The 56,585-nt window shown below is 72.0% G+C and carries 54 protein-coding genes and 1 tRNA gene (1 of these 55 cut by a window edge); 26 read left to right on the top strand and 29 right to left on the bottom strand.

Going from position 1 to position 56,585, the window contains the following annotated elements:
- Positions 1-232 precede the first annotated feature (232 nt).
- From BU204_RS07500 to BU204_RS07490, 3 genes are read right to left on the bottom strand one after another with little or no spacing between them, the layout of a single operon-like run.
- Positions 233-586, bottom strand: coding sequence for a DUF952 domain-containing protein (locus BU204_RS07500; protein WP_075124805.1), 354 nt, complete (start codon positions 584-586; stop codon positions 233-235).
- 4 nt (positions 587-590) lie between these two features.
- Positions 591-1,532, bottom strand: coding sequence for a DUF5926 family protein (locus BU204_RS07495; RefSeq protein WP_075124804.1), 942 nt, complete (start codon positions 1,530-1,532; stop codon positions 591-593).
- A gap of 11 nt (positions 1,533-1,543) precedes the next feature.
- Positions 1,544-2,347, bottom strand: a complete 804-nt coding sequence (locus tag BU204_RS07490; RefSeq protein ID WP_233159618.1) for a glycerophosphodiester phosphodiesterase family protein — start codon at positions 2,345-2,347, stop codon at positions 1,544-1,546.
- Between the two features lie 38 nt (positions 2,348-2,385).
- Between BU204_RS07490 and BU204_RS07485 the strand changes: the two genes are divergently transcribed.
- Entirely contained in the window at positions 2,386-3,567 is a 1,182-nt protein-coding gene (locus BU204_RS07485; protein WP_075124802.1) for a cytochrome P450, read from the top strand.
- Here the strand turns inward: BU204_RS07485 and BU204_RS07480 are convergent.
- Genes BU204_RS07480 through BU204_RS07465 form a run of 4 tightly spaced genes read right to left on the bottom strand, consistent with a single transcriptional unit; the run spans position 3,564 to position 6,162 of the window.
- Complete coding sequence (locus BU204_RS07480; RefSeq protein WP_075124801.1) at positions 3,564-4,454, bottom strand: DUF4328 domain-containing protein; 891 nt, start codon at positions 4,452-4,454, stop codon at positions 3,564-3,566. The two genes, BU204_RS07485 and BU204_RS07480, sit on opposite strands and share 4 nt — an antisense overlap.
- Position 4,455: 1 nt before the next feature.
- On the bottom strand, positions 4,456-4,797 hold the full coding sequence (locus tag BU204_RS07475; RefSeq protein WP_075124800.1) for a rhodanese-like domain-containing protein: 342 nt from the start codon (positions 4,795-4,797) through the stop codon (positions 4,456-4,458).
- 43 nt (positions 4,798-4,840) lie between these two features.
- On the bottom strand, positions 4,841-5,668 hold the full coding sequence (locus tag BU204_RS07470) for a hypothetical protein (RefSeq protein ID WP_075124799.1): 828 nt from the start codon (positions 5,666-5,668) through the stop codon (positions 4,841-4,843).
- Positions 5,668-6,162: a SigE family RNA polymerase sigma factor gene (locus BU204_RS07465; protein WP_075124798.1), complete on the bottom strand. Its 495-nt coding sequence runs from the start codon at positions 6,160-6,162 to the stop codon at positions 5,668-5,670. Before BU204_RS07465 ends, BU204_RS07470 begins: the two co-directional genes overlap by 1 nt.
- A gap of 100 nt (positions 6,163-6,262) precedes the next feature.
- Here BU204_RS07465 and BU204_RS07460 point away from each other — a divergent pair, with 100 nt between their 5' ends.
- Positions 6,263-6,541: a hypothetical protein gene (locus BU204_RS07460; RefSeq protein WP_143229345.1), complete on the top strand. Its 279-nt coding sequence runs from the start codon at positions 6,263-6,265 to the stop codon at positions 6,539-6,541.
- A gap of 53 nt (positions 6,542-6,594) precedes the next feature.
- Here the strand turns inward: BU204_RS07460 and BU204_RS07455 are convergent, their stop codons facing one another.
- The 14 genes from BU204_RS07455 to BU204_RS07390 form a co-directional block, all read right to left on the bottom strand.
- Positions 6,595-8,223 carry a solute symporter family protein gene (locus BU204_RS07455; RefSeq protein WP_075124796.1) on the bottom strand — a complete coding sequence of 543 codons (1,629 nt, stop codon included), beginning with the start codon at positions 8,221-8,223 and terminating at the stop codon, positions 6,595-6,597.
- A gap of 8 nt (positions 8,224-8,231) precedes the next feature.
- Positions 8,232-8,576, bottom strand: a complete 345-nt coding sequence (locus tag BU204_RS07450) for a DUF485 domain-containing protein (RefSeq protein ID WP_075124795.1) — start codon at positions 8,574-8,576, stop codon at positions 8,232-8,234.
- Between the two features lie 173 nt (positions 8,577-8,749).
- Positions 8,750-10,450, bottom strand: coding sequence for a sodium/solute symporter (locus tag BU204_RS07445; RefSeq protein WP_075124794.1), 1,701 nt, complete (start codon positions 10,448-10,450; stop codon positions 8,750-8,752).
- Positions 10,447-10,770: a hypothetical protein gene (locus tag BU204_RS07440; protein WP_075124851.1), complete on the bottom strand. Its 324-nt coding sequence runs from the start codon at positions 10,768-10,770 to the stop codon at positions 10,447-10,449. Before BU204_RS07440 ends, BU204_RS07445 begins: the two co-directional genes overlap by 4 nt.
- Positions 10,771-10,798: 28 nt before the next feature.
- Positions 10,799-11,578, bottom strand: coding sequence for a LytR/AlgR family response regulator transcription factor (locus BU204_RS07435; protein WP_075124793.1), 780 nt, complete (start codon positions 11,576-11,578; stop codon positions 10,799-10,801).
- Positions 11,575-12,666 (bottom strand): sensor histidine kinase, encoded by a 1,092-nt coding sequence (locus BU204_RS07430; RefSeq protein ID WP_075124792.1) that lies wholly within the window; start codon positions 12,664-12,666, stop codon positions 11,575-11,577. Before BU204_RS07430 ends, BU204_RS07435 begins: the two co-directional genes overlap by 4 nt.
- A gap of 156 nt (positions 12,667-12,822) precedes the next feature.
- Positions 12,823-14,616, bottom strand: coding sequence for a sodium/solute symporter (locus tag BU204_RS07425; protein WP_075124791.1), 1,794 nt, complete (start codon positions 14,614-14,616; stop codon positions 12,823-12,825).
- Between the two features lie 29 nt (positions 14,617-14,645).
- Positions 14,646-15,068 carry a DUF485 domain-containing protein gene (locus BU204_RS07420; RefSeq protein ID WP_075124790.1) on the bottom strand — a complete coding sequence of 141 codons (423 nt, stop codon included), beginning with the start codon at positions 15,066-15,068 and terminating at the stop codon, positions 14,646-14,648.
- The gene (locus tag BU204_RS07415; RefSeq protein WP_075124789.1) at positions 15,065-15,904 is read right to left on the bottom strand and encodes a LytR/AlgR family response regulator transcription factor; all 840 of its coding nucleotides are present in this window, start codon (positions 15,902-15,904) and stop codon (positions 15,065-15,067) included. The genes BU204_RS07420 and BU204_RS07415 overlap by 4 nt, the downstream gene beginning before the upstream one ends.
- Positions 15,905-15,970: 66 nt before the next feature.
- Positions 15,971-16,843: a S49 family peptidase gene (locus tag BU204_RS07410; RefSeq protein ID WP_075124788.1), complete on the bottom strand. Its 873-nt coding sequence runs from the start codon at positions 16,841-16,843 to the stop codon at positions 15,971-15,973.
- 60 nt (positions 16,844-16,903) lie between these two features.
- Entirely contained in the window at positions 16,904-18,190 is a 1,287-nt protein-coding gene (locus BU204_RS07405; RefSeq protein WP_075124850.1) for a histidine kinase, read from the bottom strand.
- A gap of 35 nt (positions 18,191-18,225) precedes the next feature.
- The gene (locus BU204_RS07400) at positions 18,226-19,092 is read right to left on the bottom strand and encodes an Fpg/Nei family DNA glycosylase (protein ID WP_075124849.1); all 867 of its coding nucleotides are present in this window, start codon (positions 19,090-19,092) and stop codon (positions 18,226-18,228) included.
- 27 nt (positions 19,093-19,119) lie between these two features.
- Positions 19,120-19,557, bottom strand: a complete 438-nt coding sequence (locus tag BU204_RS07395) for a DUF983 domain-containing protein (RefSeq protein ID WP_075124787.1) — start codon at positions 19,555-19,557, stop codon at positions 19,120-19,122.
- 112 nt (positions 19,558-19,669) lie between these two features.
- Positions 19,670-21,238, bottom strand: a complete 1,569-nt coding sequence (locus tag BU204_RS07390; RefSeq protein WP_075124786.1) for a sigma-70 family RNA polymerase sigma factor — start codon at positions 21,236-21,238, stop codon at positions 19,670-19,672.
- A 211-nt stretch (positions 21,239-21,449) separates the two neighbouring features.
- Between BU204_RS07390 and BU204_RS07385 the strand changes: the two genes are divergently transcribed.
- Positions 21,450-21,525 (top strand) — tRNA-Gly (locus BU204_RS07385).
- Positions 21,526-21,532: 7 nt separating this feature from the next.
- Here BU204_RS07385 and msrA read toward each other — a convergent pair.
- Complete coding sequence (gene msrA, locus BU204_RS07380; protein ID WP_075124785.1) at positions 21,533-22,201, bottom strand: peptide-methionine (S)-S-oxide reductase MsrA; 669 nt, start codon at positions 22,199-22,201, stop codon at positions 21,533-21,535.
- 99 nt (positions 22,202-22,300) lie between these two features.
- On the opposite strand from msrA, the gene BU204_RS07375 reads away from it, so the two are divergent.
- From BU204_RS07375 to BU204_RS07325, 11 genes are all read left to right on the top strand, one after another.
- The gene (locus BU204_RS07375) at positions 22,301-22,591 is read left to right on the top strand and encodes a hypothetical protein (RefSeq protein ID WP_075124784.1); all 291 of its coding nucleotides are present in this window, start codon (positions 22,301-22,303) and stop codon (positions 22,589-22,591) included.
- A 101-nt stretch (positions 22,592-22,692) separates the two neighbouring features.
- Complete coding sequence (locus BU204_RS07370) at positions 22,693-24,444, top strand: hypothetical protein (protein WP_075124783.1); 1,752 nt, start codon at positions 22,693-22,695, stop codon at positions 24,442-24,444.
- Positions 24,445-24,454: 10 nt separating this feature from the next.
- The gene (locus BU204_RS07365) at positions 24,455-25,495 is read left to right on the top strand and encodes a glycosyltransferase family 2 protein (RefSeq protein WP_233159599.1); all 1,041 of its coding nucleotides are present in this window, start codon (positions 24,455-24,457) and stop codon (positions 25,493-25,495) included.
- The gene (locus BU204_RS07360) at positions 25,492-26,199 is read left to right on the top strand and encodes a class I SAM-dependent methyltransferase (protein WP_075124782.1); all 708 of its coding nucleotides are present in this window, start codon (positions 25,492-25,494) and stop codon (positions 26,197-26,199) included. The genes BU204_RS07365 and BU204_RS07360 overlap by 4 nt, the downstream gene beginning before the upstream one ends.
- Positions 26,192-27,211 carry a lysylphosphatidylglycerol synthase domain-containing protein gene (locus BU204_RS07355; RefSeq protein WP_075124781.1) on the top strand — a complete coding sequence of 340 codons (1,020 nt, stop codon included), beginning with the start codon at positions 26,192-26,194 and terminating at the stop codon, positions 27,209-27,211. The genes BU204_RS07360 and BU204_RS07355 overlap by 8 nt, the downstream gene beginning before the upstream one ends.
- Positions 27,212-27,221: 10 nt before the next feature.
- A complete protein-coding gene (locus BU204_RS07350) occupies positions 27,222-28,550 on the top strand; it encodes an alginate O-acetyltransferase AlgX-related protein (protein ID WP_083661075.1) in 1,329 nt (442 codons plus the stop codon).
- 17 nt (positions 28,551-28,567) lie between these two features.
- Complete coding sequence (locus tag BU204_RS39900; protein WP_075124780.1) at positions 28,568-29,752, top strand: SHOCT domain-containing protein; 1,185 nt, start codon at positions 28,568-28,570, stop codon at positions 29,750-29,752.
- A gap of 99 nt (positions 29,753-29,851) precedes the next feature.
- On the top strand, positions 29,852-31,153 hold the full coding sequence (locus BU204_RS41850) for a flagellar basal body-associated FliL family protein (protein ID WP_075124779.1): 1,302 nt from the start codon (positions 29,852-29,854) through the stop codon (positions 31,151-31,153).
- The gene (locus tag BU204_RS07335) at positions 31,146-34,895 is read left to right on the top strand and encodes an FkbM family methyltransferase (protein WP_075124778.1); all 3,750 of its coding nucleotides are present in this window, start codon (positions 31,146-31,148) and stop codon (positions 34,893-34,895) included. The genes BU204_RS41850 and BU204_RS07335 overlap by 8 nt, the downstream gene beginning before the upstream one ends.
- 40 nt (positions 34,896-34,935) lie before the next feature.
- Positions 34,936-36,096 carry an acyltransferase family protein gene (locus BU204_RS07330; protein WP_075124777.1) on the top strand — a complete coding sequence of 387 codons (1,161 nt, stop codon included), beginning with the start codon at positions 34,936-34,938 and terminating at the stop codon, positions 36,094-36,096.
- 61 nt (positions 36,097-36,157) lie between these two features.
- Entirely contained in the window at positions 36,158-38,182 is a 2,025-nt protein-coding gene (locus BU204_RS07325; RefSeq protein WP_075124776.1) for an acyltransferase family protein, read from the top strand.
- A 250-nt stretch (positions 38,183-38,432) separates the two neighbouring features.
- Here BU204_RS07325 and BU204_RS07320 read toward each other — a convergent pair whose 3' ends face one another.
- Positions 38,433-39,374: an oxidoreductase gene (locus BU204_RS07320; protein ID WP_075124775.1), complete on the bottom strand. Its 942-nt coding sequence runs from the start codon at positions 39,372-39,374 to the stop codon at positions 38,433-38,435.
- A 94-nt stretch (positions 39,375-39,468) separates the two neighbouring features.
- Here BU204_RS07320 and BU204_RS07315 point away from each other — a divergent pair, with 94 nt between their 5' ends.
- From BU204_RS07315 to BU204_RS07305, 3 genes are all read left to right on the top strand, one after another.
- Positions 39,469-40,431 (top strand): aldo/keto reductase, encoded by a 963-nt coding sequence (locus BU204_RS07315; RefSeq protein WP_075124774.1) that lies wholly within the window; start codon positions 39,469-39,471, stop codon positions 40,429-40,431.
- Between the two features lie 217 nt (positions 40,432-40,648).
- Positions 40,649-41,146, top strand: a complete 498-nt coding sequence (locus tag BU204_RS07310; RefSeq protein WP_198942794.1) for a GNAT family N-acetyltransferase — start codon at positions 40,649-40,651, stop codon at positions 41,144-41,146.
- Positions 41,147-41,191: 45 nt separating this feature from the next.
- Complete coding sequence (locus tag BU204_RS07305) at positions 41,192-41,950, top strand: SDR family NAD(P)-dependent oxidoreductase (protein WP_075124845.1); 759 nt, start codon at positions 41,192-41,194, stop codon at positions 41,948-41,950.
- Between the two features lie 20 nt (positions 41,951-41,970).
- Here BU204_RS07305 and BU204_RS07300 read toward each other — a convergent pair whose 3' ends face one another.
- Entirely contained in the window at positions 41,971-43,593 is a 1,623-nt protein-coding gene (locus BU204_RS07300) for a TM0106 family RecB-like putative nuclease (protein ID WP_075124773.1), read from the bottom strand.
- Between the two features lie 85 nt (positions 43,594-43,678).
- On the opposite strand from BU204_RS07300, the gene BU204_RS07295 reads away from it, so the two are divergent.
- Genes BU204_RS07295 through BU204_RS07285 form a run of 3 tightly spaced genes read left to right on the top strand, consistent with a single transcriptional unit; the run spans position 43,679 to position 46,213 of the window.
- Positions 43,679-44,155 (top strand): DUF6474 family protein, encoded by a 477-nt coding sequence (locus tag BU204_RS07295; RefSeq protein WP_075124772.1) that lies wholly within the window; start codon positions 43,679-43,681, stop codon positions 44,153-44,155.
- Between the two features lie 22 nt (positions 44,156-44,177).
- A complete protein-coding gene (locus BU204_RS07290) occupies positions 44,178-44,855 on the top strand; it encodes a response regulator transcription factor (RefSeq protein WP_075124771.1) in 678 nt (225 codons plus the stop codon).
- On the top strand, positions 44,852-46,213 hold the full coding sequence (locus BU204_RS07285) for a HAMP domain-containing sensor histidine kinase (protein WP_075124770.1): 1,362 nt from the start codon (positions 44,852-44,854) through the stop codon (positions 46,211-46,213). The genes BU204_RS07290 and BU204_RS07285 overlap by 4 nt, the downstream gene beginning before the upstream one ends.
- On the opposite strand, the gene BU204_RS07280 is transcribed toward BU204_RS07285, so the two are convergent.
- Positions 46,185-48,992, bottom strand: a complete 2,808-nt coding sequence (locus tag BU204_RS07280; RefSeq protein WP_075124769.1) for an FAD-binding and (Fe-S)-binding domain-containing protein — start codon at positions 48,990-48,992, stop codon at positions 46,185-46,187. The genes BU204_RS07285 and BU204_RS07280 overlap by 29 nt on opposite strands.
- 26 nt (positions 48,993-49,018) lie before the next feature.
- Complete coding sequence (locus BU204_RS07275; protein WP_075124768.1) at positions 49,019-49,864, bottom strand: SDR family oxidoreductase; 846 nt, start codon at positions 49,862-49,864, stop codon at positions 49,019-49,021.
- A gap of 54 nt (positions 49,865-49,918) precedes the next feature.
- Between BU204_RS07275 and BU204_RS07270 the strand changes: the two genes are divergently transcribed.
- From BU204_RS07270 to BU204_RS07250, 5 genes are all read left to right on the top strand, one after another.
- On the top strand, positions 49,919-50,299 hold the full coding sequence (locus tag BU204_RS07270) for a winged helix-turn-helix transcriptional regulator (protein ID WP_075124767.1): 381 nt from the start codon (positions 49,919-49,921) through the stop codon (positions 50,297-50,299).
- Positions 50,300-50,360: 61 nt separating this feature from the next.
- Positions 50,361-50,900 carry a hypothetical protein gene (locus BU204_RS07265; RefSeq protein WP_143229341.1) on the top strand — a complete coding sequence of 180 codons (540 nt, stop codon included), beginning with the start codon at positions 50,361-50,363 and terminating at the stop codon, positions 50,898-50,900.
- Between the two features lie 71 nt (positions 50,901-50,971).
- Positions 50,972-51,736 (top strand): YcnI family copper-binding membrane protein, encoded by a 765-nt coding sequence (locus BU204_RS07260; protein WP_075124765.1) that lies wholly within the window; start codon positions 50,972-50,974, stop codon positions 51,734-51,736.
- On the top strand, positions 51,733-52,260 hold the full coding sequence (locus BU204_RS07255) for a copper resistance CopC family protein (protein ID WP_075124764.1): 528 nt from the start codon (positions 51,733-51,735) through the stop codon (positions 52,258-52,260). The genes BU204_RS07260 and BU204_RS07255 overlap by 4 nt, the downstream gene beginning before the upstream one ends.
- 10 nt (positions 52,261-52,270) lie before the next feature.
- Complete coding sequence (locus tag BU204_RS07250; protein ID WP_075124763.1) at positions 52,271-53,284, top strand: copper resistance D family protein; 1,014 nt, start codon at positions 52,271-52,273, stop codon at positions 53,282-53,284.
- Positions 53,285-53,433: 149 nt separating this feature from the next.
- Here the strand turns inward: BU204_RS07250 and BU204_RS07245 are convergent, their stop codons facing one another.
- The 3 genes from BU204_RS07245 to BU204_RS07235 all read right to left on the bottom strand — a co-directional run bounded on the left by BU204_RS07245 (position 53,434) and on the right by BU204_RS07235 (position 56,260).
- On the bottom strand, positions 53,434-53,724 hold the full coding sequence (locus BU204_RS07245; protein WP_233159594.1) for a hypothetical protein: 291 nt from the start codon (positions 53,722-53,724) through the stop codon (positions 53,434-53,436).
- A 214-nt stretch (positions 53,725-53,938) separates the two neighbouring features.
- Complete coding sequence (locus BU204_RS07240; RefSeq protein WP_075124762.1) at positions 53,939-54,865, bottom strand: phosphotransferase family protein; 927 nt, start codon at positions 54,863-54,865, stop codon at positions 53,939-53,941.
- Between the two features lie 15 nt (positions 54,866-54,880).
- Positions 54,881-56,260, bottom strand: coding sequence for a helix-turn-helix domain-containing protein (locus tag BU204_RS07235; RefSeq protein ID WP_075124761.1), 1,380 nt, complete (start codon positions 56,258-56,260; stop codon positions 54,881-54,883).
- Between the two features lie 246 nt (positions 56,261-56,506).
- On the opposite strand from BU204_RS07235, the gene BU204_RS07230 reads away from it, so the two are divergent.
- Positions 56,507-56,585, top strand: the start of a protein-coding gene (locus BU204_RS07230; protein ID WP_075124843.1) for a hypothetical protein. 164 nt of this gene lie beyond the right edge of the window; the window shows 79 of its 243 coding nt (coding positions 1-79); the start codon lies at positions 56,507-56,509; the stop codon falls past the right edge of the window.

Genomic DNA, 56,585 nt, shown 5'->3' with positions numbered 1-56,585 from the left:
GATGTCGAACTCGAGCGTGACCCGCCTCCGGCGTCCAGGACGACCTGGACGCCCGAGGCGGCGGGGGTGGCGGCATTTAGGTAGGCGGAATGTGGAGAGCGTGCGCGCGCATTTGATCGACCTGCTGACTCCTGAGCAGGTCCGCCAGCTCGGCGAGATCAGCGAGGTGCTGCTCGAGCACCTGACCGGCGGCACCGGCACCCAGCGCTAGAGGCCGACCCAGCCTGCGGTGCTATACCCGACCGGGTTCGACCAGGTCGGCCGGCAGGCGGAAGGTGCCGTCCGGGCCGGGTGGGAAGTCGTGGGCGGAGACCACGGCCTCCGGGTTGATCTCCCCGTAGACGTGGGGGAACCAGATGCCGGCTGGGTCGGGCGGGTCGCCCTCCTCCCACCGCAGCGGCGCGGTCAGCCGTGCCGGGTCGATGCGCAGCAGGGCCAGGTCGGTACGCCCGGCGAACAGCCGGTTCGCCGGGAGGTGCACGGTGCCGGGGTCGGAGCAGTGCACGAAGCCCTCGGTGTCCAGCGACGCCGGGCGGTAGGCCACGCCGGCCCGCCACTCGCCGCGCAGGCAGATGTGCAGGATCACCGGCTCACCGGATCGTGACCTGGCGGCCGATCAGGCCGTCCCGCGCGCGGCGCTCCTCGCTGGTGAGCGGCTCCGACTCGAGCGACTCCAGCGCCGCCTCCAGCCGGGTGCCGAGCTCCGCGGCCGGCTCGGTCCACTCGCGGGCGTGGGAGTCGTGGTCGAGATCCCACACCGGCACCAGCAGGCCGTGCGCCCGGAAGGAGCCGGCGTAGCGGGAGCCCTCGCCGAGGCCGAGCTCCCCGCGGGCGGACAGGCGAGCCAGCGCCAGCAGCAGCTTCTCCTCCGGCTCGGGACGCACCCAGCGCAGGTGGGCACGGTCGCCCGCGTCGACCCAGTACGCGGCGGGGCCGATCCGCTCGGTAGGCATGATCGCCTGGTTCGCCCGTTCCAGCGACAGGGCCACGTCCCCGGTCGGCTCCTCACCCTCGGGCATCCACCAGGAGAAGTCGGGGTGCAGCGTCGGCTCGACCGGGGCGGAGGTGTCCACCAGGTCCTGGAAGCGCTCACGCTCGGGCGACTCGTCGGTCTCCGGACCGACCACCGGGAGCACCGCTCCGGGCGACGCCTCCAGCGCCCAGCGCAACGCCCTGGCCATGTCGCGGCTGACGTCGCTCGAGCGGGTCTGCACCTGCAGGCCGATCAGCGCGGAGCCGTCCGCGCGGACCAGCGCCGCCGAGGCCATGGGCAGCACGGTGGCCAGCGTGATCTCCCGCTCGGCAGGTTCGGCCAGCGCGAGCGGCGCGGTGGCCGACGGCACGAACTCCCGCAGCGCGATCAGCTCGCACTCACCGGCGAGGCCCTCCAGGGGCCGCGCGACCGGCAGCTCGACCGGACCGCCGGAGACCCCGTGACAGGCCTTGTACCGCTTGCCCGAGCCGCACGGGCAGGGCTGGCGCGGGTTGATCCCGTCGGTGGCGCGCTGTTTCACCGAGCTTCGCTTGGCCATGGCCGAAGACGCTACCGGGTCAACAGCTCGCGGGTGCCGGCCGGGGAGTTGGTGGCAACCCAGGCCACTCCGAGGCGCCGGCACAGTTCCACGTCCGTGGGATCGTCAACGGTCCAGGTGTAGGTGAGGTGGCCGAACGCCGCGGCACGGTCGACGTAGTCCGGGTCCGCGCGCAGCAGGTGGATGCCCGGGCCGGTGTAGTCGGCGGCCTCGGGCAGCGTGCCGTCCCAGCGAAGCGGGTTCAGCTGGTCGAGCAGCAGCACGGTCGGCAACGTCGCGGAGTGCCGGCGCAGGCGGCGCACCGCCATCGCGGAGAACGACATCATCACCACCCGCGACTCCTCCTTCGACCGCGGGTTGGCCATGCCGTAGCGGCGCAGCAGCGCGACGAGCTTCGCCTCCACCAGGCCGCCGTAGCGGACCGGGTGCTTGGTCTCGACGAACAGCCGGGTACGCGGTGAGTCCGCGACGAGGTCGAGCAGGGACTCCAGCGTGAGCAGTCCCCGGTCCCCACGCTCGGGGGTCGCGCCGGCGTGCCGCATCGGGTCACCCGGATGCTCGGACAGTGCCGGCCGCGCTCGGCTGTAGTCCAGCTGGGACAGGTGGGCGAGGGTGAGTGTGGACACGGCGCCGCGACCGGTGGACGTGCGATCGACCGTGCGGTCGTGCACGCACACGAGGTGGCCGTCCCTGGTGAGCCGGACGTCGCACTCGAGTCCGTCCGCTCCCTGCTCGATCGCCAGTGCGTAGGCGCCAACCGTGTGCTCCGCCCGATGTGCGGAGGCCCCCCGATGTGCGACGACTGCGGGCTGCACGGCCCGGATCATCGCACATACCGGCTACCGTCGCCGGTGTGTTCGACACCCGTGACCCGGAATTCCTGGCCGACCCGTATCCGCATTTCACTGCCCTGCGTGAGCAGGGCGAGGTGCACTTCCACCCCGGTCTCGGCCTGGCCGTCGCGGTGTCCCACGCCGCCTGCTCGGCCGTGCTGCGCGACCGCTCCGCTGGTCGCCTGTGGACCGACGCGACACCGGCGGCGGACTTCGAGGCGTTCAACCTGCTGCACCGGAACTCGCTGCTGGAGAGCGAGCCGCCCCGGCACACCCGGTTGCGCCGGCTGATCTCCTCGGCCTTCGCGCGGGGCCACGTCGCACGGCTGTCGCCCTGGGTGTCGGCACTTGCCTCCTCGCTGGTGGACTCCCTGGCCGAGGCGATCGCCGCGGACGGCTCGGCGGACCTGCTCACCCACCTCGCGGCGCCGCTGCCGGTGGAGGTGATCGCCGAGCTGCTCGGCGTTCCCGCGGCGGACCGGCCACTGCTCCAGCCCTGGTCCAACGCCATCGTCAAGATGTACGAGTACGACCTGGCGCCCCCGCTCGCGACGGCCGCGGAGACGGCGGCCGCCGAGTTCGTGGCCTACCTGCGCGAGCTCGCCGAGCAGCGGGCGGCGACACCCGGCGAGGACCTGGTCAGCGACCTGGTGGCGGTGCGCGACGGCTCGGAGCGGCTGACCTCCGACGAGCTGGTCGGCACGGCCGTGCTGCTGCTGATGGCCGGGCACGAGGCGACCGTGAACGTGATCGGCAACGGGATCCACGCCCTGCTCACCCACCGGGACCAGTGGGAGCGGCTGGTCGCCTCGCGCGACCTGCTGCCCACTGCGGTGGAGGAGCTCATCCGGTTCGACTCGCCGCTACAGCTGTTCGAGCGGACCGCGACCGAGGACCTGACCGTGGCCGGCTACCGGGTACGGGCCGGGGAGAAGGTCGCCGCGCTGCTCGGCGCGGCGGCCAGGGACCCGCTGGTGTTCGACGCGCCGGACCGGCTCGATGTCGGGCGCTCGCCCAACCCGCACCTGGGCTTCGGTGCCGGGATCCACTACTGCGTCGGCGCGCCGCTGGCGCGGGTGGAGGTGTCGGCGGCGCTGTCCGCCCTGGTGACCCGGTTGCCGGGGCTGCGGCCGGCCGGCCGGGCGCGGCGGCGCGGCGAGTTCGTCATCCGCGGCTTCGAGACCCTGCCGGTGACGGTCTAACGGGTCGAGGGCACCGAGCGCACGCGGCGCAGCTCCGGGTCCGGAGCGCCGGAGACGCGCACGACCCGCAGGAGGCGGAGCCGGTGTGGGTCGACCGGCGCGAGCAGCGCGGTCAGGCGGCGGACGGTCAACGCGGTCAGCACGGCCACGGCGGCCGCGGCGAGGTCGGTCGCGGCGGAGAGCAGGACGCCATCGGCCTGGGCCTGGACACCGTCACGGAAGCGCCAGGCGACCGTGAGGCCGAAGAGCACGCCGCCGAGCGCCCACGCCCCCCACCAGACCGCCGTGGCGCGCGTCGGACGGGGCCGCTCGGCCGGCGACCGCAGCAGCACCTGGTGCTCCAGCTCGGTGAGCACGACCCCGGCCATCGCCAGGTTCAACCCCGGCACCAGCAGGTAGACCAGTACCTGCCAGCTGGGACGCGGCAGGCCCTGCCCCGCCCCCTCGGCGGCGACGCGGCGGGCGAGCAGCAGCCACCAGACCGTGAGCACCGCGGCCAGCATGGCGAAGGCCACGGCCAGCACGGCGGCGACGGTCACCACCGCGTCGGAGGTGGCGACCAGCCGCTCGGAGAGCGCACCGCCGCGGCTGCGCAGCAGCAGGACGTACCGCCAGACCTCGCCCCCGGCGGCGAGCAACGCCAGCGCGGCCACCGCCGCGGTCATGGCAACCGCGTGCCCGGCCACCGAGCGCACCCGGTCCACGGTGACCGGGGGCTGCTCGTGGGAGCCGGTGCCCGGGACTGCGGTCGGCCAGCGCCAGGCCAGCGCCGGGAAGCCCCAGCGCGGGGTCGAACCGTAGGACGGCGGCCCGAGGTAGGGCAGCCGCCGCCGCGGGCGGCGCTGACGCGCACCTCCCGGAACGGTCGCCACCCACCGGTGGTTCATCTCAGATGACCTGCGGTTCGACGCCGGTGTCGCTGGTCAGCGGGCGGCCCGCCGCCTGCCAGGACTGCATGCCGCCGTCGACGTTCCTGGCGTCCCACCCGTTGGCGTTGAGGTACTCGGTCACCCGGGCGGAGCGGCCGCCGGAGCGGCAGATGACCAGGACGTCGCGGTCCTCGGGCAGCTCGCCGAGCCGGCCGGCGAGCTCGCTCATCGGGATGTGCAGCGCGTCGGGTGCGTGGCCGGCGTCCCACTCGTCCTGCTCGCGCACGTCGAGCAGGGTGGTGTCGGCCGGGAGGTCGGTCGGCAGCTCGGGCACGGTCACGGTGGGAACCTGCGATGGCATCACGCGTCGATGCTGCCACGGCGCCGCGTACGGCGCCCGTGAGCTACAACCCGGCCTGGCCGAGCTCGTAGCCGATCTCGACGAGCTGCGGAAACGAGAGGTCGGCGGCGTTGTCGATCGTGACCCGCTCGCCCGTCTCCTCGGACGGCGTCGAGATCCCGGACAAGGTCTGCACGAGGAGAAGACGACCACCCGGCACGAAGACCATCAGGTGCGCGGCGATGTTCTTCCCGTCCCACGGCGCGTCGATCAGCATCACGGTCCCGTCCTCGAGAACCGTTTGGTAGTGCGGAAGGCACCGCACGGATGCGAGCTGGGCGTTGACCGCCTCGATCGGGCTGCCGCGGAAGGTGCTCACGAACAGCTCGAGGACGACCGGCCCGGCCTCGGTCGACACGCGGCCGGTCAGGCGACCGCCGACTTCACCGGTGTGTTTGTTGACCTCGGGCCAGGTGCCGGCCAGGGACTCGTAGCTGCCCCCGGTGGCGGTGGCGACCGCGTCGTCGAGCGTCGCCTCGACGTCCTCCCGCGGCGGCAGCGCCAGCTCCACGCCGGGCGGCGCCGTGGCGGTGAAGTCACACTGCTCCGTCGCCGCAGCGAGCTTCTTCCACCCGGACAACACGAGCGGCGGCGGCGCCGCACGGGACGCGCCGGTGTCCTGCCCATCCGGGGCGGTGAGCAGGGACGAGCCCATGGCGATCCCGGCGACCACGGCGACCACCCCGGCGGCCAGCCCTGCCACGGCGCCGGCCCGGCGGGCACGCACCCGGCGGCGCCCGAGCCGGATCACCTGGTCGACGCTGGTGGTGGCAGGCGGACCCGGGGCATCGGCGATGACCCGCAAGGCGTCGGCGGCTTCGTCGTCGTTCATCAGGTGCTCCTTGTCGATATCGCCTCGAGTTGCACGCGAAGAGTGGCGAGGCCACGAGCGCTCTGGCTCTTGACCGTGCCGGGCGAGAGGCCCAGGGTCTCGGCCACCTGCTCCACGGAGAGGTCGGCCACGAAGCGGAGGACGAGCACGGCCCGCTGCCCCGGCGGGACAGTCATCAGGGCGGCCTGCATCGCCAACCGCTCGTGGGAGCTGTGGTCGGGCGGCACGGCCTGCTCGGGTAGTTCGGCGACGGACTGCTCACGCGCCGCACCGCGGCGACGGCCGTCGAGGAACACCCTGGTCAGAACCGTCCGCAGGTAGGCGTCGACGGTCTCGAGCCGCACCTTCGACCAGCGGGCGTACACCCGGACGAACGACTGCTGGGCGATCTCCTCGGCGTCACTCCAGTTCCCCGACAGGGCGAACGCGATCCGTCGCGCCCACCCGAACCGCGCCGCGAAGTACTCGGCGAACTCCTCGTCGCGCGTCGTCACCCGGCCACCTCCTGTTTCTCGCCCCTTCTACGCGGACCCGCCGACGACGGTTGCACGCCGCTTGACCTCGTCCGCGGTGCAGCGTGAAGAGTTCGGTGGCATGGACGGGGACGAGGACAGGGCGGGTGTGGAGCGCGCTGTCGCCGGGGCGCGGGATGCGTTCAACGCCAGCGACAACGGGCAGTTCGCCCGGTACGAGGTGACCGGGGTGTGGTTTCCGGAGCCGGAGCTCGCGTTCGCGCACGTGGCCGTGGACGCGGCCACCGCGGACGGGGAGCCGCTCGAGATCGACCACTCGATGCGGTCGGTGTTCGTGCTGGGCAGGACGGGTGTCGGATGGGAGGTTCTGGCCCGGGAGGACAGGATCGTGGCGAAATAGGGTGGCCCCCGACTCTGGGGGCGGAGTCGGGGGCCACAGTGGGGGTTGGTCGTTTAGTGGGCAACCGCCTTCTCGGCGTGGGCGCCGGTCAGCGAGCGGACCTCCATCTCGGCGTACTTCGCGTCGTTGCGCTCCTTGGAGAAGATGGTTCCGAGGTAACCGAGCAGGAAGGCCGCGGGGATCGAGACCAGGCCCGGGTTGTCCAGCGGGAACCAGTGGAAGTCGACGTCCTGCAGCATCGACGGGCTCTTGCCGGTCTTCGGGTTCACCGGCTTCCCGGAGACCGCGGGCGAGAAGACGATCAGCACGAGGCAGATCGTCAGACCGCCGTAGATGCTCCAGAGGGCGCCGCTGGTGTTGAACCGCTTCCAGAACAGCGAGTAGATGATCGTCGGCAGGTTGGCCGACGCCGCCACCGCGAACGCCAGGGCGACCAGGAACGCGATGTTCTGGCCGTTCGCCACGATGCCGCCGAGGATCGCCACCGCGCCGATGACCAGCGCCGTGATCCGGGCGACCCGCACCTCCTGGGCCTTGTCGTCGACCGTGCCGCGCTTGATCACGTTCGCGTAGATGTCGTGCGCGAACGAGGCCGACGCGGTGATCGTCAGCCCGGCGACGACCGCGAGGATCGTGGCGAACGCGACCGCGGCGATGATGCCGAGCAGCACCGTTCCGCCCAGCGCGTAGGCCAGCAGCGGTGCCGCCGAGTTCTGCCCACCCGGTGCCGCGGCGATCGTGTCCGCGCCGACCAGCGCGCCGGCGCCGTAGCCGAGGACCAGGGTGAACAGGTAGAAGATGCCGATCAGCCAGATCGCCCAGACCACCGACTTGCGGGCCTCCTTGGCCGTGGGCACCGTGTAGAACCGCATCAGGATGTGCGGCAGGCCGGCCGTGCCGAGGACCAGGGCGAGCGCCAGCGAGACGAAGTCGAGCTTGCTGGTGCCGGTCAGGCCGTACTGGCCGCCGGGGTTGAGCAGTCGCTCGCCGCCCTCGCCGACCTTGGCCACGGCGTTGCCGAGCAGGCTGGACAGGTTGAACCCGAACTTGCCGAGCACCCACAGGGTCATCACCCCGGCACCCACGATCAGCAGCGCCGCCTTGATGATCTGCACCCAGGTCGTGCCGCGCATGCCGCCGATGATCACGTAAACGATCATGATCGCGCCGACGACCGCGATCACCAGGGCCTGACCGGTCTTGTTCTCGATGCCCAGCAGCAGGGCGACGAGGCCACCGGCACCGGCCATCTGGGCCAGCAGGTAGAAGAACGAGACCACCAGCGTCGAGGTGGCCGCGGCCGCGCGAACCGGGCGCTGGCGCATCCGGAAGGCCAGGACGTCGCCCATCGTGTACTTGCCGGTGTTGCGCAACAGCTCGGCGACCAGCAGCAGGGCGATCAGCCAGGCCACCAGGAAGCCGATCGAGTAGAGGAAGCCGTCGTAGCCGTTCAGCGCGATCGCGCCGGCGATGCCGAGGAACGACGCGGCCGAGAGGTAGTCACCGGAGATCGCGATGCCGTTCTGCGCCCCCGTGAACGAATGGCCGGCCGCGTAGTAGTCGACGGCGGTCTTCGAGGAACGGCTGGCGCGGAACACGATCACCAGCGTGATCACCACGAAGAGGCCGAAGATGCCCATGTTCAGCCACGGGTTGCTGCCCTCGACGCCGCCCTGGGCCATGGGGATACTCACTGCCGGCCTCCCTCGATGTCCTCACGGATCTTCTCCGCGACCGGGTCGAGCTTCCGGTTGGCGTGGCGCACGTACAGGCTCGTGATGAGGAACGTGGACACGAACTGCAGCAGCCCGAAGATCAGGCCGACGTTGATGTTGCCGACGACCTTGGTCGACATGAAGTCGTGCGCGTAGTCGGACAGCAGCACATAGAGCAGGTACCAGGCGAGGAATGCGGCGGTCATCGGGAAGACGAAGCCGCGGAGCCGCTTGCGTAACTGCGTGAACTCTGCGCTTTCCTGGATGGTTGCCCAATCGGGACCCGACGTCGGCGTCGTGTCCTGGTCGGTGCTACTCACAGTGCCTCCTGTGGGCTGTGGAGCAAAAACGTGCACACGACCCTAGGAAGTACGTGGAGTGAGTTGAATCATCCTCGGATCAACCGCAGGCAGCCACGACGAACGGTCGACGAACGGTGGGTTGGCCGGGTCGAGTGGCCCAGGTCACGTTCTGGTCAACGAGTCGACGGTGGTCAGCCACGCAGGGCGCGTAGGCGGGCGGCCGGCGTCTCGACCCGGTCCTCGTTGAGGTGCAGGCGGAGCATGGCCGTGCGGGACCAGGACGGCGGGCGGCCACGCAGCGAGACGACGATCATCGTCGCGAACGCCAGGGGGACCGACCAGGGGGCTGGCTGGGCGACCAGGATCGCCGGCCAGCCGGAGACCGGCACCCCGAGGAGCGTGCACACGATCGCCCCGGACGACGCGAACAGGCCCACCAGCACGCCGGACATCGCGCCGGCCACGGTCAGCCGGGACCACCAGATGCCCAGCACCAGCAGCGGGCAGAACGTCGACGCGGCAACGGTGAAGCCCCAGGTGACCAGGACCCCGGCGTCCAGCCGGATCGCCGAGAGGGCCAGCAGGACCACCACCGCGGACACGGCCAGCACCGTGACCCGCAGACGTCCCAACCCACCCGGCAACAGGTCGTGGGAGATCGCGCCGGAGACCACGAGGACCAGCCCCAGCGACGTGGCCAGGAACGCGGCGAACGCGCCGCCGGTCAGCAATGCGGTGAACGTCGCGCCGGGCCAGCCCGTGTCGACCTGGGCGGGCAGCGCGACGACGGCCGTGTCCGTCGCACCCGACAGGTACAGCTGCGGCACGAGGACCCGGCCGAGCACGCCGTAGATCCCGGGGAACAGGTAGAACACGCTCAGCAACCCGACGGTGATGGCCGCGGTGCGCCGGGCAGCCCGGCCGTCGGGGCTGGTGTGGAAGCGCATGATCACGTGTGGCAGGCCCATCGTGCCCAGCGCCAGCGCGACGACGAGCGCCCACGTCGACAGCAGCGGGTGGCCGGCATCGGCCAGGTCGAGCAGCGGACGCTCCCACTCGTCACCGCCGGGCCTCGCCTCGCCGGACACGTCGGGTACGGCGGCCCCCTCGGGGAAGACCACCGCCGTACCGGCGGGAACCTCCCAGTGCCCGGTGCGGACCTGGGTCTCGCGGCCCACCCGCACCGGCGTCGGCTCGGTGAACTCCAGCGCCGTGCCGACCCGGAAGACCACCCTGGTGTCCCGGTGGAACTCGGTGAACTCGACCGGGTGCACGGCCTCGTGCCGCACCGCCGGGCCGACCTGGACCAGCAGCCAGATCGCCGGAACGATGAACAGCACCAGCTTGAGCACGAACTGGAACGCCTGCACGTAGGTCGCCGCGCGCATCCCGCCCAGTGCCAACGTGATCGCCACGCCGGTGCCGGCGATCACCACGCCCACCCAGTACGGCGTCTCGCTGACCACGCTGAGCACCAGCCCCGCCGTCCGGAACTGCGGCACCAGGTACAGCCCGCCGATCACCAGGATGACCACGGCCGTGGTCCGCCGCAACGCCGGCGAGGCGAGCCGGGCCTCGGCGAAGTCGGGCACGGTCAACGCGCCCGAGCGGCGCATCGGGGCGGCCACCAGCACCAGCATCGCGATGTACCCCGCGGTGAAGCCCACCGGATACCAGAGCGAACCGATGCCGTCCTTGACCACGAGCCCGGCCACGCCGAGGAAGCTCGCCGCCGAGAGGTACTCCCCCGCGACCGCCGCCGAGTTGAGCAGCGGCGAGACCTGGCGCGAGGCGACCAGGAAGTCGGAGGTGCTGCGCATCGCGGCCACCCCACGCAACCCGATCAGCAACGTGACCAGCACGACCGGGGCCACCGCGAAGGCGATGATCACTCGAGGTCCTCGGCGTCCTCGGCCCGCCGCAGGTGCCAGGCGGCCAGCGCGGTCAGCGCGGGATAGGGCAACAGGGCGAGCGCGAGCCACGAGACCGGGACCCCGAGCACCCGCAGCTCGTCCAGTCCCGGGAACAGCGCGAACACCAGCGGCAGACCGAGAATCCCGACGAACAGCACGACCAGCGGCGCGACGGCCAGCGTCCGCTGCCGGCGGTAGAGCTCGGCGGCCCGTTCCGCACCGACCGGGTCGAGCTTGGGCACCCGCCACCGACCACGGAGGCGCCGCCGGGAGTGGGCGAGGCGGGTCTGCGGGCTCATCACCGCGACGCGCTTGTGGCCCGGCACCTCAGCTCCGCCAGTCCAGCTGGCCGCGTTTGGCCGCGGCCAGCAGGCGGTCCCGCAGTTCTCTGGCGTGCCGACGGCTCACCGGCACGTCGCCCAGCTCGGTGTGGGCCAGCAGCCCGCCGACCGAGTCGCTGCGCAGCTCCCGCACCGCGTCCAGCGAGACCAGGAAGCTCCGGTGCACGCGGAGGAAACCCGCCGGCTCCCAGTACTCCTCCAGCCGCGAGATCGGCATCCGCACCACGTGTACGCCGGACATCGCATGCAGCCGCACGTAGTCCCCGTGTGCCTCGACGAACCGGACCTCGCCGCGCCGGACGTAGCGGGTGCGGCCGGCCTGCTCCACGGGGAGCGCGGCCATGGCGTCCGGGGTCGGCGGCGAGGGGGGCTCGGCGGGTCCGGCCGCCGCGGCGGTCGGCCGCATCCGCGTGATCCTGGCGAGCGCGTCCGACAGGCGTTCCGCGCGGACCGGCTTGAGCAGGTAGTCCACCGCCCCCACGCCGAAGGCCGCCACCGCGTGCTGTTCGTAGGCAGTGACGAACACGATCGCCGGCGGTTCGCTGAGCTTGGCCAACAGCGCGGCCAGCTCCAGGCCGTCCAGTCCGGGCATCGAGATGTCCAGGAACACCGCGTCGAACCGGCCGTTCTGGATCATGCGCAGGGCCGAGATCGGGTCGCCCGCGCCCACCACCTCGTCGACCTCGGGTGCGGCGCGCAGCAGGCGGCAGAGGTCGTCGAGTGCCGGCGGGACGTCGTCCACCGCCAGCACGGCGAAACCGCTCATCCCGGCATCACCCCGGGCTGGAAGCGGGGGATCCGCACCACGACACGTGTGCCCGCGCCCGGTGCGGTCTCCACGACCAGGCCGTACCAGGACCCGTAGACGTGCCGCAGCCGCCGGTCCACGTTCGCCAGCCCGACGCTGTCGCCGCCGCCTCGGCCGGCGAGGATCTCCTCGGCCAGCCGCGGGTCCATCCCGAGACCGTCGTCCTCGACGCTGATCACACAGTCGTTGCCCTCGGCCTCACCCCGCACCAGCACGTGCCCGGTGCCCGGCCGCGGCTCGATGCCGTGCCGGATCGCGTTCTCCACCAGCGGTTGCAGCACCAGGTACGGCACGGCCACCGCCAGCACCTCGGGCGCGACCCTGACCTGCACGGCCAACCGCTCGCCGAGCACGGCGCGCTGCAGCGCGAGGTAGGTCTCGATCGCGTGAAACTCGTCGGCGACCGTCGTGTACTCGCCGTGCCGGGCCAGGCTGTAGCGGATGTAGTCGGCGAAGTCGATCATCAGGTCGCGGGAACGGTCCGGCTCGGAGCTGACCAGCGACGAGATCACGGTGAGCGCGTTGTAGACGAAGTGCGGCGAGATCTCCGCCCGCAGTGCGCGCAGCTCGGCCTGCGCCGCCTGCTCGGCCGACGCCTCGAGCCGCCCGCGCTCCAGCGCGAGCACGATCCAGGCGGCGGCCTCGCGCACGGCCGAGCGCCGGGCGTTGCCGAACACCACCAGTACGCCGGCGAGCTCGTGGTGGACCAGCAGCGGCAGCGCGAGCAGCGGCGGGCGTCCGGCCTTGGTCTCGGTGTGGAGTACCTGCTCCACCAGGGCGTCGGCGGCCGCGGCGCCCTCGGCCGGCGGGGGCGCCGGCGCCCACACCGGACGCCCGGACAGGTCGGCGAGACCGACGCAGTCGACCTCCAGCAGCCGGCGCACCCCACGTGCCGCGGTACGGGCACCGGAGCCGCCGAGGCCCTCCCGCAGCTCGTCGGCGATGCCGCGAGCCGCGTTGAGCACCGACACCGGGTCGGGCCGCGGCCGACGCCGCCGGGACCTGGCCGGCGCGGGATCAGGCGCTCGTTCGGCGGACACCGCCATCAGCGCTCCCATCATCGGCGGCCGGGGCTGGGGTAGATGGTAATCCCACCCACCTCACGCCGAGCACTGTTCAAAAGCTCGGCCGACCTCCGTCAAGGACATCCCTCACCTCGGCAAAGCACGGGTCGTCGGCCTGTTTCGAACAGTGCTCGTATCTCACCTGCGGTGGCGGCCGTCGGTCATCCGCGCGCGCTCCTCGGGAGTGCCGAACCGGGCCACCGCGCGGTCCCGGACGAAACCCAACCCGTCCGGCGCGTGCATCCGCAGCCGGATCTGCGCCAGATCGGCCGGCATCCTGGCCGGCGTCGCCTTGCTCACCACGATGACCGTCAGGAACGCGATCGGCACCGTGATCAGCGCCGGCTGACCGAGGATCGCGGGCGCCCAGCGCCCGGTGAAGTCGCTGATCGTGTTGAGCACCAGCGAGGCCAGCACCAGGCCACCGCCGACGACCATGCCTACGGCGGCGCCCACCCAGGTCAGCTTGCGCCACCACACCCCGAGCAACAGCACCGGGCAGAACGTCGAGGCCGCCAGGGCGAAGGACATCCCGACCGACAGCGAGATGTCCGAGGGACGCAGCACGATCGCCAGCGCCAGCGGCGCGCCGCCCGCGATCGCCGTCGCGAACCGGAAGTCCCGGACCCGCCCGCGCAGCACGTCGGTCGAGAGCACCCCCGACACGCTCACGACGAGCCCGGAGGAGGTGGACAGGAACGCGGCGAAGGCACCGGCGGTCAGCACCGCCCCGAGGATCTCGCCCAGCAGGCCGGGCGCGATCCTGGTCGGCAGCTTGAGCACGGCGGCGTCGGTCGACCCGGTCACCAGCAGCTCCGGCACGTACAGCCGGGACAGCGCGCCGAGCAGGATCGGGAACAGGTAGAACAGGCCGAGCAACATCAACACGTGCAGGGTCGTGCGGCGCGCGGCCCGGCCGTCGGGGTTGGTGTAGAAGCGGACCAGGACGTGCGGCAGGCCCATCGTGCCCAGGAACAGCGCCAGCATCAGCGAGTACGTGGTGACCAGGTCGCTGCCCGAGGTGCTGGGGGCCAGCCAGAGGTCGTTCGTGATCGGTGCGCCGACCACGACCGGCACCGCCGAGCCCTCGTAGAAGTGCAGCTCGGTACCGACGTCGACCTCGTAGGGGCTGCCGAGGGGGGTCCAGTAGGCCGAGCCGGAGACCTTGTCCCCGTCCACCACGCCGTTGGCGACCAGGTTCACCGTGTCCTCGACCTCGAGCAGCACGGGGGTCTCGATCCGCAGCGTGGTGTGCTCGGTGAACACGGGCGGCAGCGGCTCGGACAGGCCCGTGACGTGGCCGCCGCGCAGCCCACCGCCGCCGATGAACAGCATGCACAGCACCAACGTCGGCGCGGCGATCGCGAACAGCTTGAGCCAGTACTGGAAGGCCTGCACGAGCGTGATCGCGCGCATCCCACCGCCGAACACGTTCACGATCACCACGACCGTGACGACCAGCGAGCCGACCCAGGTCGGGATCGGCAGGATGTTGGACACCGCGAGGCCCGCCGCCTGCAGCTGCGGGACCACGTAGAGGATCCCGATGAACACGACGAACGCCGCGGCGAGCCCGCGCAGCGCCCTGGACCCGAGCCTGGCCTCGCAGAAGTCGGGCAGCGTGTACGCGCCGGAACGGCGCAGCGGTGCGGCCACGAACAGCATCAGCGCCAGGTAGCCAGCGGTGAAGCCGACCGGGTACCACAGCGCGTCGGCGCCGTCCTTGAGCACGAGGCCGGCGACCCCGAGGAACGACGCCGCGGACAGGTACTCCCCGGACACCGCGGCGGCGTTGCGGCGCGAGCGCACGGTCCGCCGGGCGACCAGGAAGTCCTGGGTGGTGCTGGCCGTGCGCGAGGAGCGGTAGCCCAGGTAGAACGTCGCCACGGTGACGAGCGAGATCCCGGCAAGCGCCCAGATCCTTGCGTCCACCGAGGGATGTCCCTACCGAAGTGAGTTGGCTACTTCTCCACCATCGCGACGAAGTCCTGCTCCTGCCGCTCGGCCCTCGAGTTGTACCAGTAGGCCATCCCGAACAACAACGGGAACGGCACGAGGCCGATCAGCAACCAGGGCAGGCCCACCCCGGCGAACGTCACCTCGGCCAGATCGGGCACGTAGAAGAACAGGGCCGGCATCGCGGCCAGGAGCAGTACGGTGATCACCCACAGGCGCACGGCCGTCCGCAGCTGGGTGCGGATCAGCTGGCTGACCAGCTCCTCGCCGTAGCTGGTCTGTTCCTCCAGCTCGACGACCGTGCGCAGGACGGTGACCGGGGCGCGGGAGTCGGCGAGCACGACGCGCTTGCGACGCGGCTTCGTCGGCGGGTCCGGAAAACCGCCGCCACGCTCCCGGTCCGCGGGCTCACCGGGTTGCCTGCTCATACTCCGCCGCGCCGGGTGATGCGGTCCTTCAGCTCACGGGTGTGCCGCCGGCTCACCGGGAGCTTGCGCTCCTCCTCGCCGATGACCACGTGGTAGCCGTTGCCGCCCAGCTGGAGCTCGGTGATCAGGTTGATCGGCACGAGGTAGGAGCGGTGGATGCGGACGAAGCCGGCCTTCTCCCAGCGCTCCTCGAGCTGGGCCAGCGGGATGCGCACCAGGTGTGAGCCCTCGGCGGTGAACAGGCGGGCGTAGTCGCCCTGCGCCTCCACCCAGCGCACCGACGAACGCGGGATCAGCTTGGTGTTGCCGGCCAGCTCGACCGGGATGACCTCGTCGTCGTTGGGGTCTGGCCCGACCGGGGCGGTGGTGGTCTCGCCGACGAGGCCGTCCCCGCGCAGCTTGGAGATCACCCGCTGGATCGCGCGGTCCATCCGGGTCTGGTCGCACGGCTTGGGGATGAAGTCCACGGCGCCGAGGTCGAACGCCTCGACCGCGTCGTTGCCCTCACCGTGCCCGGTGATGAACACCAGCACCGGTGACGGCTTGAAGCCGGCCAGGACCTTCGCCATCTCCATCCCGGTCAGGCCGGGCATCTTGAGGTCGGAGAACACGGCGTCGACGATCGGCCGGCCGGCGTTGCGACGCGCGCTCAGCTCCGGGTCGTCGCCGGCGAGGTGGCGCAGGGCCTCGGTCGCGTCGAACGCGGTGATGACCCGCCGCACGGAGCGATTGGCTTCCAGGCGCTCCGTCAGGAGGTCCATGCCGTCCTTCTCGTCGTCGACGGCGAGGACGACGAGACCAGGGGTGCTCGATGAGGTACTCACGGTGAGGTGCATCTTGCCGATCGCGGGATGGAAATGTCCATGGCCAGCCGACGCCTTACCCCGGCTGGGTGAGGCGCTTCACAGGCCGAACCGCGACCAGGTCGCCCGCACCTCGACCGCCTCCACCGCCGCCAGCAGCCGGTCCGCCGGCGCGAGCAGGCCTCCGGTCGGTCCGCCGAGCCCGAGCCGGGCCAGCAGCGGCCGCTTCGGCTCGGCCACGGTCACCTCGGCGTCCGGGTACCGCTTCGCGATGACCTCGCGGATGTTGCCCAGCCCGTCGACGAGACCGAGCTCGAGGGCACGGGCGCCGGTCCACACCTCGCCGCTGAACACGTCCCCGTCCTCGCGCAGCCGGTCGCCGCGGCGCCCGCGGACCCAGCCGGTGAACTGCTCGTGCAGCTGGTCCTGGAGACCGCGCAGCCACTGGACGTCCTCGTCCTTCTCCGGGCGGAACGGGTCGAGCCGGACCTTGTTCGCCCCGGCGGTGTACACGCGTCGCTCGACGCCTACCCGCTCGAGCAGGCCGTTCAGCCCGAAACCGGCGGTGACCACCCCGATCGAGCCGACCAGCGAGGAGCTGTGCGCGTAGATCTCGTCAGCGGCGCAGGCGAGCCAGTAGCCACCCGAGGCGACCACGTCCTCACAGAACGCGATGACCGGCACCTCCTTGCGCTCGGCCAACTCCCGGATCCGCTCGGCGACCAGCGCGGACTGGGTCGGGGCACCGCCAGGGGAGTTCACCGCGAGCGCGACGGCTTTCAGCCGCTCGTGGTCGAACGCCCTGGTCAGGGCCGACTCGACGGTGTTGATGTTGATCGTGCCGCGCGCCAGCGGGGAGGGCGTCGGCGTGATGACCCCGTGCAGCTTGACCACGGCGACCACGGGTTTGCCGCTGCCGCTCCGCTCGCCGAGCTTGGGCAGACGCTGAGCCAGCTTCTCGGTGACGCTCATGGGTCAACCGTATCCCGTTCCGAAGTGGAGGTCGGGGTCAACCGCGAACGCGCCTGCCGCTCAACGGGACTGGGAGACCTGCGAGGGCAGGTCGGGCGCCGGCGAGTCCTGCTGCTCGTCCTCGGACACGCCGAACTTGGGCAGGTCCGGGCGCACGCCGGGGAAGAACTTCGGCACCCGCAGGATGACCTTCATGCCCGCGCCCGGAGCGGTCTCGGCCATCAGCGCGTACTCGTCGCCGAACACCGAGCGCATGCGCTGGTTGATGTTGCCGATGCCCACGTGGGAGCCGGTCTTGTGGGCGTCACGCAGGTCGGCGAACAGGCGGTCGGCGTCCATGCCGACCCCGTCGTCCTCCACGCTGATCAGCGCCTCGTTCCCGTTGTCCTGGGCGACGACGGTGATGGTGCCGCCGCCCGGCTTGGGCGACAGGCCGTGCTGGACGGCGTTCTCCACCAGTGGCTGGAGCACCAGGAACGGGACGACGACCGACAGGACCTCGGGCGCGATCTTGATCCGGACGTTGAGCCGGTCGGCGTAGCGCTGGGACTGGATGGTCAGGTAGCGGTCGATGTTGCGCAGCTCCTCGGCCAGCGTGGTGAACTGCCCCGAGGTGCGGAAGGAGTACCGGGTGAAGTCCGCGAACTCCTGTAAGAGGTCCCGCGCTCGCTCCGGGTCGGTCCGGATCAGCGAGGAGATCGAGTTCAACGCGTTGTACAGGAAGTGCGGCGAGATCTGTGCACGCAGCATCCGCACCTCGGCCTTGGCCAGGGCCTGCTTGGACTCGTCGAGCTTGGCGAGCTCGAGCTGGATGCTGACGAACTTCGCCACCTCGTCGGCGGCGCGGATCAGCCGCTTGGAGTTGACCCCGCCGACCACGATCAGCGTGCCCTCGACCTGCCCGTCCGGGATCAGCGGCACGATCACCGCCGTGCGCATCGGGCAGCGGCTGCGCTGGTCACAGGAGAGGTTGGTGTGGTGGATGTGGGCCCGCTGGCCGTTGCGCACCGCGAGGTCGATGGCGCCGGTGAGGTCCTCGTAGTGCTCGTTGGCGCCGCCGTCCCAGGACAGCAGGGTGCCCGAGGCGTCGGTGATGCCGATCGCCACGCACTTGAGCATCTCCACCAGGTGCTTCGCTGCCTGGTCCGCGGCCTCCTCGGTGAGGCCGCTGCGCATCGCCGGTGCGGCCTTGGACAGGCGCTGCACGGCGTCGAGCACCGCGTCGTCGACGGACCCCTCGGACTTGCGACGGCGGACCAGCAACGCGAACAAGCCGCCGACCAGCGCCACGAGGATCAGCAGGCCCGTCGCGGCGTGGTCGGTCACCAGATCGGTCACGGCGTCAATGCTCGACCGTCCGTGCGCTTCCTGGCAAGCGACCCCTACTTCAGCAGGCGGGAGAGCCGTCGGTCGGCGAGCGGCTTGCCACCGGTCTGGCAGGTCGCGCAGTACTGGAACGCCTTGTCCGCGAACGACACCTCCCGCACGGTGTCCCCGCAGACCGGGCACGGCATGCCGGTACGCCCGTGCACCCGCAGCCCCGAGCGCTTCTCACCCTTGAGCGTCGCCGCATGCTGGCCGACCGACCGGTCGACGGCGCCGGAGAGGATCGTGCGCATCGACTCGTAGAGCCGGTCGACGGCCTCGTCGGTGAGCTTGCCGGCCGTCGCGTACGGGGAGAGCCGGGCCAGGTGCAGGATCTCGTCGGAGTAGGCGTTGCCGACGCCAGCCATGATCTTCTGCGTGGTCAGCGCCGTCTTGAGGCGTTCGGTGTGCCCGGCGAGCACGGCGGCGAACTCGTCGCGGGTCATCGCCAGCGCGTCCGGTCCGAGCGCGGCGATACCGGGCACCTCGGCGGGGTCCTCGACGATCCACACCGCCAGCCCCTTCTTCGTGCCGGCCTCGGTCAGGTCGAAGCCCGGACCGGAGCCGGGCGGACCGAGGTGCACCCGCAGGGCGAGCGGGCCCTTCCCGCCGGGCCGGGGCGGGGCCACCGAGAGCGTCTCCGCCCACCGCAGCCAGCCGGCCCGCGCGAGGTGGACGACGAGGTGTAGGCCGTCGCAGTCCAGGTCGAGGAACTTGCCGTGCCGGCCCGCGGCGGTCAGCGTGCGGCCGTGCAGTGCGGTCCAGGGCGGGGCCGCCGTCTTGAGCACGCTCAGTGACGCGACGTCCACCCTGGCGACGGTGCGGCCGACCCCGTGCTCGCGAATGTGCTGCGCGAGCGCTTCGACCTCGGGAAGTTCAGGCACGCCGACAGTGTTGCCGGATTCCCCCGATTACGCCACGAGTTGCAGCGGGCCCTCGATACCCGGCCGGTTGTCGATCGCGATGTTCTTGGCCACCTGCTTCATCTGGGCACGGACGTTGAACACCCCGCGCACCGTGCCGACCCACCGCTCCGTGGGGTCGCCCTCGCCGTCGTCACCGGTCTCCGCCACCACGGTCCAGGGACGGCGCAGCGCCCACCGGGTGGGGAAGAACAGGATGAACAGCAGCACCAGCAGCACCACCCACAGCGGGACGACGAGCCCTTCCGGCGACCACAGGATCAGGACCGCACCGAGCACGATCACCAGCACGAGCAGCGCGATCGCGGCGGCGCTGCCGACCGCGACGTCGTGTTCGAACTCGTCGCCCTCCGAATCCGAACGCCACTCCAACTGGCTGTGGAGGGTCCACAGCCGTCCATCCGCGCCGCGCACAACGCGCGTCATTGAGGCCTCCCGGCTCCGAGCATGGTCGGGAACATCACCGTCAATGATGGCGCACCGGGGGCGCCCGACGCACCTGTCGGTTCGCCCGGGTGACACCGCGGCCGTGGGGCGGCTACGAACCGCCGTCGGGGCTCGCCGAGTTCTTCGGCGACTGGGTCGACGAGGGGGTGGGCGTGGGGACCGACGAGGGGGTCGAGGACGGTTCGGAGGGTCCGGTCGACCCCGCCGACGAGTCCGGTGTCTCGCTGGCCGGCGGTTCGGCGAACGAGGTGGTCTGGGTGGAGGTCCTGGTCTGGTCCAGGGAGTTGACCTCGGTGACCGTGGTCGTCTCGTAGACCATCACCACGCCGTCCTCGACCTGCGTGTACCGCTCGACGGTGGTCTCCCGGGAGAGCACGGGCACGGTGTCGTCGTACCCGGCGGGAGCCCCCAGCGTGGAGGCGGTCAGGTCCGCGCCGGAGGTCGGGGCGACGGTCGGCGAGGACGAGGTCGGGGAGGAGCCGCCCTGGCGGGGTGCCGGCACCGCCGGGCCGCCGTCCCGCTCCCCCGGCGCGACCGAGGCATGGCTGCTCAGCTCGCCCTCGGCGAGGTGGAGCGAGGTCGAGGTGAGCGGCGAGGGCGGCGGGTCGGTCACCTCGAGCCGAACGGCGCCCTCGCTCGAGAGGCCCGTCGGGCTGGACGCGCCGTCGCCGCCCCAGGCGATCGTGACGATGCCCATGGCGCCGATGGCCGCGGCTGAGCCCGCCGCGATGCCGACCTGGATCTTGGTGGTGGCGAGCAGCCCCTTCACGGCCGCACCCAACCCCGTACCGATCGACCCACCGAGCCCGGCGGAGGCGGCACCCGCCGTGCCGGTCGCGGTCGTCCCGCCGGCGAGCTGGGCCGCGGCGGCACCGACGGCGACGGTGGCGGGCAGGGCGATGTAGGCGGCATGGGCCCGCAGACCGGAGCAGACGTCGCGCAGCTCGGCGTACATCGCGGTGCACGAGGCGCAGGTCGACAGGTGCGCGCGGATCCGGCGGTACTCGATGCCGCTGGTGCTGCCGGCGGTGTAGGCCCCCAGCTTCTCCAGGACCGAGCGGCAGCCGGTCGCGCTGCGGTCGGCGGCGAGGTGGGCCTGCAGGTAGGCAGCGCGCAGGCCCTGACGGGCACGGCGGGCGAGGGCGGCGGTGGCGTTGGGGCTGAGACCGAAGTTGAGGGCCACCGCCGCCGGGCGCTCGCCCTCCACCTCCATCTTCCAGAGCACGTTGCGCCATCTCTCCGGAAGGCTGGTGAACGCCCGGCGGATCAGGTTCCGCTCGGTGAGCACCCCGGTGGCGTCGGGGTCGGAGGGGGCGCGGTGGGTGAGCTCCTCGTCGGACACCGGCACGTCCCGGCGGCGCAGGCTCCACTCCCAGGCCACCCGCCGGGCGACGATCAGCAGGTAACCCCGCACGTTGTCAACCGGTCCGGACCCGCGCCGGATGGCCTGCAGCACCCGGAAGAACGCCTCGGCCGTGAGGTCCTCGGCCTCGGCACGGTCGTTCACCAGGCCGACCGCGAGGCGGTAGACGGCAGTGGAGTGCCGCGAGAACAACTCCCCGAACGCCGCGTCCTCACCCGCGCGGAGCCGTTCCAGCAGCAGACGATCCTCCGGACTCGGATCGTCCACCGATGACCCTTTCGGAACCTCGCCGGTCATCGAACCCGGCACCTCCTCCCGGCCGCCACGGGATGGGCTCAACATGCCACAGCGAGGTTTCTCGTGGACGACAAACGTGAAGAACGGGAAAGTGATCCCACCAAAAGTACTAGGCCGAGCAGCGCAGTGGCCGGGTCGCGATGGTCCACTGCTGCCTGCTCGGCCGGGTCGGCTACACTGGCCCCCAGCAACGCGGTCAACGGCCGCGTATGCGGACGTAGCGCAGCTGGTAGCGCATCACCTTGCCAAGGTGAGGGTCGCGGGTTCGAATCCCGTCGTCCGCTCCACCTCGCCTCAGCCCTCGGTGGTCTGCAGACCGATCGGGCAGCTCACCCCGGTTCCACCCAACCCGCAGTAGCCGTTGGGGTTCTTGGCGTCCGAGAGGTACTGCTGGTGGTAGTCCTCGGCGTAGTAGAACTCGCCGAGCGGAGCCACCTCGGTGGTGATCTCGCCGTGGCCCGAGCGCGTCAGCGCCGCCTGGTAGGCCGCCCTGCTCTCCTCGACGGCGGCGCGCTGGGCCTCGCTCGTGACGTAGACCGCCGAGCGGTACTGGCTGCCCACGTCGTTGCCCTGGCGCATGCCCTGGGTCGGGTCGTGCCCCTCCCAGAACACCTTGAGCAGCGCGTCGTAGCTGACCCGCGCCGGGTCGAAGACGACAAGGACCACCTCGGCGTGCGCGGTACGGCCGCTGCACACCTCCTCGTAGGTCGGGTTGGGGGTGTGGCCACCCGCGTAGCCGACCGCGGTGGTGAACACGCCAGGGGTCTGCCAGAAGAGGCGCTCGGCACCCCAGAAGCAGCCCAAGCCGAACACGGCCGTCTCCAGCCCCTCGGGGAACGGCGGGGCGATCGGCCGGTCGGTGAACACCGTGTGCCGTTCGGCGACCGGCATCCGGTTCGCCCTGCCCGGCAACGCGTGCTCCCGGTCGACCAACACCGACTTGTCATGCCCGAACAACGCCATACCTCCACTCTACGTAGACCTCGTGGCAGGTCCACACACCGAGAACAACACCGGAGCGTGGTAACAACTTCCCACCGGCGAACAGCAGGGGGCGGGGACATGGGCTGGCAGGACAGGTTCCGGGAGCTCGGCGAGGAGTTGACCTCCGGGCGCATCACCACCGACGAGTACCGGCGGCGCAGTGCCGAGATCCTCGCGGAGGCGGACCGGGAGTCCGAGCGCGAGGCGGAGCGGAAGCGGGTCCACATTCCGAGGTCGGCGGCCTGGGAGGCTCCCTCCGGCGAGATGACCCAGCTGGTCGGTGCGCGGGACGACACCACGCTGGTCAAGCTGGCTTCCGAGGGCGGCTCGGCGGAGAGCCGAGACGAGCCCGAGGGCCGGGAAAACTAGGCCGGCCGCCGCTCGCCAACTGGGCTTTGACATGGTATGGGCAACGACCGCACTTTCCCTACCAGACGACGCCCGCCTGAGCTGCGCGGAGGACACCGCCCTTGACCAGCACCGTGTTGAAAAAGGATGCGGAACCCCCGCGTGAGCCGGCGGACGACGAGCCCGCCGCGGAACCGCGCGCCGAGGCGCCGGGCTGGCGGGCACGGCTGACCGACCGGACGGTCGCGCGGCTGGTCGAGCTGCTGGCCCTGGTCCCGGCGATCGCCATGGTGATCGAGGTGGCCAGGTCGGGCAAGCTCCAGTGGCTTGACTACTGGTACGTGCTCATGCGGATCACCAACGACGACGGCTCGTTCCGGCCCAGCGGGCTCCTCACCCCGCAGAACGAGCACCCGCTGATGGTCCCGTCACTGCTCTACTGGCTGGACGCCCGGCTCGCCGACGGGGACAACCGGATCCTGGGCTACCTGGTGATCGTGGTCGCGGCCGCGACGGTCCTGCTGCTGCGGTCGATGCTCCCGGCCACGCTGCCGCCGCTGGCGCGGGCCGGGCTGGTCGTCGCCGCCTCGGCGCTGGTCTTCAGCCTGCACGGCATGCACATGTTCGTCCGCTCGATGAGCGGGTCGGCCTGGCTGACCGCGAACCTGGTCGTGGTCGCCTCGCTGCTGTTGGCCAGCCGCGGCAGGTGGTGGGCCGCCTGGGTCGTCGGCCTGCTGGCCTGCGCCACCTACGGCACCTCGTTCGCGCTGTGGCCCGCACTGGCGCTCCTCGCCGCGCTGCGTCGCGAGCGCTGGTTCCTGCGGCTGGTCCCGCTCGGGCTCGGCGCGCTGATCGTCGGCCTCTGGTTCTACCTCAGGCCCACCATCTGGGTCGGCGGTGCCCCGGCCAACGACATCGGCTCGCTGCTGTACACGTTCCTGACCCTGGTCGGGAAGATGTGGACGGCCAACAATGCCGGCTTCGCCGTCGCGGCCGGTGCCCTGACGCTCGTCGTCTACGTCGTCCTGATGAGCAACAGGACCGCCCAGCAGCCCGAGCTGCGGTTCTGGTGGGCACTCGCCTGCTATGGCGTGCTGGCCTGCGGGATGATCGCGACGGCGCGCATCGACTTCGGTACCGACTTCGGGCTCACCAGCAGGTACTCCTCGCTCGCGGTGGTGGCCTCGCTCCCGCTGCTCGTGCTCATGTCGGTGGTGCTGTACAAGGGCCTGCGGCGCAACACGCAGAAGATCGCGGTCACCGTGGTCGGCATCGGGGTGGTCGGGTTCACGCTCGGCCTGCCGACCGCGGCCGAACTGCGCAACGCGATCAAGGAACACCCGCTCGAGGCGGTCGCGATCCGTGCCGGCTACGGCGACGCGCTCGGCCCCGTGCTACCCAGGGAGGTCGAGCTCGAGCCCGACCTGCGGGTGTTGTCGCACTACCCGTTCAACGACTCCTTCTCCCTCGGCTGCGGGGGCCCGGAGCTGGGCTCGCGAATCAGCCCGTTCGAGATGAGCCGCCTGCCCCCGCCCGGAACGCGGAGCCCGAGGGAGCGGGTCGGGATGATCGAAACCGTCGAGGACCGCGGCGAGGCCCACCTGATCATCGGCTGGGCCACCGGCGGTATGCACCAGGGCGCGGACACGGTCCGCTGCACGCTGGTCGTGGACGGGGAGGGCACGGTCGTCGGTGGCGGCGTGAGCCGCCTGCCGCGCGGCGACATCAACTACACGTACTGGAGCCTGCCGCCCGACGTAGGCTTCAAGGCGATCGGACCGGTCACCGACGAGACCCGGATCGTGGTCGTCTACGACAGCGGCGCCATGCGCTGGCTCCCGCCCGAGGTCACCGACACCGGAGACGAACAGTGAGCATCGACCAGTGAGCATCGAACCAGTGAGCATCGAACAGGTACCCCTCGCTCCGATCCCGGACGTTCAGGTCAGTGTCCTGGTCCCGGTCAAGGACGAGGAGCGGACCCTCGCCACGCTGGTCGACGAGATCGCCGCGGCCTTCGCCACGATGCCGGAGGTCGGGTACGAAGTGATCTTCGTCGACGACGGCAGCGACGACGGCAGCTGGGCGGTCATGCGGGAACTCGCCGCGGCGAGCGAGCGCGTGCGCGCCCTGCGGCTGCGCCGGAACTTCGGCAAGGCCGCCGCGCTCGCCGCGGCGGTGGACGAGGCCCGGGGCGAGCGGATCATCACGATGGACGCCGACCTGCAGGACGACCCCGCCGAGGTGCCACGCCTGCTCGCCGAGCTCGACGACGGGGCCGACCTGGTCTCCGGGCACAAGGCCGACCGCAAGGACCCCCTGGGCAAGCGCCTGCCCTCGAAGTTCTTCAACATGATGACCGGCGTCATCACCGGCCTCAAGCTCAACGACCACAACTGCGGGCTCAAGGCAGCGCGGACCGAGGTGTACCGGCGGGTGCCGCTCTACGGCGAGCTGCACCGCTACATCCCCGCGCTCGCCCACCAGACCGGGTACAAGGTGCGCGAGCTGGCGGTGAACCACCGCCCGCGCGAGCACGGCAGCTCCAAGTACGGCTTCGAGCGCTACGTGCGGGGCGCGATCGACCTGCTCACGGTCATGACGATCACCAAGTACGGGCGCCGGCCGGCGCACCTGTTCGGCGGGCTGGGGCTGGCCTCGGGGATGATCGGATTCCTGATGCTAGCCTACCTGTCGATCGTGAAGATCTTCGGCGGCGAGGCCATCGGCGACCGGCCACTGCTGATGCTGGGTATCCTGCTCGTGATTCTCGGCGTCCAGATGATCTCCATCGGCCTGATCGCGGAGATCGTGCTGCACCGGACAGCCAACCGGCGCGAGGCGACCGACCTGATCGCTGAACGAACGAAAACACTCGAGCCGGCCGACGTGGCCGAACCAAAGACCTCGTTGGGGGCGAAATGAGTGGCATCCGTGGCGCCTACGTGAGCGGTGTGCGGACCATCCGCAAGGCCGCGGACAAGGCCGGGCTGCTCGCCCGGCTGGAGCGAAGCGACTCTCCCAAGGCGAAGCACCTGCGCACGCTCTTCTCCATCCACGACGCGGGCGACATGGTCAAGATGGACCTCGCCTGGTGGAGCTACCCGGCCATGCGCCGGGTGGAGGAGTTCCTGGCCCAGCGGCCGGGCGCGCGGATCTTCGAGTTCGGCGCCGGCGCGAGCACGATCTGGCTGGCCAAGCGGGCCGGCCAGGTGGACAGCGTCGAGCACGACACCCAGTGGGCCGAGTTCGTCCGCGAGATGCTGGCCGACACGGCGGGCAACGCGAAGCTGCACGCCGTGCCGCCGACCGCCGCCACGGCCGACACCGTGATCCGGTCGGCCCGGGTTGGCCACACCGACCTGGACTTCGCCGACTACGTCTCCACGATCGACCAGGTCGGGGGCCCCTTCGACCTGATCGTGGTGGACGGTCGGGCGAGGATCGACGCGTTCCGCAGGTCGCTGGACCACCTCGCCGAGGGCGGGGTCGTGGTGTTCGACAACATCAAGCGCAAGCGGTACTGGGACGTGCTGTCCGCGATGCCGGGCCTGCGGATCGAGCTGCTCAAGGGCGCGACCCCCACGCTGCCCTACCCGACCACCACCGGGCTGATCTGGCGTGCCTGACCCGGCGGGCGGTGCCGTGACAGGCTCGGCGGACAGTTCGGCGCCGGAGCCGGTCCCGGCACCGCCTCGGCCGAGCCGGCGGGCGGACCTGCTCGCCGTCGCGTTCGTGGTCCTCGCCGTCGGTCTCGCCGGCTGGGCACTGCGCGGCCAACTGTCGGACGTTGTCGGCTCGCTGGGCCGGATCGACTGGTGGCGCATGCCGCTCGCGCTGGCCGCCGTCGTACTGGGCCTGCTGGCCACGGCCGAGGTGTGGAAGCACTGCCTGGCCGCGCTCGGCTCCCGGATCAGCTCCAGCGCCGCGCGGCAGATCTTCTTCCCGGCCCAGGTCGGGAAGTACCTCCCGGGCTCGATCTGGCCGTTCCTGGCCCAGATGCGCTTCGCCCGTGAGCACGGCGTGCCCGGCGGGCTGGCCCTGCTCGCCGGCTCGGTGTTCCTCGTGGTGCACGCGGTCACCTCGGTCCTGGTCGGCGCGCTGCTCCTGATCAGCCAGCCCAACCTGGTGAGCAAGTTCGGCTGGGCCGGGGTGTGCATCCCGCTGGCGCTCGTGCTGCTGCACCCCAGGGTGGTCAACCTGCTGGCCCGCAAGCTGGCCGGTCGGTCCGGCGTGGAGCCGCCGGTGCTGCGCTGGAAGCACCTGGTGGCGCCGCTCGCCTGGATGCTCCCCGCCTGGCTCGGCTACGGCGCCGCCGGCTACCTGCTGGCCGACCCGTTCACCGACTCGGTCCTGACGCTGGCGCTGGTCAGCACGGCGTCGTTCGCGCTCGGCTGGATCGTCGGGCTGGTGGTGTTCATCGCCCCGGCCGGCGTCGGGGCACGGGAGGCGGTGCTGGTCCTGGCGCTGACCCCGCTGCTCGGGGTCGCCGCCGCGACCACGGTGAGCCTGGTCCTGCGGGCGGGACACACGCTCGCCGACATCCTGCTGGCCCTGCGCTACGGGCTTGTGCGGGCGAGGAAGGACAGGCAGCTGGCCGGTATGGGCAGCGCACCCTCGCCGCAGCGGGCAGCCAGCTAACGTAACGCGCGTGACCTTGGACGATCGGCAGGCGATCGACGGGCTACCGCCCGTCCACGAGGCGTGGCTGCCCCGTGAGCACTCGCTGCACCGCCCGCGTCACGGCGGGCGGCAGCTCACCGCGCTGATCAGCGCGCTCGTCTTCTTCGCCGCGCCCACCCTGATGTGGCTGGGCGGGATGCGTCCCAGCGAGCTGGAGAACCACGAGCTCGCGAGCTTCCCCTCGCTCTGGGACGGCTGGGGCTTCCTCACCGGGATGGACCCGTGGGCCACGGAGAACCTCGTGTTCCGGGCCGGTGCCATCCAGACGGCCGACTGGATCAGCCGGACGTTCTTCGGTGAGCCGGCGCCGTTCGACCAGGGCCCCACCTCCCAGTCCGGCCCCCTGCCCGGCAGCCCGGACCAGGAGGGGACGACGACCGAGCCGGACCCGAACAACCCGAACAACGTCCCCGACGCGGCCGGGTACCGCCGCGTGATCGAGGGCCGGGACGGCTGGCTCTACCTCGGCGAGGACGTGATCGCCAAGTGCCGGCCGGAACGGCCGCTCGCCGAGACCATGGCCCGGCTGGCCGAGCTGCGCGAGATCGTGGAGAGCTCGGGACGGCGATTCATCCTCGTCGCCGTGCCGGACAAGAGCACGATGGTTCCCGAACACCTGCCGGACAGCTACGCCGGCAAGGACTGTGCCGAGGAGGTGACGCCACAGCTGTGGCAGCAGCTCTCCGCCACCGCGCGGGCCGTCGACATGCGCGCCCCGCTGCAGGCGGTGGCCGAGGAGCTCGGCCGGCCGCCGTACTTCCCCCTCGACTCGCACTGGACCAGCGAGGGCGCACTGGAGCTGGTGCGCCAGGTCGCCGAGCGGGTCGAGCCGGGGGTGACCCGGAGCTGGGAGGTCGTCGAACGCGAGCAACGGACGGCGAACGCCGACCTGCCGCCGCTGATCGGGCGGGAGGGCATCAACGAGGCCATGACCTACCGGCTCGCCCCCGACGGCGAGAACTTCCGGACCATCCGCCCGCTCGCCGACCTGCGCAAGCCGGTGCGCCGGGTCTCCGAGCCGCAGGAGGGGATGGTCTCCCGGCCTACGCTGCTGCTCGGGGACTCCTTCAGCCTTCCGGTCTCGGCCTACATCCCGACTGCGTTCGCCGACGTCACCCAGCTGTACTACAGCACGATCGACCCCGACCCCGCCCTGGTGGCCCGCACGGTGGCCGAGAACGAGGTGTTCGTCCTGGAGATCGTCGAGCGCAACATCGCGCGCGGCGACCTGCGGCTGCTCGACCGCCCGTTCCTCGACCTCGTCCGGCAGGAAACGCAGAACCGCCCCATTCGCTAGTGGAGAGATCTGAACCGATGACGTGGCAGGAGAGCCTTCGCAAGCTCGACAACCGCCTGGCCAAGGGTGAGATCGGTGCCGCGGAGTACCGCAAGGTTCGCGACGAGATCCTGGCCGAGGCGTCCAGCGGGTCGCAGACACCCGCCAGACCGGCGCGCGGCGACCAGCGAGGCCCCACACCGCCGCAGGCCCGGCCCCAACCGCACCAGGCCAGGGCCCAGGAGGCGGCCAACGCCGCCGAGACCACGCTGGTGGTCAAGGTCGACCAGCCCGACGAGGAGGAGACGACCCAGGTCGTCGACGTCAACCGGATCCGCTCGACCGAGCGGCCGGTAGGCCCGCCACCGCCGAGCCCTCCGCCCGGTCAGCCCGCGCCGTCCGGACCAGCTGCGCCGTCCGGTCCATCCGGACCGTCCGCACCGGCCGGGCCGTCCGCACCAGTCGGACCGAACGCACCAGTCGGACCGACCGGACCGGACGCCGGCGGCCAGCCGACTGGTCCGGGTGTGCGACCGACCCCCTACCGGGCCGCCCCGATCCAGGGCCAGGAGGTGTTCGCCGAGGCCGGCCCCGCCGGCGGCGGGCTGCTGCCGAAGGTGGTGGTGGGGGTGCTCGTGCTGGCGCTGGTGGGGGCCGGTGTCTGGTGGTTCGCGCTCCGCGACGACGGCGGAGACTCCAGCGCCACGCCGCCCCCGCAGACCTCGACCCAGCAGCAGGCTCCGGCCATCGACGACATCGCCGCGCGGCTGCCCGACCTGCCGGGCAAGGCGAACCCCAACAACGGAACCATGTCCCTCGCGCGGGCCCGTGAGCTGAATCTGTTCACCCCGCCCTACGCGACCATGTTGGCGGACAACGGATCGAGCGAGATCGCCTACCGGGGCGCGGTCCGAACCGGCGCCGGTTACCTCCTGGTCGCCTCGCCCATCCCGCCGGAGAACGGCGCGGACGGGGTGGCGGTCCTGGCCAGGGAGCACCTGCAGCGCGCGGGTTTCGCACCGGCGGCGGAGGTCTCGCCGGACGACCCACCGGTGATCACCAGGGTCGACAGCGCGTTCCGCACGTTCATCGCGGTCTACTCCTCCGAGGACGTCTGGGTGCAGCTCAACGTCTCCGGCCGGCCCGACGGGAACGAGCAGGAGCTGCGTACCGAGTTCCAGAGAGTGCTGGGAACAGTGACCGATCGGCTTCCGGCCGACTGAAACCCACCCGCAGGTCCCGTGCACAATATGCGAGTTCGGGGCGCGTGAGCAGATCTGCACGCCGAGAGTTGGCGGCCGGTCATACGGAAGGAGGCCAGGGTGTCCTGGCAGGACGAACTCCGCAGGCTCGATGAAGAGCTCGCCGCCGGGCGAATCTCGGCCGACGACTACCGGTCGCGCCGCGACCAGATCCTGTCCACCGCGGTCTCCCCCGGCGCCCAGCCCGCACCGAGCGCGAGCGAGTCGACCACCATGATCCCGCCCCTGCAGACGCCGGGGCACGGTGTGCCGCAACCGCTCCAGCAGGCGCCCCAGCAACCGTTTCCCCAGCAGCCGTTTCCCCAGCAGCCGTTCCAGCAGCAGCCCCAGCCCCAGCAGCCCCAGCCCCCGACGCAACAACCCCCGACGCAACAGCAGCAGGGGGCGGACGGCGGCGAGGACGCCGACAAGACCCAGATCGTGCCTGGTCAGAACGTGGGCGACGCCGAGCGGACGCAGTCGGTCGGCGGTTGGCGCGCGAACCCGCCCAACGACTCGGCGACCACCCAGGTAGTGCCCGGGGTGCCGCCTCAGGCGCACGCCGGTGCCCGCCCGCCGCGGCCGGCCCCGCCGCCCCAGGCCTCGCCGCCCGGCGGGTTCCCCCAGCCCAACCAGCCGCCCTGGCAGAACGAGGAGGAGCTCGCGCCGCCGTGGGCCGGCCAGGAGTTCCCGCCGCTGGCCGCCGCCGGCACGCCGGACTGGGCGAGGCAGGGCCCCGAGGTCTTCGAGACCGAGAAGAAGTCGAGTGCCGGCAAGGTGTTCGGCATCATCGCGATCGTCGTCGTCCTGCTCGGCATCGCCGCCGGCGCGTACTTCCTGTTCCGCCCGGACGAGGGGACGGCCCAGGACGACGGCAACGACCGGCAGTCGCAGGAGCAGGCCCCGCCCTCCACCTCCGAGGCGCCGCCGGGACCAGTCGTCGACCTCCCCGGCGAGGTCTCGAACATGTCGAAGATCAAGACCTTCGCCCAGGTCGAGGACATCAACTACCTGACCCCGCAGGAGATCAACCTCTACCAGCAGGGCGGCGCTGGCGACGCGGAGGTCAAGCTCTCCAAGGAGAACGGCGTCGACCTCCTCGTGCTCTACACCTCGATGGAGAGCGACACCGCCGCGGCGACCGCCCGCGACGGGCTCGCCGCGCTCCAGCTCAACTTCACGCTCAAGGAGCGGGAGGCGCCGGAGGGCGTGCTGGCGGCGGTGAACGAGAACGCCGAGGGCGGCCCGCTGCTGCGTGCCCACTACGCGTCGGGAGACAGCGTGGTCCGGGTCGAGGCCAAGGGCGCGACCCTTAACGAGGCGAGCGAGCTGTTCGACGAGGTCCTGGACGCCCAGCTCGAGCGGCTGCCCGCGGATGGCTGAGCGGGCACCGGCCACCTGCGCGGGGACGATCGTCGCGCGCAACTACGTGCCGGCGGCCAGGGTGTTGGCGGAGTCGTTCCGCCGGCACCACCCCGAGGCGGCGTTCGCCGTCCTGGTGATCGACGCCAGCCCCGACGAGTTGGTGGCGCTGACCGAGGAGGTACCCGGCATCCGGTTCCTCGGGCCGGACGACATCTCGCTCGACGCGGCCGAGTTCGGCCGGATGGCGCTCGCCTACTCGGTGACCGAGCTGTGCACTGCGGTGAAGCCGTGGCTGCTGCGCACGCTGCTCGCCGAGAACGAGGTGGCCATCTACCTCGACCCCGACATCGAGGTCTTCGGCACGTTCGCCGACGAGGTCGCCGCGCTGGCGCTCGAGCACGAGATCGTGCTGACCCCGCACGTGCTCGAGCCGATGCCGCGCGACGGCCTGCGTCCGAGCGAGGCCGACATCATGGCCTCCGGGGTGTTCAACCTGGGCTTCATCGGGGTGTCCGGCGCGGCGGACCCGTTCCTGCTGTTCTGGGCCGAGCGACTGCGCCAGGACGCGATCTCGTCGGTCACCGAGCAGCTGTTCACCGACCAGCGCTGGGTGGACAACGTGCCGGCGCTGTTCCGGCACACGATGGTGGCCGACCCGGGGTGGAACGTCGCCTACTGGAACATCTACCAGCGCCCCCTGGCCAGGGAGGCGGACGGCACGGTCACCGCGAGCGGGCACCCGCTGCGGTTCGTGCACTTCTCCGGATACCGCCCGGAGAAGCCGTGGTTGGTCACCACGCACTACGCCGACCGGCCGCGCGTGCTGCTCTCGGAGTACCCGCTGTTCGCCGAGCTGATCGCCGACTACCGGTCCCACCTGTTCGAGGCCGGCTACCGGCAGGCGCTCGAGGACATCCCCTACCGGTGGAACACGCTGCCGGACGGCACGGCGGTGTCCGCATCGCTGCGCCGGGCCTACCGAGCGGCCTGGGTCGAGTCGGAACGTCGGGGCACCCCAGCGCCGCCGAACCCGTTCCGCGGCGACACGGCCGAGGACCTGCTGCGCTGGGCCACCGAACCGGCGAACCCGCCCCAGGAACGCGCCGGGCTCTCCCGCTGGGCCTACGCGCTGTGGACCTCGCGTGCGGACCTGCAGCTGGTCTACCCGGATCCCCTGCACGCCGATGCCGAGGGCTACCGGCACTGGTGCCGGACCTCCGGGGCGAACGAGCGGGAGCTGCCCGTCTCCGCGGTGGCCGACCGCCCGCCGGCGCCCGTGGTGGAGCCGGTGGAGACGCTCGGCGCGAACGTCCTCGGCTACCTGACCGCCGAGCTCGGCGTCGGTGAGATGGGCCGCCTCGTGCACGGGGCGGTGGTGGCCAGCGGCGTGCCGGTGGCCACCGCGGTGGAGGAGTTCACCGTGGTCAGCCGCACCTCGCACCCGCTGTCGCCGGACGCGAGACCCGGCGAGCCGACGTTCGGCGTCAGCGTGCTCGTGGTCAACGCCGACATGACCGGGCAGACCCTGCGCCTGTACCCGGAGCTGGCCAGGGACCGGTACGTGATCGGGGTGTGGTCCTGGGAGCTCGACACGTTCCCGCCGGCGATGCACCCGGCGTTCGGCCAGGTCGACGAGATCTGGACGATCAGCGAGTTCTGTGCCGAGGCCATCCGCGAGCACTCACCGGTGCCGGTGCACACCTTCGCCGTTCCGGTCCGCGACCCGCTCGGCCCGGCAGCGGCCCAGCGAGCGCCGAGGAACGACGAGGTCACCCGGTTCCTGTTCGTCTTCGACCACAACAGCATCTTCGACCGGAAGAACCCGCTGGCGGCCATTGCCGCGTTCCGAGCGGCGTTCGGCGACCGGTCCGACGTCCGCCTCGTACTCAAGACCATCAACGGCGACCGGCACCCCGGCGACCGCGAGCGCCTGCGGCTGGCCGCGGCCGGCGACGACCGGATCGAGCTGATCGAGGAGTACCTGAGCGGCGAGGAGGTCGCCAAGCTCTTCGAGACCGCGGACGCGTACGTGTCGCTGCACCGCAGCGAGGGGTTCGGGCTCACCGTGGCCGAGGCCATGGCGCACGGCCTGCCGGTGGTCGCGACCGACTACGGCGGCACGGCCGAGTTCCTCACCGCCGAGACCGGCTGGCCGGTCCCCTACCGGCTGGTCGACGTGGGTCCGGGGAACGAGCCCTACCCCCGGGACGCGCACTGGGCCGAACCGGACATCGACGCCGCGGCCGCGGCGCTGCGCGAGATCGCCGCCGACCCCGTGGCCGCGCTGCGCCGCGCGGCCGCGGGCCGCCAGCACGTGCTCACCTCCCGGCCGGCGACCAGGGCGGCGGAGTGGGTGCGCACCCGACTCGAGGCGGCACACGGGACCTGGCTGCACCGGCGGACCGCCCGGGCCCAGCCCGGCCCGCTCGCCCCGCTGGAGAGCAGCCGCGAGGCACTGCGCTGGCGAGCGGACCCCAGCGCGGCGAGCCGGCTGCCGATGGCCGCCGCGCTGCGGCGGGGCATCCTGCGCGCGCTCGACCACTACGACCACCACCAGCGCACCGTGCTCACCGCGCTGATGGACGGCGTGGCCGGCAGCCTCGCCGAGCTCGCCGGCGGCCAGCAGGACCTGCTCGCCCGCCTCGAGCGGCTCGAGCACGCGCAGGCCGGCGCCGCGACCGCGCAGCAGTCGGTCAACGCCGAGGTCAGCCGCGAGATCCGAGATCTCCAGCGGCTGCGGGAGCTGCGGGAGGAGCTGCCAAGGGCGATGCGGCAGGAGGTCGACGAGCGGGCCGAGGAACTCGGCAACCGCATCGCCGGCCTGGAGGACCGGATCATGCGGCTGCTGCACGAGCGGGCCGACTGGATGGCCGCCGTCGAGGCCGCGACGACCGAGCTGAACGCCGAGGTCCCGCTGCTGCGGGCCGGGCTGCTGCGCCACCACGACCTGGTCAACCCGGCTCCGGCGGGGACGAGCCAAACCGTCGCCACCGACGTCGGCCTGATCCGGCTGCCGGCCGACGACACCGTGGTGTTGCCGTGGCTGCGCCGGTACGGCACCTGGGAGGCCGCGGAGTCGCGGCTGATCGACCTGCTGCTGCCGGTGGGCGGCGTGTTCGTCGACATCGGCGCGCACGTCGGCTACTTCACCGTCCGCGGGCTCCAGCGGGTCGGCGCGACCGGCGCGGTGTACGCCGTCGAGCCCTGGGCCCCGGTGCGCGAGCTGCTCTCGCTGAACGTGGCGGCCAACGTCGCCCCCGCCGTCGCTGACCGGCTCACGCTGGTCGAGGGCGCCGCCTGGGACACCGACACGGCGCTGCGGCTGGCGCTGTCCCCCGACGGCAACACCGGCGACAACCGGATCGACCCGGCCGGAACGGTCGAGGTGCCGGGTCTGCGCCTGGACGGCCTGCCCGGACTCGGCGAGCGGCGGGTCGACGTGGTCAAGTGCGACGCGCAGGGCCGTGACCACCGTGCACTGGCCGGGATGGAGGCGCTGCTGCGCGCCGGACGGCCGCACGTGCTCGCCGAGTTCGCGCCGGACGACATCGAGCAGGCGGGTGCGGTCCCGGCCGAGGTAGCGGCGACATACCGGGAGTGGGGCTACGCGCTGGTGCCGGTGACCGAGGAGGTCGTCGCGGCGGCCGAGAGCGGCAAGGTACGCACCGCCGACGCGCTGACCTCGGAAAACGAGCTCGTTGAGCTGGCGAGGAACACCCAGGAAGGTTTCGTCACACTCTGGCTCCGCCCTCTCACCTGATCGGGTAGCTTGTCCTCCGCTGGGGCGCGGAGGAGGTCGGATGAGTGAGCAACTCGCCACTCGACCGAGTGAGGTACCTGCCAATCCGTTCCTCCCGGCTCCTGCTCCCGTCGAACCGCCGCCGCCGACTCCCGAGCGGACCAGGAGCGGCCGGCGCCTGGACGGGCTGGACCTGCTCCGGGCGCTCGCGTCCTGCCTGGTCTTCTACACCCACGTCGCGAGCTGGTACCGACTGAAGCAGGACCCGATGCCGGTCAGCGACGTCATCGATCGGTTCGTGATCGGGCCGCTGCACCTGAACAAGGATCTCGGATTCCTCGGAGTCGCCCTGTTCCTGCTGGTCAGCGGGTTCGTTATGGCTCACGTGGCGACCAAGGAACGGGTCGGCGAGTACGGGCTCAAGCGCGTGCTGCGGATCTTCCCGGCGCTGTTCGTCGCGGTGGTCCTGGCCTGGGTCCTGGTGAACGTCGGGCTCTACACGATCCCCGGTGGCCAGACGTCGGTCGGCGTCGGTGACCTGCTGGCCAACATGTTCCTGCTGGACTTCTTCAGCCGGGAGTTCCCGGTGCTCGTCGCCGTGGCCTGGACCCTGGTCCCCCAGCTCGGGATCTACGCGATGATCGGCGCGCTGCTGGTGCTGTTCCGCCGCGCCCCGTGGGTCGCCATCGCGATCCAGATCACGGCGTGTTCGGTGATCCTGTCGGTCACGTCCACCCTCACCGGGCTGCCCGCGGGGGCGATCAGGAACATCGGGGCGTTCGGCATCGCGGTCGTGCTCGGCCAGGTCATCTGGCTGGTGTGGGCGAGGAAGGCGCCACTGTGGGCGGGGATGTCGCTCGGGCTGGCCTGCTGGGTGGTGTTCGCCTGGGGTGACGGGCAGGGGCGGGCCCGCTACGACGACGCGTTCCCGCTCACGCTCGGGCTCGCCATGCTGCTGGTGATCCTCGCCGTGCTCGCCGGCCGGCGAGTCCCGCGGTGGCGCGTGGTGACCTACCTGTCCTCCCGTAGCTACGCGGTGTACCTCGTGCACCAGACGACGTCGTTCACCGTGTTGGCCCTGCTGTGGCCCCACCTGTCCTCGGCGCTGGCCGTGCCGTTGGCGATCGGGGTCACCCTGGCCGTGGCCGAGCTGCTGCACCGGGCGGTGGAGCGTCCGATCGCGTCGCTGGCGACCCGCGTCGCCGGGCGACCGTCAGGCTGAGCCGCCCGGAATGCGTCCCGCTAAGGTCCATGGGTCAGCTACCCACGTTCGGGGGGCGGTAATGGCCGAGGACCGTCTTGTCGGGGCCGAGCTCGTGCCGGTCCGCAGACGGGCCGTGTTCCTCGACATCGCCCGGGCGTTGGCCGCGCTGTCGGTGGTGTACACCCACATCTACGAGGTGTTCATCCGGGCGCACATGGACGCGCACACGCTGCCGACCGACGTGCTGGACAACGCGATCTTCATCCCGCTCAAGCTGACCGAGGAGCAGGGCGTCGGCAACCTCGCGGTGCCGGTGTTCTTCCTGATCAGCGGGTTCGTGATCACTCCGCTGGCGCTGCGGATGAGCGCCGGCACCTTCGCCATCCACCGGCTGTTCCGGATCTACCCGCTGCTGCTTGTCGTGGTCGCGGCGAGCGCGGTGATGTTCGCGAACGGGATCTCCCCGCTGGGCAGCAAGCCCCAGGAGGTGACCCCGTACACGGTCCTGACCAACGCGACGATGTGGAACTTCATCGACCGGCCGTTCGGCGCGTGGGTCGGCGTGGCCTGGACGCTCGCGGTGGAGATGTTGTTCTACGCGCTGCTGGTGATCGTCCTGCCGCTGCTGCGGACCCGGATGTGGCTCGCGATCGCCGTGCAGCTCGAGCTGGTGCTGGTCCTGCTGATCACCCACCGGGCATTCGGCGACGAGTACCGCGCCTTCGTGATCAACATGACCTTCCTGCTGATCCCGGTGATGGGCCAGGCCATCTGGGCGGCGTCGACGAAGCGCATCCCCGGCTGGCTGGCCGCGCTGTACGTGATGGTGGCGTGGCTGATGTTCATCTGGGCACGGGAGCTGCGGATCGACCCGAACTACATCCCGCGGCCGTACCCGGTGGCGCTGGCGGTGCTGCTGTTCCTGATCGGGATGCTGGCCGAGCCACACCTGCGGGAGCGACGGGTGTGGACGGCGTTGTCGGAGCGGACGTTCTCGATCTACCTGGTGCACGGCGCGGTGGCGTTCCCGCTGATGCACCTGCTGTACATGCGGACGCCGCTGTGGCTGGCGGTGCTGACGTCGCTGGCCGGCACGGTGGTGGTGGTCGAGCTGAGCTACCGCTTCATCGAACTGCCGACCCACAACCTGGCGCGCAGGCTGTCCGGCCGGCCGAAGGTCGCGCCGAGCGGAAGGACCGAGCCGGCGCCCGAGGTGCCGGCCGTGCCCCCCGTCGGCGCCGTCCGCCCGGCCGACGAGCCGACGGAGCGAACCCCGCCGGTGGCACGCCCCCTGCCGGCGGGCGAGGCGACCCAGAAGCTCAACCCGGTCGCGCGGCCGCTCGACCCCCGGCCCGGGCCCGCCGCCCAGGACGCCGCCATGCCGCACCGCCGCGAGGACGACCCGCCCCCGGCGCCGCCCGAGCACTTACCGCGACCCGCCCGGGCCCACCGCCGGGGCGAGCAGCCCTTGCCGCGACCCACCGACCCGCACGAGAACGGCCGAGGCCTCCCGACTCCCCCCGCTCCCCGCCTCCGCGCCGACCAACCGCCGGCCACCAACGGCACCCACCCGTGGCCGCCCGATCCCGCACCCACCGATCCCGCACCCACCGATCGCCGCCGACCGACGACCACCAGCGGCGGCATCAACCACCCGAACCCCAGCTCGTCGGTGGGAACCACCACCAGCCGGATCGGCCCCAGCGAAAACGGCCACCCCGCGCACACGAGCCCCCACCCTTCAGCGGGAGCCACCACCAACCAGGGTGGGCCCATCGGCGGTGGCCACCGTCAACCCCCGACCGCCACCGAGGACACCGGTCACCCCAACCAACCGGCTCCGAGCGGCGCGAACGGCAACGGACGGCATCACTCGCCCGGGGACGGCCACTCCTCGCCGGAGCACCAGGCCGGCACACCGGCGTCGGGGGCGGGGCGGCGGCGGGCCGACTCCTCCGTGCATGCCGCCTGGTTCGTGGCGGCACCGCCGCAGGGGCGGCCGGGCAGGGCCGGCACCTCGGACGGCACCGGCACGGTGGGCTGGCCCGGTGAGCAGGACGATCCGGACCAGGCACGGAGCGGTGGCCGGCACCGAAGCGACTGAGGATTAGCCCGAACGGGTGACGGCTCTCGGCGTGTCTCAGGCGAGTTCCCGGGCGACGCGGGGGAACGGACCGACCATCGCCACGCGTCCCAGTGCAGCGACCGAGACTCCGGAGGCCAGCATGTGGGTTCAGATCACGATCCTCACCATCGCGGGCATCGTCTTCCTCGTCCGGCTGGTCGCCGCGCTCTACGACCAGCCTCGAAGCCACGGAACTGAGCCCCGGAACTGAGCTGCCGCACCCGAGGCGTCAGGGCAGCAACGGGATCTTCACGCCGGTCAGCTCCTCGGAGATGTCCCACAGCCGCTTGGCGAGCTCCCGGTCCCGCGCCGCCTCGAGCGGTTCGACCAGCGTCGGGAAGCCCCTGGACTCGCCCCGGCCGTCCGGGCCGTAGAACTGGCCGCCCTCCACGTCCGACCCGGTCGCCGCGTACAGCTGAGGCAGCGCACCCATCGCCGCCTCCTGGGCCAGCACCCGGGTGGTGACCTTCATCAGCAGCTTGCCGACGCCGGTCGGGCCGCTCGACTGCAGGTTGGTCGCCGAGTACCCAGGGTGGGCCAGGACGCTCTTGAGCGGGACCCCGTTGGCCCGCAACCGCTTGTTCAGCTCGAGCGCGAACACCACGTTGGCCAGCTTCGACTGCGCGTAGTACTTCGTTCGGGAGTAGCCGTGCTCGCCGTGCAGGTCGTCGAAGTGGATGCGGCCGCGCTTGTGCAGCCCGGAGGTCACCGTGACCACGCGGGGGTCCCGACCGCGCAGCAGCTTGTCCAGCACGAGCCCGGTGAGCGCGAAGTGCCCGAGGTGGTTCACCCCGAACTGCAGCTCGTGGCCCTGCGCGGTCTGCCCGCGCGGCGGCGCCATCACCCCGGCGTTGTTGATGAGCACGTCGAAGTCGTCGAGGCCGGCGGCGAACCGGCGCACCGAGTCGAGGTCGGCGAGGTCGAGTTCGAGCAGCTCGAACCGGCCCTCGGGCTGCTCGGTGCGCAGCAGCTCCACCGCCTGCTCGCCCCGCTGCCGGTCGCGGGCGGTCATCACGACCCGCGCGCCGAGGGTGCCCAGGGCCCGAGCGGTCTCCAGGCCCAACCCGCTGTTCGCCCCCGTGACGACGAACGTGCGGCCGACCTGGCTCGAGACGTGCTCGGTGACCCACCCGGCCGCGGTCGGCTTCTCGCCAGCAGCTGCACTGCTCATGGGGCATAGCGTGCCCCAACCGTGGCGTCGCCACACGACAGGTACGGCCGTTCGGCAGCTGGATCGCGGCCAGTCGGCTCAGTAGCCTGATCCGGTGGAGCTGCGTCACCTGGGCGAGTCAGGTCTCGTCGTCAGCGTGGTCGGGCTCGGCTGCAACAACCTGGGCCGCCCCGGCACTGCCGCCGAGTCGCTCGCCGGGTCGCGGGCGCTGGTCGGTGCCGCACTCGACGCCGGCATCACACTGTTCGACGTCGCCGACGTCTACGGCGCGCCGCGGGGGCGCAGCGAGGAGCTGCTCGGCCAGGCACTGTCGGGTCGGCGGGACAACGCGGTGATCGCGACCAAGTTCGGCGTCGACATGCAGGGCGCCAACGGCCCCGACTTCGGCGCGCGCGGCTCCCGCAGGTACGTCCGGCGCGCGGTGGAGGCGTCGCTTCGCCGGTTGGGCACCGACTGGATCGACCTCTACCAGCTGCACCGCACCGACCCGCAGACCCCGCTCGAGGAGACCCTCGGCGCGTTGGACGACCTCGTGCACGAAGGCCTGATCCGCTACGCCGGGGTGTGCAACCTCGCGGGCTGGCAGATCGCGGACGCGGCCTGGATCTGTCGCACTCGGACCCTGCTCCCGCCGGTGGCCGTCGAGAACCACTACTCGTTGCTCGAACGGGAGGCCGAGCGGGACGTCATCCCGGCCTGCGAGCGCTTCGGACTCGGCCTGCTGCCGTACTTCCCCCTGGCCAACGGCCTGCTCACCGGCAAGTACCACCGCGACGCCGACCCGCCGCCCAACTCCCGGCTCGTCGGCCGGACCCGCCTGCTCACCGATGCTCCCTGGGACCGGATCGAGAAGCTGCGCGCGTTCGCCGAGGAGCGGAGCCTGCCGATGGCCACCGTCGCGATCGGCTGGCTCACCGCGCAGCACCCGGTCGGCTCGGTGATCGCCGGGGCGACCACGCCCGAGCAGGCGAGCGCCAACGCCGCCGCCGCGCAGTGGCGGCCTTCTCCGGACGACCTTCGGGTGCTGGACGAGATCTGCCCGCCGGGACGGCGCTGAGACCCCTCCCGGACACGCTCGGTCATCCCCCGGTCGGAGGCCAGATACCCGCTGGTGGTGGACGCGGGAGCACGGGGTGGACGACGACAGTTGTCCTATGGAACTACTCGCCGCGGCCGGCCTGTTCGTCGGGCTCGCTCTGCTCGCCGCACTCGCCCTGGTCGTGCTGCTGCACGTCACGGGGCGTCGGCCGGAGGACAACGGCTAACGTGACCGCGTGGAGCCTCTGCACGGTGAGCTGGTCACGCTCGTCCCGGTGACCGCTGAGCACGTTTCCGACCTCCGCCGGATCGGCGAGACACCGCCCGTGCGCGCGCGGTGGGGGGAGTTCGGCCCCCAGTGGCCGTTCGACGAGACCGAGGTGACCTGCTACACGGTCCTGGTGGCCGGCACGGTCCGCGGGTTCGTCCAGTACGGCGAGGAGAACGACCCGGACTACCGGCACGCCGCGATCGACATCTTCCTGGACCCGGAGGTGCACGGTCGGGGCATCGGACGGGACACCGTCCGCACCGTCGCCCGGCACCTGCTGCGGGACCGGGGACACCACCGCCTCGTGATCGACCCGGCAGCCGACAACGAGGCCGCGATCCGCTGCTACGAGGCGGTCGGCTTCCGCCGCGTCGGCATCATGCGCGACTACGAGCGCAACCCGGACGGCTCCGGCTGGCATGACGGCGTGCTGATGGACCTACTGGTCCATGACCTGCGCTGAACGACCGTTAACCTCTGCGTGGTCGGCCGAGAGAGAGGGATGGGCATGCAGATCAACGGGATCGCCGCGTTGGTGACCGGCGGTGCGTCCGGCCTGGGTGGAGCAACGGCTCGGGCGCTGGCCGAGGCCGGTGCGACGGTGTTCGCCCTGGACCTCCCGGCCGCGATCGAGCAGGCCCCTGCCGTCGAGGGAATCACCTACGTGGCGGCGGACGTGACCGACGCCGACCAGGTCGCCGCCGCCGTGGCCACCGCCACCAGCGCCGGCGTGCCGCTGCGCGTCGCGGTGAACTGCGCGGGCATTGGTCCGGCTGCCCGGATCCTGTCCCGCACCGGCCGGCACGACCTCGGTCTGTACCGGAAGATCGTCGAAATCAACCTGATCGGCACGTTCACCGTGCTCACCCTGGCCGCGGAGGCCATGGCCGCGACCGAACCCGACGAGCACGGCCAGCGCGGCGTCGTGGTCAACACCGCCTCCATCGCGGCGTACGAGGGCCAGATCGGGCAGGCCGCGTACGCCTCGTCCAAGAGCGGGATCGTGGGGCTGACCCTGCCCGCCGCGCGGGACCTGGCCTCCTCGGGAATCCGGGTCATGACCATCGCGCCGGGGATCATGGACACCCCGATGTTGGCGAAGGTGAGCGAGGAGGTCCGGGCCACGCTCGCCGAGGGTGTGACCTTCCCGAAGCGCCTCGGCGGGCCGGAGGAGTTCGCCCGCCTGGCCATCGCGATCATCGAGCACGACTACCTGAACGGCGAGGTCATCCGGATGGACGGCGCCCTGCGGATGAGCCCCCGGTAGCCGAGGCGTCGATCGGCCCGCTACAGGTCTCCCACGTAGGGGATCTCCTGGATCCGCGGTGAGGACATCCACCGGCGGAGGGTGAGGGTGGCGTGCACGTCGTCCTCGTTGTACTCGAGGAGGCGGCGGCGCTGCCCCGGGTCCGGGGCGGTGCCGTCGAGGCCGACGGCGGAGCGGTACCAGCGCATGGAGTTCTCACCGCTGGCCTCCGCGTCGCGCCAGGTGAAGCCGGCGGCGGGGGCGATGGTCTTGAGGCCCTTCCCCCGGGAGCACAGGAAGTGGTCGCGCACGCTGCCGAACAGGTCGAACCAGGAGTCGGACGTGATGAACGCGTGCACCTGCTCGCTGGTCGGGATGCCGGGTTTGCCGGCGAAGCGCTTGGCCGAGGCGAGCAGCCACCTGTTCTCGGCCAGCTCGTTGTAGCAGTAGGCCCGGAAGGTCAGCCCACGGGCACGGGCACGCAGGCGGATCATCATCAGCCACTGCCAGAACTCGGCGAACGAGCGTGCCTCGTCGTCGGTGGGCAGCGGCTCCCAGGTGGCGAACGCCCGGTAGCCCTGGGCCTCCCCCACGTCGGCACCGGAGAGCCAGACACCCCACAGATAGGCCCCGGAGTCGCCGAAGCTCTCCATGTCGACGTCGACCTCGACGTCGGCGCGGGGGACCACGACCTGCGGCACGCGGCGGACCACGGTGAGGTTCGCCAACCACGCCTTGGCCAGGCCGACCGCGTCGGTGAGCGGCATGCCGGTGACCGGCAGCGCCCCGTCCCGCGGGTCGACGACGGCCAGGTCGTCGACGGTCCGGATGCCGGCGGCACGCAGGGCGGCGGCCTCCTCGCCGCGGATCACCAGGCTCACGTCCCTGGCCTGCTCGAGCTCCTGGCGGCAGACCGGCCACCACGGGCAGGTGCGGCACTCGACGATCCGGGACGGGGCGGCCAGCGGCTCGCCGCCGGTGGCCGCGGCGGTGGCGACCGCCACGCGGTCGGCGAAGCGCGCGTCGTACTCGTCGAGCGCGCCGCGTCCGCCGGGCCAGGTCGGCGCCCGCAGGTCGTGCCAGACCACCACCTCGCCGTCGAGCCCGATGACGCCGCCCATCGCCGAGCCGTCGGCCTGGCCACAGGCCTCGAGCAGCCGGTAGGCGTGGGCGAGGCGCAGTTGGTCACGGGGTTGGGGGCGCACCCGCCGGACCGGGTCGGGGCGCCTGGCCGAGGGCAGCGGTGTGGCCAGCGGTGCGGTCTGGGCACCCACCCCCGGGTCGCTCACCTTGTGCCGAACGACCAGCACCGGCACGTAACCACTCTCCGTGGCGACCAGCAGGTCGACGTGGCCTCGGCGGTTCCCGACCGGGTCGCGCGGGAGCTGGGCGGACCAGATGAACCGGGCTCGGGCGGCCATCGCCTCGAGCGTTGCCTGCTCGCGGTCGACGCCCCGGCCGATCTCCGTCCACCCCCCGCCGACCAGCGCCGCGATCTCGTCGGCGACCGCGCGGCGGTGCGCCGCGGCGTCGGCCTTGCGCTGCTCGGCCGTCGGGTCGGGCGGTGCGGTGACCACATCACCCATCGCCGGGTCGTGCTCGAGGTGCACCCGACGCCTGCAGCGGTTCACGACGCCAGCGTCGAGCAGCACCGAAGATGTCACGTTACGCAGTTTAGGCCGCTGCACCGACAGAACGCGGCAGGTAGCCGGGGTGCACGGTCCCGGCCACCCAGTAGGTTCTACTGCCATGGCACGCAGAAAGCGCATCGCCGCCGAGCCGATCCCGGGCGCGCCGCGGTTCACGCCGAAGAAGGCCAAGAACATGCTCGGCGTGGCCAAGGTCGTCGCACCGGCCGTGATCCCGGCGCTGGCGCCCGTCGCGCTGCGGGTGTTCAGCGAGGCGCGGGACCGGATGGACCGGGCGAAGGCGCGGCGGCTGGGTGTGCCGGTCGAGGAGATCGCCCAGTTCTCCGGCAAGGGCGGCGCGCTGCACGCCAGGCTCACCGGCGCCGCTCGTGCGCTCGCCGAGCTGCGGGACCGGCCGGGAGCGACCGAGGACGACCGCACGTTCGCCCGGCGGTCCGAGACCACGCTCGAGCAGCTCGCCGCCGCGGTGCGGGCGGCGGAGCGGATGCCGAGCTCGCGCCGCCGCGCGGTGCACCGGGCGGCGAGCACCGAGCTGGACGAGCTCGAGCAGCGGCTGCTGAGCCGGCTCGGCCTGTAGCTGTCCGCGGAAGAGTGCGGCCGTGGCCGACGAGCGCGGGCTGGTGCTGGTCGTCGAGGACGACGCGGCGATCGCCGACCTGGTCGGCCGGTACCTGCGCCGGGACGGGTTCGACGTGCACGTGGTCACCGACGGCCGGATCGCGCTCACCGAGGTGCGGCGGCTGCGGCCGGCGGCCGTCGTCCTGGACGTCGGGCTGCCGGGTGCCGACGGCATCGAGGTGTGCCGGGCCCTGCGCGCCTCCGGCGACTGGACGCCCGTGCTGTTCGTCACCGCACGTGACGACGAGGTCGACCGGGTACTCGGCCTCGAGCTGGGTGCCGACGACTACGTGACCAAGCCGTTCAGCCCCCGCGAGCTGGTCGCCAGGGTGGCGACCGTGCTGCGCCGGGCCCGCGGCCTGCCGCAGGAGGTGCTCGAGGTGGGCGGCACCCGCCTGGACACCGGGCAGCGCCGGGTGTGGGCCGCGGGTCGGGAGGTCTCGCTCACCGCCACCGAGTTCGAGCTGCTCACCCAGCTCATGCGCCGGCCCCGCCAGGTGCTGGACCGGGCGCAGCTGCTGAGCCTCGTCTGGGGTTACGCGGCCAACGCTGGTACCCGCACGGTCGACGTGCACATCGCCCAGCTGCGGGCGAAGCTCGGGGACAGCAGCCCGATCCGCACGGTCCGCGGCGTCGGGTACTCCGCCGACCCGCCATGAACCGGCCCACGTCGCTGGCGGTGCGCACCACAGCGGTGTGCCTGGCGGTGGCCGGCGTGATGGCCCTCGTCGCCGCGATCGTCGCGGTGCGCCTGGTGGCGACGACGTCGCGGGACCTGACCCGCCAGACGCTGGCCGACCAGGCGGACGTGGTGGCCACCCAGCTGGCCCGGTCCAGGCTGGGTGCCCTGCGGATCACCCAGACGCTGCGCGGGCAGGGCGTCGAGGTGGCCCGCCGGGGCGCGACGGGCGCGGTCACCGGCACCGACCGCGTCGCCGTACTGGCCGCCCGGCAGGCCGGTATCGAGCGGGCGACACCGCGCCGACCGGTCTCGGCGAGCACCGTTGTGGGCTGGGAGACGCTGCTCGTGGAGGGGCGAGCGGTGGACGCCCAGACCTCCATCGCGCTGGTCCGCCGGGTCGAGACGGCACAGGGCATCGGCCGGCGACTGGTCGGCAACGTCGTGTTCGCGCTGGGCGTCGGCCTCCTGGTGGCCGCGGCGGCGGGCTGGCTGCTGGCGCGGCGGCTGAGCCGGCCACTGCGCCGCACGGCGGCGGTGGCCGCGGCCATGCGTTCGGGGCGGCGGGACCTCCGGGTGCCACCGGAGGGGCCGCTGGAGCTGGTGGCGGTCGGAGAGTCGATCAACGAGCTGGCCGACGCGCTCGAACACAGCGAGGCCAGGCAGCGGGAGTTCCTGCTGTCGGTGTCGCACGAGCTGCGCACCCCGCTCACCGCGGTCAGCGGCTTCGCCGAGTCCCTGGCCGACGGCGTGGTGGCCGGCGACGAGGTGCCGGAGGTCGGCCGCGTCATCGGGCGGGAGGCCGCACGGCTGGACCGGCTGGTATCCGACCTGCTGGACCTGGCCAGGCTGGGCGCGGACGACTTCCGGCTGGACCTGGCCGAGGTCGACCTGACCGCGCTGGCGGCCGAGTCCGCGGCGGTGTGGCGGACCCGGTGCGCGGCGGCAGGGGTGGAGTTCTCCGCGGACACGCCGGCGCACCCGGTGCCGGTGCGCACGGACCCGCGGCGGGTGCGGCAGGTGGTGGACGGCCTGGCGGAGAACGCGCTGCGGGTGACCCCGCCCGGAGCACCCCTGGTGCTGGCGCTGCGGGTCGAGCGGGGGACGGCGGTGCTCGAGGTCCGCGACGGCGGGCCGGGACTCTCGGAGCAGGACTACCGCTCGGCGTTCGAGCGGGGCGTGCTGCACGCGCGGTACTCCGCCACCCGGCCGGGCGGAACCGGGATCGGGCTGGCGTTGGTGCACGGCCTGGTAACCCGGCTCGGTGGCACGATCGAGGCCGGCCCCGCCGAGGAGGGCGGCGCGCGGTTCACCGTTCGCCTGCCGGGGGCGGGCTGAGCCGCTCGGCGAGAACCTCCGCGAGGTGGGCCGGCGTGCGCCCGGCGCCCTGCGCCACCTGGATGCGGCAGCTGAAGCCGTCGGCGAGGACCAGGGTGTCCGGCGAGGCCGACCGGACCGCGGGGAGCAACGCGCGTTCGGCCAAGGCCAGGGAGATCTCGTAGTGCTCGCGCTCGAAGCCGAAGTTCCCGGCCAGGCCGCAGCAGCCGGCCGGCAGCGGTTCCACCCGGACGCCGGCCCTGGCCAGCAGGCGGGTCTCGGCGTCGAAGCCAAGCGTGGCGTGCTGGTGACAGTGGACCTGGACGACGGCCGAGCGGTCGATCATCGGTGGTGTCCACTGTGGGGCATGAGCCGCCAGGAACCCGGCGAGGGTGTGGCTGCGCTCGGCCAGCCGGGTGGCCCGCGGGTCGGCGGTCAGCTCGGGGACCTCGCCGCGCAGGGCGGACAGGCAGCTCGGTTCGACCGCGACGATCGGTGTTCCCGCGACGAGCTCCGGCTCCAGCACCCGCAGCGTTCGGCGCATCACGCGCCGGGCGACGTCCAACTGTCCGGTCGAGACCCAGGTGAGCCCGCAGCACACCGAACCCCCTGGCAGCACGGGATCGAAACCGGCCGCGCGGAGGACCCGGACCGCGGCGAGGCCGACCTCGGGGGTGAAGAAGTTCGTGAAGGTGTCCGGCCAGAGCAGCACACGTCGTCCCCCGGCCGCCGACGAACGGCGGTGGCGACGGGTGAATGGCGCGGAGGCGACCGCGGGCAGCGACCGCTCCCGGGCGATCCCGCCGATCCGTTTGAGCACAGCGGAAACGGCGGGTGCGGACATGGCCGAGTTGGCCGCGCGGGGAAACCGGGACGCCAGGCGCAACCAGAGCGGCAGCCAGCCCATCGAGTAGTGGGCCGCGGGGCGGCGCCGCCGCCGGTAGTGGTGGTACAGGAACTCGGCCTTGTACGTCGCCATGTCCACATTGACCGGACAGTCGCTGGCGCATCCCTTGCAGGACAAGCAGAGGTCAAGTGCGTCTCGCACTTCCTCCGAGCGCCAACCGTCGGTGACGACCTCACCGGCGAGCATCTCGTACAGCATCCTGGCCCGGCCGCGGGTGGAGTGGCGCTCCTCGCCGGTCACCTGGAAGCTCGGGCACATGACCGAGCCGGAATGGTTGCGGCACTTGGCAACGCCGACACAACGCCGCGCGGCCCTGACGAAGTCGCCGCCGTCGTGCGGGTAGCTGAACGCGGTCCGCACCGGCAGCGACGGCAACGCGGCGAAGCGCAGGTTCTCGTCGACCCGGTACGGGCGGACCACCGCCCCGGGGTTCATCCGGTCGGCCGGGTCCCAGATCGCCTTGAACCGTTCGAACAGCTCGATCGCGGCCGGGGAGTACATGCGCGACAACAGTTCCGCCCGCACCTGGCCGTCCCCGTGCTCGCCGGACAGGGAGCCGCCGTGGCGGGCCACCAGGTCCGCCCCCTCCTCGACGAACCGGCGGTAGGCGGCCACCCCCTCCGGCCGCACCAGGTCCCAGTCGATCCGGACGTGGATGCAGCCCTCGCCGAAGTGGCCGTAGGTGAGGCCGCGCAGGCCGTGCCGGTCCAACAGCTCGCGCAGATCCCGCAGGTAGGCCCCGAGGTTCTCGGGCGGCACGGCCGTGTCCTCCCAGCCGGGCCAGGCCTCGGAGCCGTCCGCCATGCGCGTGGAGATCCCGGCTCCCTCCTCGCGCAGCCGCCACAGCTCGCGCTGCACCGCCGGGTCGGCGCGAACCGCGTGCGGCACACCGAGCTCGTTCGCGATCCGGCTCGCCGCGGTGGTGGCCGCGGTCACGTCGTCCCCGCCCACCTCGACGAACAGCCAGGCACCGCCCGGCGGCAGCTCCGGCGGCGGCACGGGGTTGCGGCTCGCGCGCAGGGCGACGATCCGCTCGTCCATGCTCTCCACCGTGAGCGGCTGGTACGGGAGCACGGCCGGAACCGCGTCGGCGGCGGCGATGTCGTCGGAGAAGCCGAGCACCAGCAGCACGCGGGTGGCCGGCACCGGCACGAGGCGGACCGTGGCGCCGAGCACGACGACGCACGTCCCCTCCGTACCCACCAACGCCTTGGCGAGGTCGCGGCCGTTCTCGGGGAGCAGCTGGTGCAACGGGTAGCCGGAGACCTGCCGGCCGAGACGGCCGAACTCGGTCCGCAGCACGGCCAGGTTCGCGTCGGCGAGCGCCCGCAGCGCGCGGTGCACCTCGCTGTCCTCGTGCCCCCGCCCCACGGTGAGCCGGGTGCCGTCGTAGCGCACCACGTCCAGCTCCACGACGTTGTCCAGCGTCGTGCCCCAGGCCACGGAGTGCGCGCCGCACGAGTTGTTGCCGATCATCCCGCCGAGCGTGCAGCGGCTGTGCGTGGAGGGGTCCGGCCCGAAGGTGAGGCCGTACTCGGCGGCCGCCGCCCGCAGGTCGTCGAGCACGACTCCGGGACCGACCCGGGCGGTGCGCGCCGCCGGGTCGATCCCGTGGATCCGGTCGAGACGGGAGAGGTCGAGCACGAGACCGGTACCGCAGGAGTTGCCGGCCAGGCTCGTGCCGCCGCCGCGGGGCACCAGCGGCACGTCGAACTCGCGGGCAGCGGCGACCGCGGCCACCGCGTCCTGCTCGGTGTCCGGCAGCACCACGCCGAGCGGCACCTTGCGGTAGTTGGAGGCGTCCACCGTGTAGAGCGCCCTGGTACCGGCGTCGAAGGCGACCCGGCCGGAGACCGTCTCGGTCAGCCGGCGTTCCAGTCCCGCGAGATCCACCACCTCACCCTGCCGGACACGTGCGGCTACCGACCAGCAGGCACCCCGGCCAGCGCCTCGGCGACCGCCGCCCGGAGCGGCGTCGTGGGCCGGCCGATCAGCTCGCGCAGCTCGCCCGGCGTGTGCGCGAGCAGGCCGGCGGCGATGTTCTGCTCGAGCGCGACGACGAAGCCGGCGACCTCGGCGGGGGTGCCCGTCGCCTCGAGGTGGGCACGGTGCTCGTCCGGGGTGAGGTCTCGGTACTCCACCGGCCGCCCGGTCACCTCGGCGATCTCGGCCGCCAGCTCGGGGAGGCTCCAGGCGCGGTCGCCGGTCAGCTCGAGGACGGCGTTCTCGTAGCGACCGTTCGCGGTGAGCACGGCGACCGCCGCGGCCGCGAAGTCCGCCCTGGCCGCGCTCGCGACCCGCCCGTCGCCCGCGCTGCCGACGATCTCGCCGGTCTCCGCGGCACGGGCGATCGTCTCGGTGTAGTTCTCGTGGTACCAGCCGTTGCGCAGGAAAGTGAACGGAATGCCGCTGGCCCGGATGATCTCCTCGGTCGCCCGGTGCTCCGGCGCGACGACGAGCTCGGTGGCGTCGGCGTGCGGGGCGCTGGTGTAGACGATGTGCCCCACCCCGGCCCGCTTCGCGGCGTCGACGACCGCACCATGCTGCTCGACGCGCCGGCCGATCGCGTTGCCCGAGATCAGCAGCAGCGTGTCCACCCCGTCCAGGTCGATGGTCTCCGCGCGGTCGTAGTCGAGCTCGCGCACCTGGACGCCGAGGTCGGCGACCGCCTGCGGCCTACGGGCGCCGGCGATGACCTGGTCCGTGGGCAACCCAACGACGACGAGGCGACCGAGCGGACCGCTGGCACCGGTAACGAGGATCATCTACTGCTCTCCTTCGGTAAGTACTTTCTAGAAGTTAGTACTACCATAGAGCGCATGACCGACGCTGTCGACGACGTGATGTTCGACGTCTTCGCCCGGGAGTGCCCCTCTCGCGAGACGCTCGAGCACGCCACGGGCCGCTGGGGGGTTCTGGCGCTGGTCGCCCTGCTCGACGGCACGATCCGGTTCAACGCGCTGCGCCGGCGCGTCGCCGGGATCAGCGAGAAGATGCTCAGCCAGACCCTGCAGGCCCTGGAACGGGACGGTCTCGTCCGGCGCGAGGCACGGCCGACGATCCCGCCACACGTCGAGTACAGCCTGTCGCCGCTCGGCGCCGACGTGGCGGCGAAGCTACTCGAGCTGATCGAGCTCCTGGAGGGGCGCATGCCCGACGTGCTGGCCGCCCGAGCCGGGTACGACGGGCGCCGGGGGTAACGCGCGCACCTCGTTGAACTGTCTGGTCCGCCGGGGAGTCCCCCGTCTAGGCTTGGTCGCCATGGGCCGGCGATCGACCACGGACAGTGCGCACGGCGCACCATCGTGGTTGCTCGCCGTGTGTACGGCCGCACTGGCCATCACCGCACACGCCGGCGCGGGCGGCAGCCTGTCCGACTCCGCGCTGACCGCGTTGCTGACCACCGTTCTCGCCTGGGGCGGGACGTCGCTGGCCCGCCGCGGCGGGCTGCTCACCCTGGTCGCCGTGCTCGGCACCACCCAGGCGACCCAGCACGTGCTGCTCACCGAGGTCGCACACGTGCACCAGCCGGCGGCCGCGGTGGACGGCTGGGTCATGTTCGCCGCCCACGCCGTGGCCACCGTGCTGACCGCGGTCCTGCTGGTCCGCGCCGGAAGCGCGACGGCGGCGGTCGCCGCCGCCGTGCGCTGGCTGGTCGGCCGGCTCCAGGCGCTGTCCGCCGGCCCGCCCGCCGGTCCCCGCCGCCCGGCGCCGGCCCGCTACCCCGCGCGGCCGGGCATCCTGCTCGACGTCCTGCTGCGCAGGGTCAGCCAGCGCCGCGGCCCCCCGCTCCACTCCTGAACCCAGCCGTTCCCCACGGCGCGTCCGGTCGGTCGCGCCGTCACGCAACCATCTTCAGGAGTGTTCGAGACATGTCCACCAACGGGTTCCGGCGCGCCGGCGTACTCGCCGCCGCCACCGGCGCGATCGTCCTGCTCAGCAGCGGCGTCGCGTCCGCCCACGTCACCGCCCGCATCATCGGCGAGTCCGCCGAGCAGGGCTCCTACAGCAAGATCACCTTTCGGGTTCCGAACGAGGACGACGCGGCCGGCACCGTCAAGCTCGAGATCAAGCTGCCGGCCGACGCCCCGATGAGCTCGGTCCGCACCTCGCCGATGGCCGGCTGGACCGCGAAGATCACCAAGGCGAAGCTGGCCGAGCCCATCGAGTCGCACGGAACCGAGATCACCGAGGCGGCGAGCACCGTCACCTGGACCGCGAAGCCCGGTACGCGGATCGGGCCCGGCGAGTTCGCCGAGTTCGCGCTCTCCGCCGGCCCGCTGCCGAAGGTCGACCAGCTGGTCATCCCGGCGATCCAGACCTACGACAACAACAAGGTCGTCGCCTGGGAGGAGCCCCCGGTCGAGGGTGGGGAGGAGCCCGAGCACCCGGCACCGGTGATCAAGCTGGCCCCGGCCGCCGAGGAGGACGAGGACGGCGCGGCCGCTCCGGCCGGCAACGAGCAGTCGGGCGACGGCGGTGACGACGCTGCCAACGACACCGCCGCGGCGTCCTCGGCCAGCGACGACACGGCCCGTTGGCTGGGCGGCGCTGGCCTCGTGGTCGGTGCGCTCGGGCTGGGCTTCGGCGTCGGTGCGACGATGCGAGCCCGGCGGGCGGCCGGCGGGCAGCAGTGAGGCGCTTCGTCTCCGTTGTCGTGGTGGCGTGCCTGGCGCTGGTCGGGCACGCCACCCCGGCGTTCGCGCACAACTCGTTGATCGGGAGCAACCCGGCCAACGAGTCGACGGTCCAGGAGAGCCCGTCCACGATCGAGCTGACATTCGACCAACCCGTACAGACCGGCGAGGGCCTGAACACGATCGCCGTGACCGGCCCGGAGGGTACGAACTGGACGGTCGGCCCGGCCGCCGTGGCGAGCAACGTGGTCAGCGCACCCCTCTCCGATCTCGGTCCCACCGGGACCTACCGGATCGGGTACCGCATCCTGTCGGCCGACGGCCACCCGGTCAGCGGTGAGGTCACGTTCACCCTCGCCAAGGCTGGCGACGGCACCCCCGCCGCCAGCACGGCGAGCGACGGCGAGGCCACGGCCGAGACCGACGAGGGCGGTCTCCCGATCTGGGTGTGGATCCTCGGGGCGGTCGTCCTGCTCGGCGCCGGCCTCACCGTCGCCCTGCGCATCGGCGGGCAGGGCCGGTGAGCCCACTGCGATGACCCGGGCCCGGACCACCGCGTCCTTTCGGTTCCCCCCAGTCACCGTCCTGGTGGGAGGTGCACTGGCCGGCACGTTGTGCGGGTTGGTGCTCACCCTCGCCGCCCCGGTGCCCGGGGTCACCGAGCCGGACGCGGTGGTCCGGTACGGCCTGCCGGTCGTGCGGGTGCTGCTGGACGTGGCAGCGGTGGCCACCGTCGGGTTGAGCCTGTTGCCGATCCTGGTCGGCCAGCACCGTCGGACCCGAGCCGAGGCGGTGCTGGCCGGCGCGCGGCGGGCCGGCGCGGTCTCCGCCCTGGTCTGGGCGGTGTGCGCACTGGTCGCGCTGGTGATGCAGACCGCGGAGGTGAAGCCGGGGCCGGGCGTGTCGCCGGCGGCGGTGCTGGACTACGTCGCGCGCGTGGGGGCGGGGAAGGCCCTGGTGTTCGTGGCCGCGCTGGCGCTGGTTTCGTTCGGTCTCGGCCTGGCCGCGGTGAAGACCGGGGACCGGGTTCCGCCCGAGCTTCGTACCGCTGTCGCCCTGTTCGCCCTGCTCCCCATGGCGGTCACCGGCCACGCGACCAGCGCCAGGTGGCAGGACCTCAGCACGATCTCGCTGGAGCTCCACGTACTCGCGGCCGCGGGCTGGACCGGCGGGCTCGGAGCGGTCGTGGTCCTGCTGGCCGCACACCGAGCCCTGCTCGCCACCGCGCTGCCACGGTTCTCCACCCTGGCCACCGTGTGCATCGCGGTGGTCGCGGTCACCGGCGTGTTCAACGGTCTGGTCGAGCTGACCGCGGCCCGAAGCCTGACCGACGCATTGTTCGGCACCGCGTACGGCGTGCTGGTCCTGCTCAAGCTCACCTGCCTGGGCCTGCTCGCGGCCGTGGGCGCCAGGATCCGCTGGCGCCTGCTGCCGGCCGTCCTCCGCCAGCAGCGCACGGCGCTCGCGACCTGGGCGATGCTCGAGCTCGCGGTGATGGGCCTGGCCATCGGCTTCGGCGTGGTCCTCGCGCGAGCTCCGGTCGGCTGAGGCGCCGCCCGACGTCGGAGTCCTCGGGAAAGTTGCATTTCTCGGCGGTCGAAACGGCGAACGGCCAGAGAATGCCGTTCGTCGACAAAACCCCCCTTGTGTGAAAGATCACACGGCTCAAAAACAGGGAAAACCGTAACGACGAATGGTCAGTCCCGTTCGGTGAACTGCCCCGTAGGAACCGACGAACGGCCTCTGATTACCTCGATCCGGGACACGGCGGCGGCGCCCCGGTCGGCCAGCTCCCGTCGCGAGATCCAGCCGGCGGCGTGGTGCCGGTAGGCCTGGGAGAGCAGGACAAGCTCGGCAAGGAAGTCCGCGGTGCGGTGGCGGCTCGCCTCGGGCAGACCGCCCACCAGCGGCAGCTGGGTTGCCACGACCTGGTCGAGCATGCGCGCGGCCGCCAGCGCCCGACGTGCGCTTCGTCGCGACCTCGTCACAACCCTTCGCGTAGCCACCGGGATGAACACCTCGTTCGGGGAGCGGAATGGCCAGCTACGACAGAGCGTAGCGCGTCGGTGCACGTGAACGCTTCTCCTGTCCCCCTCGGGATCAAGAAAACCACGCGACCTGCGGAAACGCCTTCGACTCGTGGCGTCCACCAGGAGATCGACGCTCCGCTCCGTAGCGTTACGGGTGAGCCACCCGTGTGGGCTACGTGTAGCGTGCCCAGCGGGCGGAGCTGTCACCCCTCCGTACATCGTCGAGGCGACGGAACAGCTCCGGCCGCACCTCCGGGCGACTCGACAGGATGGGGAGCACGCTCGTGATGAGCTTCAGCTCCCGGACCTCCCGCAGCACCTCGAACGTCGGGGAGGTGGTCACGTCGACCCCGTAGGTCCGGACGAACTCCCGATACCGCCCGGCCGGCTCGCCGAAGCGGACCACACCGACGGCCAGCGGGGTCAGATCCCACTCGAGGGGGCCGCGGCTGGCCGAGTCGAAGTCGCAGAGCACGGGGCCGAGCGGCGACGGGATGACGTTGCCCAGGTGCGCGTCGCCGTGCAGCAGCACCGGCGGGAGCGTGAACTCCGCCGCCTCCAGTCGCTCGCTCACCTCGTCGCATCGATTCAGAAGAAAGGCGAGCTCGGCCGCGCCCAGGCCGTCGGCCTCGCCGATGCGGCGGCGCACGTCGTCGAGCGGCTGCCAGTCCGGCAGCCGGAAGGACGGCTCCGGCAGGGCGTGCAGGCGGTGCAGGAGTTTCGCCAGGTCACGGCCGCGGGGGCGGCGCCCACCCTGGGGCACCGCCTCCCACACGGTCGCGAGGTACTCGCCGGCGTACACCGGCTGCACGATTCCCGGCACGAGCCGAACCGCGGGAACCTCGTGCTCGGCGAGCCAGGTCGCCACCCGGACCACCTTGTCCACGCGGTGGCGCAGCGCGTTGGAGGCCACGATGCGGACCACCACCGGGTGCCGGGCCAGCTCGAAGACCGCGTTGTTCGTGCAGCGGACGAGCCGGGCACCGGCCGGGTCGAGCCCGGCGATCGCGCACACCTCGACGAGCGCGGCAGCCAGACCGTCAGGTGAGAACTGACCACGTCGGTCGGGTGCCGTGTCCGACGTGGACGTCGGGGCCATCGTGCCGCCCGCCGGTCAGGAGACGTCCGCTTCGTAGAACCTGCCGATGCTGTCGGCCAACTCCCGGGCGTCGGTGTAGTTGCGGCGCTTGTCCGCCTCTTCCTTCAGCGGGAGCAAACGGTCCCGAACGCGGCGCGATTTCAGGTGTTGGGCCAGGTCAACGGCCTGGTGACCGATCTTCGCTCCGTGGTCGATGTCCCCGTCGAGCAGGTGGTTGGTAGCCAGGAAGCTCAGGTTGAACGCCTTGCTCCTGGCCATGTCGTCGCCGTAGGAGCTGATCGCCCGGTGCAGTGCCGGGATGGCGAACTTCGTGTGCTTCGTGTCCACCTGCTGGGCCAGCACCGTGTGCACGGTGCCGATCATGGCGTAGACGTCGTCCTCGTTGAAGAACTTCACCCAGTCCTCTGCCTCGGCCGCGTTGGCCCGCGCGAACTCGTCACGGGTGCGGCCGATGAGCTTCATCGTCTGCTCCTCGTGACCCATCATCGCGTAGGCCCACGCCTGGTTGGCGCAGATCACGGCCACCGCGAGCTCGGAGCCCGACTCCTGGGCGGCGATCTGGCCGAGCTGGAACATCTTCAGCGCGTCATCCGGCGAGTCCTTGTGCAGGTAGACCCGGCCCATCCGGTACAGGATGTTGGCCACCAACTGGTTGGAGTCCCCCGCCTTCGCCAGCTCGAGCGCGCGACCGAAGTGGTTGCGCGCCGAGTCGATCAGACCGATGTCGAACGACGTCCAGCCGGCAAGGTTGTGCAGGTCAGCCAGCGCCACGTGCAGCCGCTGCTTGACCACGTCCGTGCCGGACGCGCTGAGCATCTGTTGCCCCCAGGACAACTGGGCCACCACCGCGTCCCGGCAGAAGCCGCCCCCGTACTGGTAGTCCAACGACCGAAGCGCCCTCGTGGCCGCCTCGACCTGCCGAACATCGGTCATCCCGATCCGCCCAGGAGCGGGGGTCAACACAGGGTTGGACACCCACGATCCTGAGTCCGCGCCGAGCACATGCGCACCCACCGCTACCGCGGCGGCATGCGCAAGGAACTTGCGACGCTTCACGTTCTCCGGCTCCTCAGCCTCCGGGGCTTCGCGCGTCTCGGCCACTCTCGCGGCCGTGACTTCGTCGTACGCGAGGCCCATGTATCCCCTCGGGACACCCAGGCCGTCGGCGATCCGCACAAGGACGTCGTAGGCCATGACCTGACGACCCTTGAGGATCTCCGACACCTCGGACTGTGACTGACCGGTCATAGCGGCGATCTGGCGTTGTGAGACACCTTTACGCCGCAGCAGCTTGTAGATCGTGCTGACCTCCCGCGCCGCCAGCGCGTTCCGCATCTCCTGGTCTTCCCACACCTCACGTGTAACGGAAGAGCTCTGAGATCCGATGGAGTTCATTCCGCCCCCTCACAGTCCGCTGGGCGTCAGCAGCAATGTATGCGCACTTCACAAGCCGCGAGAAGTCCGAATCGGCGAACCTGATCGGTCCGACCGAAGTTCCGCGACCGCTCACCGTGGAGCGGCCACCGATCGGCGCTGTAGCGCACCAATCTGAGCTCTCAGGCACCAATGTAGTTGCTTGTAAGCGTACGAGCACGGAGGGAATCCGAGACGGTGGAGCTGGTCACGACCGCGGCAAGCCCGGTGCTCACGGCCGAACAGGGCCAGGAGCACCACGGTGAGCTGCACGGATCCGCCCTCGGTCGCCAGGTGTGGCGCATCA

This window comes from Actinophytocola xanthii (assembly GCF_001921205.1).
GTDB lineage: Bacteria > Actinomycetota > Actinomycetes > Mycobacteriales > Pseudonocardiaceae > Actinophytocola > Actinophytocola xanthii.
This window is presented reverse-complemented; position numbering and strand designations above follow the sequence as displayed.

What these genes read in the sequence shown, in the direction of transcription:
- BU204_RS07495 (WP_075124804.1), bottom strand. Translation starts at nt 1,532, where the DNA reads ATGGCCAAGCGAAGCTCGGTGAAACAGCGCGCCACCGACGGGATCAAC.
- BU204_RS07480 (WP_075124801.1), bottom strand. Translation starts at nt 4,454, where the DNA reads ATGAACCACCGGTGGGTGGCGACCGTTCCGGGAGGTGCGCGTCAGCGC.
- BU204_RS07475 (WP_075124800.1), bottom strand. Translation starts at nt 4,797, where the DNA reads ATGCCATCGCAGGTTCCCACCGTGACCGTGCCCGAGCTGCCGACCGAC.
- BU204_RS07470 (WP_075124799.1), bottom strand. Translation starts at nt 5,668, where the DNA reads ATGAACGACGACGAAGCCGCCGACGCCTTGCGGGTCATCGCCGATGCC.
- BU204_RS07460 (WP_143229345.1), top strand. Translation starts at nt 6,263, where the DNA reads ATGGACGGGGACGAGGACAGGGCGGGTGTGGAGCGCGCTGTCGCCGGG.
- BU204_RS07455 (WP_075124796.1), bottom strand. Translation starts at nt 8,223, where the DNA reads ATGGCCCAGGGCGGCGTCGAGGGCAGCAACCCGTGGCTGAACATGGGC.
- BU204_RS07440 (WP_075124851.1), bottom strand. Translation starts at nt 10,770, where the DNA reads ATGAGCCCGCAGACCCGCCTCGCCCACTCCCGGCGGCGCCTCCGTGGT.
- BU204_RS07435 (WP_075124793.1), bottom strand. Translation starts at nt 11,578, where the DNA reads ATGAGCGGTTTCGCCGTGCTGGCGGTGGACGACGTCCCGCCGGCACTC.
- BU204_RS07430 (WP_075124792.1), bottom strand. Translation starts at nt 12,666, where the DNA reads ATGGCGGTGTCCGCCGAACGAGCGCCTGATCCCGCGCCGGCCAGGTCC.
- BU204_RS07420 (WP_075124790.1), bottom strand. Translation starts at nt 15,068, where the DNA reads ATGAGCAGGCAACCCGGTGAGCCCGCGGACCGGGAGCGTGGCGGCGGT.
- BU204_RS07415 (WP_075124789.1), bottom strand. Translation starts at nt 15,904, where the DNA reads ATGCACCTCACCGTGAGTACCTCATCGAGCACCCCTGGTCTCGTCGTC.
- BU204_RS07410 (WP_075124788.1), bottom strand. Translation starts at nt 16,843, where the DNA reads ATGAGCGTCACCGAGAAGCTGGCTCAGCGTCTGCCCAAGCTCGGCGAG.
- BU204_RS07395 (WP_075124787.1), bottom strand. Translation starts at nt 19,557, where the DNA reads ATGACGCGCGTTGTGCGCGGCGCGGATGGACGGCTGTGGACCCTCCAC.
- BU204_RS07390 (WP_075124786.1), bottom strand. Translation starts at nt 21,238, where the DNA reads ATGACCGGCGAGGTTCCGAAAGGGTCATCGGTGGACGATCCGAGTCCG.
- msrA (WP_075124785.1), bottom strand. Translation starts at nt 22,201, where the DNA reads ATGGCGTTGTTCGGGCATGACAAGTCGGTGTTGGTCGACCGGGAGCAC.
- BU204_RS07375 (WP_075124784.1), top strand. Translation starts at nt 22,301, where the DNA reads ATGGGCTGGCAGGACAGGTTCCGGGAGCTCGGCGAGGAGTTGACCTCC.
- BU204_RS07360 (WP_075124782.1), top strand. Translation starts at nt 25,492, where the DNA reads ATGAGTGGCATCCGTGGCGCCTACGTGAGCGGTGTGCGGACCATCCGC.
- BU204_RS39900 (WP_075124780.1), top strand. Translation starts at nt 28,568, where the DNA reads ATGACGTGGCAGGAGAGCCTTCGCAAGCTCGACAACCGCCTGGCCAAG.
- BU204_RS07335 (WP_075124778.1), top strand. Translation starts at nt 31,146, where the DNA reads ATGGCTGAGCGGGCACCGGCCACCTGCGCGGGGACGATCGTCGCGCGC.
- BU204_RS07330 (WP_075124777.1), top strand. Translation starts at nt 34,936, where the DNA reads ATGAGTGAGCAACTCGCCACTCGACCGAGTGAGGTACCTGCCAATCCG.
- BU204_RS07325 (WP_075124776.1), top strand. Translation starts at nt 36,158, where the DNA reads ATGGCCGAGGACCGTCTTGTCGGGGCCGAGCTCGTGCCGGTCCGCAGA.
- BU204_RS07320 (WP_075124775.1), bottom strand. Translation starts at nt 39,374, where the DNA reads ATGAGCAGTGCAGCTGCTGGCGAGAAGCCGACCGCGGCCGGGTGGGTC.
- BU204_RS07305 (WP_075124845.1), top strand. Translation starts at nt 41,192, where the DNA reads ATGCAGATCAACGGGATCGCCGCGTTGGTGACCGGCGGTGCGTCCGGC.
- BU204_RS07295 (WP_075124772.1), top strand. Translation starts at nt 43,679, where the DNA reads ATGGCACGCAGAAAGCGCATCGCCGCCGAGCCGATCCCGGGCGCGCCG.
- BU204_RS07285 (WP_075124770.1), top strand. Translation starts at nt 44,852, where the DNA reads ATGAACCGGCCCACGTCGCTGGCGGTGCGCACCACAGCGGTGTGCCTG.
- BU204_RS07275 (WP_075124768.1), bottom strand. Translation starts at nt 49,864, where the DNA reads ATGATCCTCGTTACCGGTGCCAGCGGTCCGCTCGGTCGCCTCGTCGTC.
- BU204_RS07270 (WP_075124767.1), top strand. Translation starts at nt 49,919, where the DNA reads ATGACCGACGCTGTCGACGACGTGATGTTCGACGTCTTCGCCCGGGAG.
- BU204_RS07265 (WP_143229341.1), top strand. Translation starts at nt 50,361, where the DNA reads ATGGGCCGGCGATCGACCACGGACAGTGCGCACGGCGCACCATCGTGG.
- BU204_RS07260 (WP_075124765.1), top strand. Translation starts at nt 50,972, where the DNA reads ATGTCCACCAACGGGTTCCGGCGCGCCGGCGTACTCGCCGCCGCCACC.
- BU204_RS07250 (WP_075124763.1), top strand. Translation starts at nt 52,271, where the DNA reads ATGACCCGGGCCCGGACCACCGCGTCCTTTCGGTTCCCCCCAGTCACC.
- BU204_RS07240 (WP_075124762.1), bottom strand. Translation starts at nt 54,865, where the DNA reads ATGGCCCCGACGTCCACGTCGGACACGGCACCCGACCGACGTGGTCAG.
- BU204_RS07235 (WP_075124761.1), bottom strand. Translation starts at nt 56,260, where the DNA reads ATGAACTCCATCGGATCTCAGAGCTCTTCCGTTACACGTGAGGTGTGG.